This is a genomic window from Longimonas halophila, from assembly GCF_002554705.1.
GTDB lineage: Bacteria > Bacteroidota > Rhodothermia > Rhodothermales > Salinibacteraceae > Longimonas > Longimonas halophila.
Genome location: NZ_PDEP01000001.1, coordinates 288037 through 345707, shown reverse-complemented (window position 1 = coordinate 345707; position 57671 = coordinate 288037). Strand labels below are relative to the sequence as shown.

Annotated in this window: 42 protein-coding genes and 2 CRISPR repeat arrays (2 of these 44 only partly in view); of the genes, 14 read left to right on the top strand and 28 right to left on the bottom strand. The window is 61.2% G+C overall.

Going from position 1 to position 57671, the window contains the following annotated elements; translation table 11 throughout:
• Nucleotides 1-2418, bottom strand: the 5' portion of a protein-coding gene (locus tag CRI93_RS01380) for a UvrD-helicase domain-containing protein (protein ID WP_098060803.1). 705 nt of this gene lie to the left of the window's left edge; 2418 of the gene's 3123 nt are visible here — the first part of the coding sequence; the start codon lies at nt 2416-2418; the stop codon falls past the left edge of the window.
• Nucleotides 2419-3072: 654 nt separating this feature from the next.
• Between CRI93_RS01380 and CRI93_RS01375 the strand changes: the two genes are divergently transcribed.
• Both CRI93_RS01375 and CRI93_RS15010 read left to right on the top strand, forming a co-directional pair.
• Nucleotides 3073-3702, top strand: a complete 630-nt coding sequence (locus CRI93_RS01375; RefSeq protein WP_141491514.1) for a hypothetical protein — start codon at nt 3073-3075, stop codon at nt 3700-3702.
• Nucleotides 3703-4100: 398 nt separating this feature from the next.
• Entirely contained in the window at nt 4101-4514 is a 414-nt protein-coding gene (locus tag CRI93_RS15010; protein WP_141491513.1) for a carboxypeptidase-like regulatory domain-containing protein, read from the top strand.
• Between the two features lie 302 nt (nt 4515-4816).
• On the opposite strand, the gene CRI93_RS01365 is transcribed toward CRI93_RS15010, so the two are convergent.
• Nucleotides 4817-8359: a methylmalonyl-CoA mutase family protein gene (locus CRI93_RS01365; RefSeq protein WP_098060800.1), complete on the bottom strand. Its 3543-nt coding sequence runs from the start codon at nt 8357-8359 to the stop codon at nt 4817-4819.
• Between the two features lie 233 nt (nt 8360-8592).
• Between CRI93_RS01365 and CRI93_RS01360 the strand changes: the two genes are divergently transcribed.
• Nucleotides 8593-9102, top strand: a complete 510-nt coding sequence (locus CRI93_RS01360) for an RNA polymerase sigma factor (RefSeq protein ID WP_098060799.1) — start codon at nt 8593-8595, stop codon at nt 9100-9102.
• A 56-nt stretch (nt 9103-9158) separates the two neighbouring features.
• Complete coding sequence (locus tag CRI93_RS01355; protein ID WP_141491512.1) at nt 9159-9758, top strand: hypothetical protein; 600 nt, start codon at nt 9159-9161, stop codon at nt 9756-9758.
• A gap of 10 nt (nt 9759-9768) precedes the next feature.
• Here the strand turns inward: CRI93_RS01355 and CRI93_RS01350 are convergent, their stop codons facing one another.
• From CRI93_RS01350 to CRI93_RS01340, 3 genes are all read right to left on the bottom strand, one after another.
• The gene (locus CRI93_RS01350) at nt 9769-10212 is read right to left on the bottom strand and encodes a Uma2 family endonuclease (protein ID WP_176521606.1); all 444 of its coding nucleotides are present in this window, start codon (nt 10210-10212) and stop codon (nt 9769-9771) included.
• A 236-nt stretch (nt 10213-10448) separates the two neighbouring features.
• A complete protein-coding gene (locus tag CRI93_RS01345) occupies nt 10449-11117 on the bottom strand; it encodes a TIGR04282 family arsenosugar biosynthesis glycosyltransferase (RefSeq protein WP_098060796.1) in 669 nt (222 codons plus the stop codon).
• 75 nt (nt 11118-11192) lie between these two features.
• On the bottom strand, nt 11193-12359 hold the full coding sequence (locus tag CRI93_RS01340; RefSeq protein WP_098060795.1) for a cysteine desulfurase family protein: 1167 nt from the start codon (nt 12357-12359) through the stop codon (nt 11193-11195).
• Between the two features lie 141 nt (nt 12360-12500).
• Here CRI93_RS01340 and murA point away from each other — a divergent pair, with 141 nt between their 5' ends.
• Nucleotides 12501-13820: a UDP-N-acetylglucosamine 1-carboxyvinyltransferase gene (murA, locus tag CRI93_RS01335; RefSeq protein WP_098060794.1), complete on the top strand. Its 1320-nt coding sequence runs from the start codon at nt 12501-12503 to the stop codon at nt 13818-13820.
• A gap of 667 nt (nt 13821-14487) precedes the next feature.
• A CRISPR array of direct repeats spans nt 14488-15051; the repeat unit is 30 nt; unit sequence ATTTCAATGCCTCAAAGGTGCGATTAAAGG.
• 252 nt (nt 15052-15303) lie between these two features.
• Here murA and cas2 read toward each other — a convergent pair.
• From cas2 to CRI93_RS01260, 15 genes are all read right to left on the bottom strand, one after another.
• Nucleotides 15304-15567 carry a CRISPR-associated endonuclease Cas2 gene (gene cas2 / locus CRI93_RS01330; RefSeq protein WP_098060793.1) on the bottom strand — a complete coding sequence of 88 codons (264 nt, stop codon included), beginning with the start codon at nt 15565-15567 and terminating at the stop codon, nt 15304-15306.
• 46 nt (nt 15568-15613) lie between these two features.
• Nucleotides 15614-16693: a type I-B CRISPR-associated endonuclease Cas1b gene (gene cas1b / locus CRI93_RS01325; RefSeq protein ID WP_098060792.1), complete on the bottom strand. Its 1080-nt coding sequence runs from the start codon at nt 16691-16693 to the stop codon at nt 15614-15616.
• A 224-nt stretch (nt 16694-16917) separates the two neighbouring features.
• The gene (cas4, locus tag CRI93_RS01320; RefSeq protein ID WP_098060791.1) at nt 16918-17469 is read right to left on the bottom strand and encodes a CRISPR-associated protein Cas4; all 552 of its coding nucleotides are present in this window, start codon (nt 17467-17469) and stop codon (nt 16918-16920) included.
• A 337-nt stretch (nt 17470-17806) separates the two neighbouring features.
• Nucleotides 17807-18865 (bottom strand): CRISPR-associated protein Cas7, encoded by a 1059-nt coding sequence (locus CRI93_RS01315; RefSeq protein ID WP_098060790.1) that lies wholly within the window; start codon nt 18863-18865, stop codon nt 17807-17809.
• 54 nt (nt 18866-18919) lie between these two features.
• Nucleotides 18920-20218: a hypothetical protein gene (locus tag CRI93_RS01310; RefSeq protein WP_098060789.1), complete on the bottom strand. Its 1299-nt coding sequence runs from the start codon at nt 20216-20218 to the stop codon at nt 18920-18922.
• Between the two features lie 46 nt (nt 20219-20264).
• Nucleotides 20265-22418 carry a CRISPR-associated helicase/endonuclease Cas3 gene (locus CRI93_RS01305; RefSeq protein WP_098060788.1) on the bottom strand — a complete coding sequence of 718 codons (2154 nt, stop codon included), beginning with the start codon at nt 22416-22418 and terminating at the stop codon, nt 20265-20267.
• Between the two features lie 49 nt (nt 22419-22467).
• A complete protein-coding gene (locus CRI93_RS01300) occupies nt 22468-23046 on the bottom strand; it encodes a hypothetical protein (RefSeq protein WP_217992482.1) in 579 nt (192 codons plus the stop codon).
• A 4-nt stretch (nt 23047-23050) separates the two neighbouring features.
• Complete coding sequence (locus CRI93_RS01295) at nt 23051-23659, bottom strand: transposase (protein ID WP_098060787.1); 609 nt, start codon at nt 23657-23659, stop codon at nt 23051-23053.
• Nucleotides 23660-23684: 25 nt separating this feature from the next.
• Nucleotides 23685-24353, bottom strand: coding sequence for a CRISPR-associated endoribonuclease Cas6 (locus tag CRI93_RS01290; RefSeq protein WP_098060786.1), 669 nt, complete (start codon nt 24351-24353; stop codon nt 23685-23687).
• 486 nt (nt 24354-24839) lie between these two features.
• A complete protein-coding gene (locus tag CRI93_RS01285; protein WP_098060785.1) occupies nt 24840-25172 on the bottom strand; it encodes a hypothetical protein in 333 nt (110 codons plus the stop codon).
• A 114-nt stretch (nt 25173-25286) separates the two neighbouring features.
• Nucleotides 25287-26276, bottom strand: a complete 990-nt coding sequence (locus CRI93_RS01280) for a helix-turn-helix transcriptional regulator (RefSeq protein ID WP_176521605.1) — start codon at nt 26274-26276, stop codon at nt 25287-25289.
• 810 nt (nt 26277-27086) lie between these two features.
• A CRISPR array of direct repeats spans nt 27087-28178; the repeat unit is 30 nt; unit sequence ATTTCAATGCCTCAAAGGTGCGATTAAAGG.
• A gap of 521 nt (nt 28179-28699) precedes the next feature.
• Entirely contained in the window at nt 28700-32260 is a 3561-nt protein-coding gene (locus CRI93_RS01275; protein WP_098060783.1) for a hypothetical protein, read from the bottom strand.
• Between the two features lie 171 nt (nt 32261-32431).
• A complete protein-coding gene (locus CRI93_RS01270) occupies nt 32432-34393 on the bottom strand; it encodes an aconitate hydratase (RefSeq protein WP_098060782.1) in 1962 nt (653 codons plus the stop codon).
• Nucleotides 34394-34558: 165 nt separating this feature from the next.
• The gene (locus tag CRI93_RS01265) at nt 34559-35386 is read right to left on the bottom strand and encodes an enoyl-CoA hydratase/isomerase family protein (protein ID WP_245850250.1); all 828 of its coding nucleotides are present in this window, start codon (nt 35384-35386) and stop codon (nt 34559-34561) included.
• 268 nt (nt 35387-35654) lie between these two features.
• Nucleotides 35655-37115 (bottom strand): aldehyde dehydrogenase family protein, encoded by a 1461-nt coding sequence (locus CRI93_RS01260; protein WP_176521604.1) that lies wholly within the window; start codon nt 37113-37115, stop codon nt 35655-35657.
• Between the two features lie 81 nt (nt 37116-37196).
• On the opposite strand from CRI93_RS01260, the gene pncA reads away from it, so the two are divergent.
• Nucleotides 37197-37820: a bifunctional nicotinamidase/pyrazinamidase gene (gene pncA / locus CRI93_RS01255; protein ID WP_098060780.1), complete on the top strand. Its 624-nt coding sequence runs from the start codon at nt 37197-37199 to the stop codon at nt 37818-37820.
• A 25-nt stretch (nt 37821-37845) separates the two neighbouring features.
• Here pncA and CRI93_RS01250 read toward each other — a convergent pair whose 3' ends face one another.
• Nucleotides 37846-38529, bottom strand: a complete 684-nt coding sequence (locus CRI93_RS01250; protein WP_098060779.1) for an alpha/beta hydrolase — start codon at nt 38527-38529, stop codon at nt 37846-37848.
• 512 nt (nt 38530-39041) lie between these two features.
• Here CRI93_RS01250 and CRI93_RS01245 point away from each other — a divergent pair.
• Together CRI93_RS01245 and CRI93_RS01240 are read left to right on the top strand one after the other, a co-directional pair.
• Nucleotides 39042-39752, top strand: coding sequence for a phosphoadenylyl-sulfate reductase (locus CRI93_RS01245; RefSeq protein ID WP_098060778.1), 711 nt, complete (start codon nt 39042-39044; stop codon nt 39750-39752).
• A gap of 51 nt (nt 39753-39803) precedes the next feature.
• Complete coding sequence (locus CRI93_RS01240; RefSeq protein ID WP_098060777.1) at nt 39804-40778, top strand: NAD-dependent epimerase/dehydratase family protein; 975 nt, start codon at nt 39804-39806, stop codon at nt 40776-40778.
• Nucleotides 40779-41040: 262 nt separating this feature from the next.
• On the opposite strand, the gene CRI93_RS01235 is transcribed toward CRI93_RS01240, so the two are convergent.
• A complete protein-coding gene (locus CRI93_RS01235; protein ID WP_098060776.1) occupies nt 41041-41400 on the bottom strand; it encodes a nuclear transport factor 2 family protein in 360 nt (119 codons plus the stop codon).
• A gap of 150 nt (nt 41401-41550) precedes the next feature.
• The gene (locus tag CRI93_RS01230; protein WP_245850248.1) at nt 41551-42039 is read right to left on the bottom strand and encodes a MarR family winged helix-turn-helix transcriptional regulator; all 489 of its coding nucleotides are present in this window, start codon (nt 42037-42039) and stop codon (nt 41551-41553) included.
• 131 nt (nt 42040-42170) lie between these two features.
• Between CRI93_RS01230 and CRI93_RS01225 the strand changes: the two genes are divergently transcribed.
• Nucleotides 42171-43574 (top strand): pyridoxal phosphate-dependent decarboxylase family protein, encoded by a 1404-nt coding sequence (locus CRI93_RS01225; RefSeq protein ID WP_098060775.1) that lies wholly within the window; start codon nt 42171-42173, stop codon nt 43572-43574.
• A 136-nt stretch (nt 43575-43710) separates the two neighbouring features.
• On the opposite strand, the gene CRI93_RS01220 is transcribed toward CRI93_RS01225, so the two are convergent.
• The 4 genes from CRI93_RS01220 to ftsH all read right to left on the bottom strand — a co-directional run bounded on the left by CRI93_RS01220 (nt 43711) and on the right by ftsH (nt 48453).
• The gene (locus CRI93_RS01220; protein WP_098060774.1) at nt 43711-44283 is read right to left on the bottom strand and encodes an SPOR domain-containing protein; all 573 of its coding nucleotides are present in this window, start codon (nt 44281-44283) and stop codon (nt 43711-43713) included.
• A 291-nt stretch (nt 44284-44574) separates the two neighbouring features.
• Entirely contained in the window at nt 44575-45411 is an 837-nt protein-coding gene (deoC, locus tag CRI93_RS01215) for a deoxyribose-phosphate aldolase (RefSeq protein WP_098060773.1), read from the bottom strand.
• 173 nt (nt 45412-45584) lie between these two features.
• Complete coding sequence (gene msrB, locus CRI93_RS01210) at nt 45585-46013, bottom strand: peptide-methionine (R)-S-oxide reductase MsrB (RefSeq protein WP_245850245.1); 429 nt, start codon at nt 46011-46013, stop codon at nt 45585-45587.
• Between the two features lie 301 nt (nt 46014-46314).
• Entirely contained in the window at nt 46315-48453 is a 2139-nt protein-coding gene (gene ftsH, locus CRI93_RS01205) for an ATP-dependent zinc metalloprotease FtsH (RefSeq protein WP_098060771.1), read from the bottom strand.
• A 290-nt stretch (nt 48454-48743) separates the two neighbouring features.
• Between ftsH and CRI93_RS01200 the strand changes: the two genes are divergently transcribed.
• The 5 genes from CRI93_RS01200 (at nt 48744) to CRI93_RS01180 (ending at nt 55732) form a co-directional block, all read left to right on the top strand.
• Nucleotides 48744-50720: an AMP-binding protein gene (locus CRI93_RS01200; protein ID WP_098060770.1), complete on the top strand. Its 1977-nt coding sequence runs from the start codon at nt 48744-48746 to the stop codon at nt 50718-50720.
• 303 nt (nt 50721-51023) lie between these two features.
• Complete coding sequence (locus CRI93_RS01195; RefSeq protein WP_098060769.1) at nt 51024-52706, top strand: ATP-binding protein; 1683 nt, start codon at nt 51024-51026, stop codon at nt 52704-52706.
• 316 nt (nt 52707-53022) lie between these two features.
• Entirely contained in the window at nt 53023-53448 is a 426-nt protein-coding gene (locus CRI93_RS01190) for a GIY-YIG nuclease family protein (protein WP_217992481.1), read from the top strand.
• Nucleotides 53449-53894: 446 nt separating this feature from the next.
• Nucleotides 53895-55160: an NADP-dependent isocitrate dehydrogenase gene (icd, locus tag CRI93_RS01185; protein ID WP_176521603.1), complete on the top strand. Its 1266-nt coding sequence runs from the start codon at nt 53895-53897 to the stop codon at nt 55158-55160.
• Nucleotides 55161-55285: 125 nt separating this feature from the next.
• Nucleotides 55286-55732, top strand: coding sequence for a hypothetical protein (locus CRI93_RS01180; protein ID WP_098060768.1), 447 nt, complete (start codon nt 55286-55288; stop codon nt 55730-55732).
• Between the two features lie 160 nt (nt 55733-55892).
• Here the strand turns inward: CRI93_RS01180 and CRI93_RS01175 are convergent, their stop codons facing one another.
• Nucleotides 55893-57671 carry the 3' portion of a 3-hydroxyacyl-CoA dehydrogenase NAD-binding domain-containing protein gene (locus CRI93_RS01175; RefSeq protein ID WP_098061047.1) on the bottom strand. 372 nt of this gene lie beyond the right edge of the window, so only the last 1779 of its 2151 coding nucleotides appear in the window; the start codon falls outside the window, past its right edge; it ends in the stop codon at nt 55893-55895.

The following is a 57671-nucleotide window of genomic DNA, read 5'->3' as shown; positions in this document are numbered from 1 at the left end:
CCGGTAGCAGGCCGCCGCATCCTCCCACGCCTCGCCCTGATAGTAGAGCCGGGCGGCCTCGGCCAGCCGGTCGTGCGAGCGATAGTATGCCGCCGCCTCGCGCCACCGTCCCGTCTGCGCCGCATGCTCGGCAGCAAGCGCCTCGGCCTCATCGGTACGCCCCACCTGGCGCAGCAGACGGATGCGGAGCGGCGTGTCGCGCTGCCCAATGCCATAATCCAGCAAGAGCGCGGCCTGCGTATCGGTTAGCGCATCGTCGTTGTGCCAGGGCGCAGGAGCATCGGTGGGGGGCGTAATCGAATCGCCGTTGGCACGAGCGGTAAGCACGGCATCCAGCCACTCGCACAGCACGGCCCACGCCTCGTTGCCTGCCTTACGATAGCACTCCGCCGCCGGAGCCCAGTGCTCGCGGTCGCGGTAGTAGTCGGCACGCGTGCGCCACTCTTCTTGCGAGGGATCGCCCGCCCACGGCGCTCGAAACTGCTCCATGGTGTTCACGGTGCGCGCCACTGCCTCCTGCGTCCAGATCGACCCGGCCGGGTGCGGCTCGGCCACTACCGACACGCTCTTGCGCGCTCGGGTGGCGGCCACGTAGTGCATGCGCAGCGTCTGTCGATTCGTCTGGCGCACCGCTTCGCGCTCTGCCGGGGCCGCCCCCGGACGATCGATGAGGCGGTCGGGTAGCTGGTAGAGCACCACGTGATCCGCTTCGAGGCCTTTGGCATCGGGGACCGTCCACACCAGCGGGTGGCCCCACGCCTCCCGCAAGCGCGACGCCTGCTCCTCGCTGTTGGTCAGGATAAGTACATCGGGATGGGCCTCGGCCAGCGTGGTTTCGACTGCGTCGCTGGGCGCCGTACGCACTGGCGGCGGTCCGGTAGCGCGCGCTTCGTCGGGGTTAAGGGAGACGACATCGGCTTCTTCGGCCTTCAGAAGTTCGGCCAGCGCTTCGGGCAGACGCAGCGTGGGGGCGCTGGCGCGATACGAGCGGGTGAGCGTGTACGGCTTGGGCGGATCCCATCCGCGCTCGTGAAAGATGGCCCGTGGCATCCGCCAGCCAAATCCAGACCCACCCAGCACCTGCGTCGGGTCGCCCGCCAGAAGCATCTGGGTGCGAGCGCCCTCGCGCAGCGTAGCCAGCGCCACACGCAGCTGCTTTTCGGTGAGGTCTTGCACCTCGTCGAGCACCAGCGCGTCATAGCGGCGCGGCTTGGATCCGCTTAGCAGCCGCCGGAGCGCCTGCGTGGCAATATCCTGGTCGTCCAGGCGGTTGTCGCTGCGCAGCGCATCCTGATACTGCTCGGCCAGGCGGTACACCGCGCTCCGCTTATGGCGCGGCACCGCGGACCACGTACCCGGCATCTCATTGCAGTAGATGGTCCGCGGCAGCAGATTGCACACGTCGGTGTCGAGCGCCGGGGTTTTTTGCAGCGGCAGCATGCCCTTCACCACCGCGCGGATGTCGGTTGCAAAAAGCTGCTGCTCGGCGCTGTTCAGTGGATGGCGCCCCAGAAAGTCGCGCAGCCGGTCGGTGGGCACCTGGTAGTGCTGCAGATCCGACACGCCCATGCCCATGGTTTCGGCAGCCAGCTCGCGGTAGGTCTTAAAATCGACTGGGGCCGCCTCCTCGGGACGGAGCGGCAGCGCCGCGTATAGATCGCGGGCATGGGCCACCAGCCGCGGGTTGTGCGTCACAAACGCGATGTCGGCCTCCGGGTCGTTTTCCTGGATGACGAGCAGCCGATACAGGGCAAGCGTCGTCTTTCCGCTCCCCGCCGGTCCATTCAGGAACGTAGGAAGCGGCTCTTGCAGCAGATGCACCTGCTCATCCGACAAGATTAGCTCAGCAGGCACCTCTTCCGCTTCGGCCCACTCGGCAAAGGCGACCGGACTCTCCAGGTACCACGGCAGGTTCTCGGGCGGCGCGCTGAGCGTGCCCTGGTACTCGGCCGAGAGCGCGGCGTAGGCGTCCCAGCGGTCGGTTTCCGGAAAGTCGCGCTCAATGGCGTCGAGGTCGGCGGCAGGGTTGTCGGGGGGCGGCTGGGCCCACTCGCATGCATCAATCTCGTCGGCCACGATCCACTGCATCGCATCGGGCACATCGAAGGCTTTGCGCTGCAGCACGCGGGGCACATCGTCGTGGTCGAACACGACTGTCCAGCAGTGCGCGGTAAGCACGGGCTTCTGCGAGTGGCGGTCGGCGTGGCGCCCGTAGGTAAAAAGCAGGCGGGCAGCCTGGTTGACGCGGGCCTCCCACACCGCTACGCTGGGCCGCGACTGCAGCTTCTTGACGCGCAATCCCCCGTCGAACTGGCCGTGGTGGATCTTCTCCAGCGCATCCAGCACCTGCTGGCGGGGACGCTCGGGCAGATTGCGGAGCGTCTCAACGAGATGCGATGAAAGGGCGACCTGAGGCATTGGAAGCGACCGTTGGAGCAAGACAGCGGACCCTGCGCCCCGATGCGGCTGTGCGGGCGAACGACTGCACGGCGTACATCATAACGAACGCGGGCACAGCGGGCATTCGTTCTGTACGAGCCGAGGGCCCGGATATGATCCCTCCTGCGCATAGCAGTTGCTGTGCAACCGGGTCAACACGCGTGTAGGGACACGGCACGCCGTCTCCCTACGTGGTTTGGGGTTGGTCGTGACAGGTAGACGTTCCATTGCTTCTCTCCAGGAGACTTGCGCAGTTGCAACGCACATAGTGTTATCTCGTCGCGAGGCTCTGTAAGCTTGTGAAATTGGACGCAGTATGCTCAGCAGGCATCCTGACCCCGACTACCATCGGAGGGAAGGATCTCAACGCCCCCTGTTCACGCTTGAAATCGTGCTCCGTCCGCGTGACCTGCGATGCTTCACTGCGTTCCCCATGACGATAGCGGCTACACGGGCCCATCTCGTATGCATGGTATCACGTAACGCTTGACTGCTACCGAAGATTTTTGCTTCTTATTGCAAAAACCTATATCGTTAAATGTCAAGCAGTAGTGCTCATCTACGTTTTGACTGATTCAATCCGACTCTAAAACACAAATAGATTGCAATATCATGATTCGGCATCTAAGCTGTGTGCTGATCCTGCTGATTGGTCTTGCAGGATGCGACACAACAACTCCAGACCGATCGACGTCTGCATTTAACGCGACCATTGAAGGCCCCGAGGGTTCGTTCACTTTGAGTGGAAGCGCTCTGCTTCTCAACCAGCGTACCACCAACGAAGTAGACGATCTCCCCAACGACCTGATTGATCTTTTTGATGGTAAAGCCATCGCCGAAATCCGGGCGTCTGCCTCTCATGAGGGCGTTGCCCATACGCTCGACTTCGGCTATATATCGGACAACGATTTGGCGACCGACACCGAGTATCTGGTGGCGGCGCAGACTCCCAATCAACCGGTTGCATCCCCAGACAGTATCGATGGGGTCTCGGTCATCTACAGACAGTCAACGTCGGAGGGGGTTAACCTGTACCTGATTGACGAGGGCGAGATGTTTACCGAATACGTAGACGAGCGTGAGGTACAGGCACGGATTGTACTGGAGGCGCGCAGTGTCATGCGACTCGATGATCTCCCCCCTGGACTTTCGCCATTGTTTCCAATCCTGCCGTCGCGCATTCCCGCCGATACGCCAATAGATACGTTGGATACGCCTCTCACTCTGGACGGGACATTTACAGCTCTATCAGTATCAAGATAGGGCATATCGAACCTTCGTTGAGGTCCAGCGAACGCCTCGCAGGTGTATCCTGCCTGTCATTGAAGGAGACCCTTCGACTGCGCATCTGTCTGGCATCCGGATGTTCGTCATTCTGAGGAGCGTAGCGAAGGCCCGTAGCGAAGGGGGATCGCCGTGCCCCCCGGTCTGATTCCGCCGATTCCGGAGCAATTTCCGGGGGATGACCCATAAGACCCTCTCGCATGCGCTCGGAATGACGTGCCGGGGAACTGGGAATACCGATGCTGTGGAGGCTCGCTCAGGCTTGGTCGTGCACTGTGGATTGCAACTTCCGGTTCGGATTCTTGCTGTCTTGTGTTTCAGCTTGATGGTCTGTATTTTTTAGTTGAAATGTCTGCTATTCATTACCACATATTACTATGTTCGATTCCATCTCCTCTGCTACACCTGGCATCTGGTCTATCCTTTTTGGAGTTCTGGTGCTCACCACGGGCTGTGATTTGACAGACAACCCACTCTGCCCGGCTGTGATAGAGCCAGCTGTTGTCGTTGAAGTGCGTAACGCTGTAAGTGGAGGTCTTGAGGCCGACGGTGTAACAGGTACTCTCACTGATGGGGCGGTTCGAGACACCATGATAGTGGCCGAGGCAAATGGCGAAGGAGAGACCATCTCACTGCAAGGAGCGTTAGGACGTCCAGGCACGTACGAGGTAACTATTACCAAAGACGGATTCGAGCCGTGGGTGCGGTCTGGTATCGAGGTTGCTGAAGGTGAATGCAACGTACAAACGGCCCGGCTTACCGCAGAACTGCAACCCACGTCTGATGGCTGACCTGCATCACCGCCCGCAATGTACTGTCTTGTAGCCCTTGCAGTGCTGCGCAACCGGGTCGACAGCAACCGGGCCAGCATGCGTGTAGGGACACGGCGCGCCGTGTCCCTACGTGGTTTGGGGTTGGCCTTGAGAGAAGGCGACCTGCTATCGCATTGCTTTAGGGAGATACACAGTTGCGGCACACATAATGTTATCTCGTCGCGAGGCTCCGCCTCGTGACGCCCCCGTTTAGGGGCTCTGCCCCGTCCTAATGCAAGCCCTAACGATATTTTTTGGCAAGTGCGTAGCTCCTGACCCTCCTACATATTCCGGCGATACCGTCCGCCGACCTCGAAGAACGCGTGCGTGATTTCGCCCAGCGAGCAGACTTTCACGGCCTCCATGAGTGCAGCGAAGGTGTTACCGCCCGTGCGGGCGGCTTCTTTCAAGGTCGCCAGCGCCTCGTCGGCGCGGTCGTCATTGCGGTGCTGGAAGCCATGCAGGCTGCGTAGCTGATGCTCTTTCTCATCCGTTGAGGACCGCATGAGCTCCACCTCCTCGTTGTCGATAGCGCCCGCGTCGTCTTCATCCTTCAAGAACGTGTTCACGCCGATGATCGGCTGCTCGCCGGAGTGCTTCTTCTCCTCGTAGAGCATCGACTCCTGCTGGATCTTGCCGCGCTGGTACATCGACTCCATCGCGCCCAGCACGCCGCCCCGGTCGTTGATCCGCTGAAACTCGTGCAACACCGCTTCTTCCACCAGATCCGTGAGCTCTTCGATGAAGTGGCTGCCCTGAATCGGGTTTTCGTTCTTGGCGGTGCCCAGCTCTTTGTTGATGATCATCTGAATGGCAATCGCCCGCCGCACGCTCTCTTCCGTCGGTGTGGTGATCGCTTCGTCGTAGGCGTTGGTGTGCAGCGAATTGCAGTTATCGTAGATCGCCATCAGCGCCTGCAAGGTGGTGCGGATGTCGTTGAACTGGATCTCCTGCGCGTGCAGGCTGCGCCCGGAGGTCTGGATGTGATACTTCAGCTTCTGACTCCGCTCGTTCGCATCATACAACTCACGCATGGCCACACTCCAGATGCGCCGCGCCACGCGCCCGATGACGCTGTACTCTGGATCCATGCCGTTCGAGAAGAAGAACGACAGGTTGTGCGCAAACTCGTCGATGTCCATGCCCCGGCTCAGGTAGTACTCCACGTACGTGAAGCCGTTAGCCAGCGTAAAGGCCAGCTGCGTAATCGGGTTGGCCCCGGCCTCGGCAATGTGGTAGCCCGAAATCGACACCGAGTAGAAATTGCGCACCTTCTCATCAATAAAGTACTGCTGGATGTCGCCCATCAGCCGCAGGGCAAAGTCGGTCGAGAAGATGCAGGTGTTCTGCGCCTGGTCTTCCTTCAGGATGTCGGCCTGCACGGTGCCGCGCACTACGTTCAGCGTATCGGCTTTAATGGAGGCGTAGGTCTCAGCATCCAGCGCACCCCATTCCACCAGATCCGAGCCTGTGCAGCCGAGCAGTCCCAGTCCGCTTCCATCGTGGGTTTCGGGTAGATCGTCTTCGCGTCCGTCGGGGCCGTAGGGCACGTACTCGGGACGCTCATCGTCCAGCTTTTCGTCGATGAGGGCGTCCACTTCGTCCCAGCGCCCTTCCTCGCGCAAGTGCTTCTCGACCTGCTGGTCAATCGCCGTGTTCAAGAACATGGCCATGAGCATCGGCGCGGGACCGTTGATGGTCATGGAGACCGAGGTCTTGCGGTCCGCCAGGTCGAAGCCCGAATAGAGCTTCTTCATGTCGTCGAGCGTGCAGATGGAGACGCCCGCGTTGCCGACTTTCCCGTAGATATCGGGCCGCTTGGCCGGGTCGAAGCCGTAGAGCGTGACGCTGTCAAACGCGGTGGAGAGGCGATTCGCTGGCGAATCCGACGATACCAAATGGAATCGCCGGTTCGTGCGCTCGGGGCTTCCCTCGCCTGCGAACATGCGCGTGGGGTCTTCGCCTTCGCGCTTGAACGGGTACACACCAGCGGTAAACGGAAAGTAGCCGGGCAGATTTTCGAGGAGCGCAAAACGCAACTGCTCGCCCGGCGCATCGGTTTTGGGGAGCGCCACGCGCGGGATTTTGGTGCCCGAGAGGCTCTCACGATAGAGCGGCACCGTGATGTCGCGTCCGCGCACGGTGTACGTAAACTCGTCTTGCTGATACGCTTCTTTCAGGTCATCCCACTGGTCGAGGATGTCCTTACAGCGCGCATCGAGCTTAGCCCACCAGTGCTCCACCATCGCATCCAGCCGACCGGCCAGTTGCTCCTGATCTTCGGGCGCCCAGTCGTCCACCTGTTCGCGGGCCCCTTTGGCCTCGCCCCACTTGCGGGCGTAGGTGACTTGCTGTTCGGCCCAGCTTCGATAGTCCTGGCACGTCTCCGCAATCTCGCCCAGGTAGCGCTGGCGGTTCGGCGGAATGATGGCAACGTCGGCGGGCTCGGGTTCGGGGGTGTCGTCCCAACTATGGAGGGTGGAGCGCCGCTCAAAGTCGAAGTCGTCGTTCAGGCGGTCGAGCAGAGCCAGGTAGAGGCGCGTTACGCCCGGATCCCCAAAGTGCGAGGCCATGGTCGGGTAGACCGGCATCTCATCGGGCGATTCGTCGAAACGCATGTGGTTGCGCTGCACCTGCTTGCGCACGTCGCGCAGGGCGTCTCGGCTGCCGCGCTTCTCGTATTTGTTGAGCGCCACCATATCCGCCAGATCGAGCATCCCGATCTTTTCGAGCTGGGTGGGTGCGCCGAAGTCGTGGGTCATCACGTAGAGCGAGAGATCCGTGAGGTCGACGATCTCTGTATCGCTCTGGCCGATCCCCGCAGTTTCCAGGATGATGAGGTCGTATCCGGCGGCGCGGCAGACGTCCATCGCATCCTGCAGCGCCTGGCTCGTGGAGCGGTTGGCCTGGCGTGTGGCAAAGGAGCGCATGTAGACCCGCTCGGACGCTCCGTCGCCGTAGATGGCGTTCATGCGGATGCGGTCGCCCAGCAGTGCGCCCCCGGTGCGGCGGCGGGTCGGGTCGACGGAAAGCACCGCGATCGACACGTCGTCGAAGTCGTTCAGGAAGCGGCGGATCAGCTCGTCAGTGAGGGTGGATTTCCCCGCACCGCCTGTGCCGGTGATGCCCAGGGCTGGAGCCTTCGATTTTAGATTTTGGATTTTGGAGGCTTGCTGTTCTGTGGTGTGCGGCGCGCCGTCGCCGCTTGCGGGCTGCTCGCCGCCGATCTGGACTTCTTGCACGTCTGTGGATTCAGCACCTGCACGAGCTGTCGCGGGCAGCTTGAGGGTCGCAGGCTCGCCCATCTCGGTTTTCGAGAGGCTGCGCGCAATAACGCGAGCATCTTTCGGCGAGGGCGAATCCGAAATCCCAACTCCCAACTCCAAAATGGAAACGTCGCACGCTTCCACCATCTGATTGATCATGCCCTGTAGGCCGAGGCGCATGCCGTCTTCCGGCGAAAAGATCTTCGCGATGCCGTAGGCTTCCAGCTCCTCGATCTCATCTTCGACGATGACGCCCCCGCCCCCGCCGTAAATCTTGATATGGCCCGCGCCCCGCTCCTCCAGCAGGTCGTGCATGTACTTGAAGTACTCCATGTGTCCGCCCTGATAGCTGGAGACGGCAATGCCCTGCGCATCCTCCTGGATCGCAGTGTCTACAATCTCTTGCACCGAGCGATTGTGGCCCAGGTGGATGACCTCCACGCCGGTGCCCTGCAGAATGCGCCGCATGATGTTGATGGCGGCGTCGTGGCCGTCGAACAGGCTCGTGGCGGTGACGAAGCGAACGGGATGCTCAGGCGAATAGCGCTCGTCGGACATGGATTGATCCGGGGTGGATGAGGGCGGTGTGTGAATACTGGAAGCGCTTCGAAAAACGTCCGACTGCTTGTTTTGTTTGTTGGCTTTTTGGTGGAGCGTTCCAGCTGCCCCCATGTGCAACCTTACTGTCAACATACAATGAATTGACGCAGGGGCAGCCCATCTGTTGTAAGATGGGATTTTCTCATCCGACTAATTAACATGAGATCGTTTCAGAGTCTTTAGCACACGCTATGCCCGCCCCAGAAGCCGAGTTCTTGGACCTGGTTCATGAAAACGCGGCACGCCTTCGGAAAATTGCTCGCGTGTATACCGAAAGCGCCGAGGGCCAACGTGATTTGTATCAGGACATCTTGGTCGCACTCTGGCGCGCGCTGCCGTCGTTCAATGGCGAGGCGCAGCGCAGCACCTGGCTTTATCGTGTGGCTCTGAACACCGCGCTAAGCCACGAGCGCAAGCGCGCTGTGCGTAGCAAGGCCACCCTTAGCGACGACCATCCGCTGTGGATGGACGGACTGCCTACGCCAGGCGCTGGCCTGGAGCAGAAGGAGCGACTCGATCGGCTCTATGCAGCCATCGACCGGCTCGATACGATGGATAAAACACTTGTTATGATGTACTTGGACGATGCCAGCTATGCCGTCATGGCCGACGTGCTTGGCATTAGCGAAAACTACGTAGGCGTAAAACTGCACCGCATCAAGAAGCAACTGGCCACCTGGCTGGAGGACACCCTAACATGAACCTCGATGACGCAAAAGCACTCTGGTCTTCTGATAACGAACCCACTGACCCTGATATGTCTACCCAATCGCTTTCTCAGTCCGAGCTTCTCCAACAGGTGAAAGCACAGTCTGCCGCATTCGACCGCACGATTCGCCAGCGCGACTGGACCGAGTCCGTTGTCGCGGCTGCCGTCTCGGTGTTCTTCGGCTGGCTGGCCTGGCACGACCCCTCAACGCTTGTAACGGCGGGGGCCCTGCTCGTGGTAGCGGGAAGCGCGCTCATTTTCGGTCGCCTGCGCTACGCCCGCACTCGGTTCGCGGCCCCGCCTGTCAACGAGCCTGTTAGGCAGCGATTGCAGCGCGAGCGCGCCAAGGTGGATGCGCAGATTCGCTTGCTGTCGTCAGTGCTCTGGTGGTACATCGCTCCACTACTTGCAGGACTCTTGCTTATGACAGTGGGCGATAATGGATGGTCGGTGTTCACGGTTGTCTACGGTACCGTGGTCATTGCAGGCGCTGCTGCGATCTACGTGATGAACCAGCGCGCCGTTGAACGCGACCTGCGTCCGCGCCGCGAAACGCTCACCCAGTTGCTGAATCAGGTCGATTCGTCTGCCGACACGCAGAACGATGAGACGGGAATTGCGAAGCGTGGCGATGCGATCGGTGGATGACGGTAGGCGTTTACGAGTGCGGATTGCCCGTCGCCCCCTGATTGAACACCGCCTCCACGTCGATCTCGATGTCCAGCACCGGGTCAACGACCGTTCCGCTGGAGACCGTTGTGCCATCCAGCGTGCCAGGAAAGACTGTCACCGTACGGAGTGGTGGCTGTACGAGCCAGCACGACTGCACACCTGCGCCGAGCAGGAACTCGATTTTTTCGAGGATCGCCTGCATGCTTTGCGTCGGGCTCTGGATCTCGACGGCCAGCAGCGGCGGCTCCTGTACGCGCACGTCATCGTGCAGCAGATCGACGTCCGCGACGGCGTAGAGCGAAAGATCTGGCGTCAACTCGCGTCCATCCAGGTCGAGCGTCAGTTCTGAGAAGATCGTGAACCGGTCTCGGTGGTCCGACAGAGCGAGAATGAGGTTGGCTTGCGTATATCCGTGAGCTTTGCTGGGCATAGGCTTCCCTCGTTCCCGCTCATAGTCGGAAACGGTCTGCGGAGAGGATGTGGTTTCCATGGGGATACGTGCATCAGTGGACGTAAACACGGTAGGCATCCGAGGCAGCAAAAGGATACCAGACAAAGATTGTATGATGAAGATGCGCCATTGTGCCGCCTCCCCATGGGCGCTGCTGCGCCAGCTTGACTATCCTGAAGAAATGCGCTAATGCTGGGTGGCAGACCCGCACGACGCTACACCAGCGAGCGCAGCTTCAGCGTCTGCACCGCGGCCTCGGTGTGAGGCGTGGGCGGCCCCTCATCCATGTCGGCCAGCATCAGGCGGAGTGCGGCAGGCGTATCCACATCGTACCAGCGTGGCAGCACCGTCAGGTTCGCGCTGGTGCGCCCGATGCGCGTGAGTGTCTGGTTGAGCACCTGCGGATGGCTGTAGCGCATGCCGTCAAAGACCTGCGGGTAGCGCGCGTTCATGCCAATCAGGTAGAAGCCGCCGTCGTAGCTCGGTCCCAGCGCAATGCTCTTGGGACGCTTCAGCGCGGCGAAGGCTTCACGCAAGAAGGCGGTAGGCAGCGTGGGGTGGTCGCTCCCCACCACGGCCACGCGCTCATAGCCATTGGCAAGCGTGGTGTCGATGGCATGAGCCATGCGCGCGCCCAACGACGCCCCTCGCTGCACCGCCATTGCATCCACGCGCTTGGCAAACGGCGTGCCGCGTCCGTTGGGCAGCTGCTCGGCCCAGTGCAGAATGACGTCGGCCTCCAACGTCTGCGTCTGCTCCAACAGGTCGAGCAAAAACGCCCGGTAGAGCTGCGCGGCCTCCTCATCCGTAAGCACCGGCGTCAGACGCGTCTTGACGCGTCCGGGGGCAGGCCATTTGGCAAAGACGAGCAGAGCGCTACGCATGAAGCAGGGGACGGTTAGCTACTAAAATACAGGGGGATACAGAAAGCTGATGTAAGCTCGACCAGATTGAGCGTGCTACCGACGCATTCGGCTGATGGTGTCGTGGAGGACCTCCACCGCGCGGCTCAGGTGAGCGGGCGTGGTGGATTGTCCAAGTGAGAACCGCACGGCGGCAGCGGCTGTGGCATCGTCGAGACCGATGCCCGAGAGCACATGGCTGGGCGTGAGCGTGCCGCTGGTGCAGGCCGAGCCCGCCGAGGCCAAGATGCCTTTCATATCCAGATTCAAGATGAGCATCTCACCGTCGATCTGCGCATCGTTTTGCGGCGGCACGGCTACGTTCACGATGTGCGGCGCGCGGTGATCCGGCTCGGGAGGCGTGTTACACACAATGGCGTCGCCAAGCGTATCATCGAGCTGCTGCATGAGGTCGGCTTGCAGCGCAGCCAGGCGCGGTGCCTCGTCGGGGGCCCGGCTGTACGCCCGCTCCAGCGCTACAGAAAGTCCGACCATACCCGCCACGTTTTCAGTGCCTCCGCGCTGATCGCGCTCCTGGCTTCCGCCTTCGATGAGGGGAGGCAGTGCCGCTCCGCCCCGCACGTAGAGCGCACCGACGCCCTTGGGACCGTAGAGCTTGTGCGCCGAGATCGTGGCGTAGTCCACACCCAACTCGCGCATATCATTCTGGAGCAGGCCCATGGACTGCACGGTGTCGCTGTGCAGCGCGACGCCATGGTCACGGCAGAGCTCAGCGATTGAAGCAATGTCGGTGCGTGCTCCTGTCTCGTTGTTCACATGCATAAGGGAGACAAGCGCCGTGTCGTCAGTGAGGGCCGCCTCGACCTGATCTGGAGTGACGCATCCGTAGCGGTCGGGCTGCAGCCGGGTGACGCGGTAGCCTGCGCGTTCGAGGTCGGATGCCGGTTCGAGCACGGCCTCGTGCTCCACCGTAGACGTGATGAGGTGCGCTCCGGCCTCCGCATCCGCCAGTCGCTTACGCAGCACCCAGTTGTTGGCTTCGGTGGCGCCGCTGGTGAACACGACCTCGCTCGGCTCCGCGCCAATGCAGCGAGCTACGCGCTCGCGGGCCTCTTCGACCGCTACGCGGGCCTGCCGCCCCCACCGGTGCACCGACGACGGGTTGCCGTGATGCTCCGTAAGGTACGGCATCATGGCCTCCAAGACCGCCTCATCAAGCGGCGTGCTGGCCGCGTGGTCCAGGTAGATCGCGTCGGTGGGCATAGCGAAAACACGTCGAATCCAACAAACAGAACGGGGCTGTGCTCGGCAGCAAGCGCTGCAGGCGAACAAGTGCCCATGCGCGTGTTTTAAGACGACCGTTGCCCTCTCGTTGTTGTGCGAAAATGTAGTCCCCAAACCCTCATGGACAAACTCGTTGTAACAGGCGGACAGCCGCTCACCGGATCGCTCACGGTTGGCGGATCCAAAAACACGGCGCTGCCGCTCATGGCCGCCTCGCTCCTGGCCGATGGTACCACCACCCTCACCAATATTCCGGCGTTGCGCGACGTGTACACGTTCTCGAACGTGCTGCGCGTGTCGGGCGCGTCGGTCTCGTTCGACGAGTCGGCCCACCAGCTTACGGTAGATGCCGGACGCATTGACCATCCCGAAGCGCCTTACGACCTCGTCAAGAAGATGCGTGCGTCGTTCTATATGCTGGGTGCCCTCATTGGGCGCTGCGGCGAGGCCCGCGTGTCGCTTCCGGGCGGCTGCGCCTGGGGGCCGCGTCCGGTGGACCTGCACCTTGAGGGGATGAAGGCGTTCGGGGCGTCGATTGAACTGGATCAGGGCTACGTGGTGGCCGACGCGCCGGGCGGACGCCTGGACGGCGGAACGTTCCGGATGGAGCCCTCCAGCGTGGGTGCGACGATCAATCTGCTGCTGGGTGCGGTGACGGCGCGTGGCGGCTCGCGCATCGAAAATGCCGCGCAGGAGCCCGATGTGGTGGCCTTTGGCGAGGCCCTGCGGCAGATGGGCGCGCAGATCGACGGGCTGGGCACGCGTACCATTGAAATTCAGGGCGTAGAGGCGTTGGAGCCGATTACGGTCCGTAACACGCCCGACCGCATCGAGATGGGAACGTTCATGGTGGCGGCCCTGCTGGCGGGCGAGCCGGGCGTGCCGTTTCAGGTGAAGAACGGCCACCACCCGCATCTGGGCGCCGCCTTCAAAAAGCATCTGGCCGACACCGGAGCGGAGATTGCCTACAACGACGACGTCGTAACCCTCACCCCGCCCGAGCAGATTCGCCCCGTATCCATTGCCACCGCCACGTATCCCGGCTTTCCCACCGACCTGCAGGCGCAGTGGGGCGTGCTCATGGCCACTGCCGACGGCACGGCACGCATTACGGATACCATCTACGACGACCGCTTCAAGCACATCCCCGAACTGCAGCGCATGGGGCTGGATGCACAGGTAAGCGGCGCCACCGCCACCATTCACGGACCTACGGACTTTCAGGCGGCCACGGTGATGAGCACCGACCTGCGGGCCAGCGTGTCGCTGGTGCTGGCCGGTATGATTGCCGAGGGGACGACGGAGGTGCTGCGCGTCTATCACCTGGACCGCGGCTACGAAGCGCTGGAGCAGAAGCTGCAGAACGCAGGCATTGACATCCGCCGCGAGCAGTATGATGAGTTCGCTGAACCGGAAGAGGTCGCCGAGCGCACGGCGTAGTGTGTTTGGGGCAACCATGCAGAGGCGGGCGATGCCCATAGATCGTATGAGCAGGCATCCGCAACAGCGCCCCATCGCGCTGGAACGTTACGTATACCTCAGGTGCGATAAAAGGTACTTCCACCACTCGTCGCATGGCTCCGCCGTGCGACGCAAGTCGGTTAGGGGCTCCGCCCCGACTATCGTTGATTAGGACACGACATGCTGCAACAGCGCCCCACCGCGCTGGGATGGTACGTATACCAACGGTGCACCCGTCCCGAGCGATGCCAAGGCTGACCGAGATGCGTCCCTCCAACCTACTGTAACGACGCAGGGCCTGCGTCGCGGAGAGCGATACGTTGCCATGCCGAGCGGCATCTACCATGCAAAGTAGCGCGACCCCAACCTCATGCTCCCCGTCTGCATGCGAAGAGAGCCCCATGACGGCGTCCCAGTACCCTGGGACGTTACTATGCCTTAACGGTGCGCCTGTCCCGAGCGGAGCCGAGCCCCCTCCAAAGAGCGCGCCCTCCCAACCTGCCGTAACGACGCAGGGCTCTGCGTCGCCCGGAGCAATGCGTTGCTGTGCGGAGCGGCCTGCCATGCGAAGGAGCGCGATCTCACCCTCATGATCCCGTCACGCATGCGAAGGCGGCCCCCCAACGGCGTCCCAGTGCCCTGGGACGTTACTATGCCTCAAAGGTGCGATTAAAGGTTGCCAGATCATTGCTAACCATAGATCTGGAGACAGATTTCAATGCCTCAAAGGTGCGATTAAAGGCGATCTCTCCGGCACGGCCTGGGAAGGGGCGATCCGGATTTCAATGCCTCAAAGGTGCGATTAAAGGGGCACTGAGCCCGTCCGCCAAACGGTCACGGTACCGGATTTCAATGCCTCAAAGGTGCGATTAAAGGCGGCGGATTCGGCTCGCTGGAAGGCTTGGCGTAGTATCATTTCAATGCCTCAAAGGTGCGATTAAAGGTACACGACCAAGCGCAGATCATCGCATCGACCACCTGATTTCAATGCCTCAAAGGTGCGATTAAAGGTCGTTGAAGCTGTCGGCTTCGTCGTCTTCAGGCGGCTATTTCAATGCCTCAAAGGTGCGATTAAAGGTCAACAACGCCCTCGAAACGCGCCTGACGGTCGATGATTTCAATGCCTCAAAGGTGCGATTAAAGGGTTGCGCTTTGATGCGCCGGAGGCCCCAGAGGGATAATTTCAATGCCTCAAAGGTGCGATTAAAGGCCTGTTGGAATATGCAATTCAGCCCGCTTAGATGCAAATGAGCCGCGATTTGGCGATGATTGGGCGCGCCCGATGTCGTCACCCTCCGGTAGCGTGCAACCCCCCGGGGGTCCGACGACATCTTCTAACTCCTTGATCTTACGCTTTGTATCCATAAAAATTAGGATGTGGCACAGTGGTTGCACCAGGCGTTTTGCCGAAAATGGGCGGAGGCCGACGACAGATCGGCCTTCAGCGGCGCTGCAGGCGGGGTCACAGAAAGCGTCCCGTTTCGCCCGGCTCCTCGCCCAGCGTTTCGCGCTCGAAGTACGACTCGGCCCGTACGTGCCAGACGATGACTGAATCTTCGGCGGGGTCCATGAGCGCCTCGGCCTCCTGCTTAAGTTGGGCGTACTGCGCCTTCGTGAGCTCGCCCTCGAACACCGAGTTCTGCACCCAGGTTAGGTAGCGCCGAAACAGCTTCAGCATCTTGGCGACGCGGTCTACGTTCACGTCGTACACGGCGATGATGTACATTTTGGATTTTAGATTTGGGATTTTGGATTAGGATGCTCCCGTCGATTTACCAATCCATTGTGAAGCCTTCGTAGGAGTCGGCGACCGGATCGCAGAGGTGCCGCACCAGCCCGTAGGCATCGAGGCGGATGAGGCGTCCGTAGCTCACATTGCGGCCCAGGCTGCGGTGCTTGATGGTCTGGCGCAGGCGGTCATCCCAGTGCTCCACGAAAATCTTGCGCCCGGACTCGCTCAGGTAGGTGCCGCCGAGGCGGTCTTCGAAGTGCTTTGGCTGAATCTGGCGCGTTTTGATGAGCCGAAAGATCGCCCGGTCTACCAGCACCGGCTTGAACACCTCGGCCAGATCCAGCGCGAGCGAGAAGCGGCGGTCGCCGGGCTCGTGCAGGTAGCTCACGGTGGGGTCGAGTGCCGTGTGGTAGAGCTGGCGCAGGCATGCGGTGTAACAGAGGCTGTTGCCGAAGCTGATGAGCGCGTTGAGTTCGTTGGAGGGCGGCTGCCGCGAGCGCTGCCCATACGGAAATGCCTCGCCCGCCGTGCCCAGCAGCGTGGGCCAGGTGCTGTAATACGTATTGCGCGCCTGCCCCTCGCATCCCATGAGCGTTGGGATGTCGGCAGCGGTGCGGGCCTGCTGTTGCAGATCGTCAATGTCAGACTCGGCATCGGCCACCTCGTCGGAGGCCCCGTTCAGGCGCGCGGCGTAGTATTTGAGCACGCGCCGGATGTTGTGCAGTCCAGCCCGCACGAACGCCCGTGCCAGCGCAAGACGGTCGTCGGGATCGGTGTGATGCGTCACCTGTGCCACCTTCAGCCGTCCCGACAGCAGGTGCTCGCGCGGGTAGAGGCTGGCGGTGTAGTTGCCAAAATAGTCGAAAAAGAAGGCGGGCACATGGTGCTGCGCCAGAAACGTGATCAGCTTGGCGTTGATGTCGATCTCCCCAAAGCAGTAGAGCGACTCAACGCTTTCAACGGGGAACGGCACCTTCTGCCCGGTCATCTCTCCACTGGGTGTGCCGGTGTCGTCGGGCAACCGTCCCGGCGTGCGGGCGTCGGTGGCACGCTCCAGCCGAAGCGAGTTCTGATGACGCGCCAGGCGTCCGTTCGAGAAGAGGTAGTACGGGCGTTTCATGGGGATGCGAAAGCTCAGGATAGGATACGAGCAGGCAGATGCAGCGCGACGCGTTGGCGCTTAGAGCCTGTTTAGGTTTCGGTTTGAAGGCGAGAGCGAGCGCCGCTGGAGCGAAACGAGAACCACGATGGAGGTTCGTAGCCGGGGCTACGGGCCGAGATCGGGGGCTCGTTGCAGCCCAGTGGAGCCGCTCGCAGCCCAAAATAAGAAATCAAAACAGGCGCTTACCCGTAGCACAGTTCCTCGTAGGCACAGCGACGGCAGAACGACCGCGTATCGATGCGGGACGGCGGGGTATCTTGACCTGCCAGGCGACGCAGGGCGGCCACCATGTCGGCCAGACGGGTTTCGTGTGCGGGCTCCAGTTCGACCGATTCGGTGCGGCGTAGCTTCGGGTAGTTGAGTTCACCCCGAAACGGCGCGCCGTCGGCCCGGGTGACGTCGTTCAGGCGCAAGAGCCACAGGTAGAAGCGAAGCTGCCAGATGTGGGCGTCCTCGCACGAGCGGCCTTTCTTGGTTTCGTGGAGCACACCGTGGTCGAGCTGCGCCCAGTCGATCTTGCCCACAAGCGGCGTGCCGCAGGGCGCTTCGGCATGCAGCATCAGCGCCTTCTTGTTGCGCGGGTAGCTCGACTGATCCACCAGCCGCCCCAGCGCCACGGCCTGGCTCTCCTGCTCCATCCACAGCCCCCGCATCGACAGCCACGCCTTGCGCGGGCAGATGCAGTAGTAGCCAATGAGCATCCCACCAATGCGGAGCTGCGACGGAGCGTTCATGACACACACGATGTAGGGCACGGACAACGCCCCATCATGATAATAGCCCCCGCTGGATTGCGCGACGTTTGGTGTCGGGAACTTTGTGTAGTACGCCTTGAAGGTGCGCCTGTCCCGAGCGGAGCCGAGGGCGAGTCAGAGGCGGCCCTCCAACCTGCCGTAACGACGCAGGGCCCTGCGTCGCCCGGAGCAATGCGTTGCCATGCGTAGCGGCATCTGCCGTGCAAAGCAGTGCGATCCCAACCTCATGCTCCCCGTCCGTATGCGAAGGAGGACCGACAACAGCGTCCCAGTGCCCTGGGACGTTACCATACCTCAAAGGTGCGAGTAAGGGTGTTTATCCAAGGTCCGCCGTGAAGGATTGGATGTGTGCAGCAATGTCGCGTTGCGCTGCGTCGAGCGCATCAAACGACGCTGTGACTCCTGCAACGTGGCTTTTGCACGCGGGCATTACGTAGGTACGAACGCCATCCACGGTCTCAATGACGGGCACGGCCTTGTTGTCCTCCTCTTCGGCAAGGTCAGCCCGAATGGATCCAGTGACGCGATTGGCATCGTCGCTCATCGCGAGGGCCAGCGTAGCCTGTGGGCTGTACGTACGGCTCTGGTTACTGGTGACGCGCCAGTTAATCAGTCCAGCAGCCAGGGCTTCCGTCAGCTCGGTTCGCCGCTCTTCAGGACAAATTAAGTCTTCTCCGCTTTCGGAAAGCGTCCAACCTGCTTCTTTGAGCTCCTCGATTTTCTCCTTGCTGAGTTCGGGTTCGTGCTGGTTGGTCGAGACGGTAAACAGCCGCGTAAGGTCAATGGCCACGTCGAACACGTACAGCCCATGTGCACGCGGCCCGACCTGGTCTTCGGGAATCCAGTTGCGACGCGGCAGGGTGCGATCATTCGATGTCAGGAAGTTCTGAATGTCTTCCTCTGACATCTCCTCCCCCTTTGCATTCACGACACGTACGGGATGATGCTCCGGATCATCGCTCCTATCGAACGACGCCGACTCGCGAGCCAACCCGGCAAGCAGTGGGTGCAGAGGCCGCATCGCAGAGATCGAAAGTGGGCTGCGACGCTTTACGGTACCGCCATTCGATTTTGCTCGCATCCAGCCCCCTAAAAGCTGGTCGGCGTACTGTGGATCGCATGGGGACCAGGGTTCTTTGTCCTCAATCGCGTTGTCTTTAGTGATCTTACGGTTGAAGGTGATCGGCGCCCGGCGCTCATCCAGTGCTTCCGATACCGCATCGAGCAGCGAGCGCTTCACCTGCTGGCCACTGGAATACGCAACCTTGCGTCCGAACTCGGGATCGTAATAGGTTTTCTGGCCATCTTGTACAGAGAATACGGTGTGCGTTGCCTCGCGCAGTCCGCGAATGAAAAGGTATTTGCTGGTAGCCATGGGTGTCTGTTTATTTGCGTGTGCGTGTATCGATGAGTGTAAAACCATGCTTAACTACTTGCTGAACACGGTGTACTTGAGCCGAAGCAGTGTTGCAAACAGAGGAAAGTCGGAAGCGGGCATTTTGACAATGGTATCTGCCAGCTTGTTGAAATGCTCGGCATGCGAGTCGTCTTCCTTTAGCACCGCTGTCAAAGCATCGAGAAACTCGCGTCGGTGCCCTGCTTTTAGGACTTCCTCAGCGCGACGCTTTTCAGTGGTGTATGTATCCTCCCCCGATTCTGCGTGCGCCTTGAGCGCCTGGGCTGTGGATTCTGTAAGGTCGATCAGTTCTTCATTGTTGAGCATGGCAACAATCCATGTTTGAAAGATACGATAGCGATTTTGCTTGTTAGGGCTGCGTGTAGGCGTGGGCATCTTGTCTTTCCTGCCACCGGGCATGTAGTCGCGCAGTTTGTCGGGTTGCAGTGCCCGCATGCCAATGGTGCCTTGCTGACACGCCGCGTAGATGCTGTACTGCGTATCGTACATGTCGGCCAGACTCCGCGAACTGACGCCCTCCACGTCGCCAAACAGCTTTTCGTGAAGCTGTGCAAGACGTTGTACATCTGGAAGATGAAGCTGCCGAAATCCCACTGTGGTATTCATCTGACCAAGCGAGTAGAGATACACCGTTGGCGTTTCACCAGGCAACGCCCGCGCTAAGTTAAAAAGCACGCTGGCCCACTTCTGCGTCTTGATTCCCGTTGACTTGGTTGTGCGGGGCTTAAGATCACGCAACGGATCGTTTTCGCGATAGTCGTACCCAAATCGGTGACAGATCCAGTGTCCGTTCCAGGTCTCCACCTGGTTGCCCTTCAGGCCAGGCGTTTGGTCCAGATACGAGCGATAGGCAAACCACCCGTCAAGCAGTGCCAGCAATACGTCGTCGTGATCAACGAGCATCGAAAGCCCGCCTTTCAGCCCGATGCCCGCCATAGCACCCACCCACGAGCAGTATGCTTCATCGGGGTTTGCCGACGCGCCCACCGTGCTCACTTGTCCAGACGTCGTTTCCAGCACACCGCTGGCCATTCCGCCCATAAATAGATGTCCAAGGGGCTCGTCAATAGCTGCAACCTTCTCATAGGTATCGGCAAGGGCCCGTTGACGAACGTCGGGATCATCACGCTTGCCAGAATACGTAGGCTGGGCAAAGGGCGAGTTATTTGGCCAGAACAGGTAGCGTTCGTCGTCAAATGCTACGGGAAAGACTACTTCGTCGAAGAAGTCGTGCGGCGAGAGCGCCGGCCCGTCGCGGCGGTGCTCGTTATACAGGTCAATGATGCGGCGTCCGATGTAGGCGGTGTACATAAAAAGAAGCTGTTAGAGTAAGGTAGTTGACTCGCAAGCAGTTGATTTAGATAAAGTTAGACGTGGCATTGTCTTCAGCACTCGTCGTCAGGCCAACCGGGCGCCCCCCCGGGTTGTACCAGGAATCTAGCGCGCACATCGGGTAACTTCCAAATTTAAGCGTAGGCCAGTCGAATCGCTTGAAACTTACAGGCACGGGAATGTGCATAAGCTGACGCTCAGCCCAGCGTGCATTGGCGTAGGTCTCGACTTCAGACCGGAGGATGCACACGGCTGAATTGATGTTTAGCGCATCCAGCAGCACAGACTTCGGACGGTGTTGAAGTTTCTGGATGCGGTACGAATCGCCGTTCCAGATAAAGTGCGTCGCAAGCTCAGGGACCTCGATTTCAGGGTACACCGCATCGATGAGCGTTTGCACTTCAGCTTCTGGAAGTACATTTCCATCAGGAAGCACGCTAAAGCTCTGCCGTACAACGTCTGCGTCGTAGGGCAGCACAGCATTGTCATCATTGGGCGGAGCCACGATGTAAATGGGCTTGTAGGTGCCAATCGTCTCGGCAGAGCGCCGACGGTTGACGCGTCCGAAGCGTTGTACGAGCGCATCCAGCGGGGCAGCGTCGGTAATCATCGCATCGAACGAGATGTCCAGACTCACTTCCACAACCTGCGTGGCTGACACGACACACGGGCCACCCATTTCTTCGAAGCGCTTAATCTGCGACTCCAGTTCGGCCCGTTCTTTCCGTTTGTACCGGCTGTGAATGAGCATCGACGGCACATCCATCGCTTCCACCTGCTTGTATCGGTCTTGCGCTGTCTGCACCTGGTTGCTCACCATGAGAACGCGTTGCCCATCAGAAAGCAACTGATGCAACGTATCCCACATGGCATCTTGACCCTGTATTTTGTGGATGCGATGCCGGTTGAACGTGTCAAGGGTTTTGTGTGGCAGCCGCACTTCGTCAACCTGTTCAGCGCCGCCCAACACCTCCACTAAAGCATCAGCCAGAGCGGTTGGGATTGTTGCTGTTCCGATATGTACCCGGCATCCCAGTTCAACAAGCATGCGAACAATTTGCAGCACCATCGAGCGGGCTACGCCGTCGTAGGTGTGCACCTCGTCGAGAATTACGTCATTGCCCCGCAGGTCCAGCGCCATCGCCTCGTATCCTGCTGTGCCAAACACAATCGAGGCCAGTTGATACGGCGTCATGACCTTGACGCTGGCTCCAGGGTGACGCTGCAAGTCGGCATCCTCAGTCCACTCGTTGTCCATTTCGATACGTGAGGTAGCGTGCAGACGCCGCACATCGGCAGGCACGTCGAAGTGCTCATGGAGATCGGTGTGGATACGCTCATACATGGCGTTGATTGAGGCCTGAAAGGGGAGCGTGTAGAACACACGTCCCTGGCAGCGTGCAAGCAGAAAGTTGGTCTTTCCTGCACCGGTAGGAGCAACGACAAGCGTATGCGGACGCGGGTCGTCCGTGTCGATCTGTGAGAGCGGATACAGATCGGAAGCGGTGTACGGCGCATGGCCATGCCGGTAGCCCTCCAGGTTGGGCGCCTGATAGAGCTGTTCTGCTTTATCTTGGGTCGCGTGGGTGTAATTAGATGCGAAGTGGTCGGCAGTCATCAAGAGCCCCCGAAATCGCGACCAGCCGTCAGGATTTTGGCGGCAGTGGTGCAATGCTGCATCGAAGGCCGTGCGGCGCTCTGCCTCGGAGATGGGCTGCACCTCCCACCCAAACGAGGCCGCCACCTGCATAGCTGCAGGCCCCCAGGTGGACCACTCCTCGTTGTGGCGTGCAAAGACAGCATCCGAGCCAAACTCGCGGCATAAGTCGATTAGACCGCGACTGCTTCGGTCTTTCTTGATAGATTTGTGGTGAGCGGCCACAAAGTCGATAAGCGCAGGCCACTCATGCTTCGGACGCAACGGCAAGAAGAGAAGCGATGAGATTTCGTGACGGTGTGGCTCTTCCCGAATCCAGTCTTCTTCGGATAGCTCATTCCTAACCATCTGCTGAAAAAACGGATGGCCTTTACCCAGGTCGTGTAACACGGCTGCCCGGCGGGCCTGGTCTACGTCCATGCCCAACTGCTCTGCTGCATGCACGACAGCCGTGACAACATGCTGTGTGTGCTCCTTAATCGTGAGGCCACCCTGGTCTTCGCTTTTTGCAAGTAGCGTCATGATAGCAGCTAATTTCAGGTGTTTGAGATAGGGGATGAACTGGATAATGTCACGCCGCCACGGGCGACTGCTCGACTGGATTGCCCGTCACACTGAGCCGTCCGTACATAGGAGCCCCATCTTCAAAGCGGTTGTAGCCGACAAGAAAGGCATCATCGCTGTCCTCAAACAGCAACTCAAACCCAGTGAGCGCATCAAATTGATCTTCTGATAGCGCTTGAATCGCACCCGACGGGTACACCACATCCTCATTTCGGCACAGACAGAGATGCTCGCTGTGTGCTTTCTGGGCATCCTCCACTGTTGGGAATGCAAGATGGAGACGAGGCGAAAGCATGACGCCCCGCTCAATAATCGATGTATCCCGCTGGTACTCGACGGTATTGTACTTCTTAACCGTCTTCTGCTTGTAGCCACGCGATTGTGTGGTTTCCTGCTGGATGCTGAATCCCTTGTGTGTGAGACAATGGCGCAGAATGGCGCTTACCTCCAGCTTCTGACGCATGCCTTCTACGATGCTCGGCGTGAGGAACTGCTGGCTGTACGTCTGCTCATCGCGAACAGCCGTCCATGGTTTGATGAATCCAAATGGACCGGTGTAGGTGACAATGTGCATCTGGTTATCCATCTGTTTATGTGTCTGTTGAATAAAACGTGTCGTCGTCCCACCGTGTGGGGTTGGTCTGGATGTACCGGCGGATGCGGTGCCAGGCGCCTGCGGTGCGGATGATGTGGTCGTGGTAGTTGCGCTGCCAGACCGGCGCGCCCGGCGTCTCGCGCATCTGGTTGATGCGGCGGGTGACGGCGGCCTTGTACCCGGCGATGCATGACCCGAGGGAGCGGCGTTGCGGGCCGCAGGGTAACGTCGTCCGGCCGGACGACGTTACGTCTGGATCGGGGGGCGTCGGGGCGTCTACGGGGGGCACCGCATACCCCTGAGGGTCGGTCGGTGCGTCGGCATCCGGCGGGGCGATCACCACAATGCCGTGGATGTGGTTGGGCATCACCACGAAGGCGTCCAGGTGGACCTCGTCGCGGATTGCTTCGGAGCGGTGCCACTCTTCGGCGGCCACGCGCCCGAAGGCGTTGCAGCGCATCTGGCCGTCGACAACACGCCCGAACAGATGCATCCGGTCATGGGCGCAGATCGTCACGAAGTACGCGGCGGGCTGCGTGTAATCCCAGTCGGGATGGCGGCGCGACCGGTGATGCGTTTGGTATCGGTCGTAATCGGGCGGCATGGTCCCTGAGGTTATACTGTGTGTTTCATTGCAGCGCCCCAAACCCGCTCCCCGTCAGGTCGCCGATGCCCACGAGCCAGGCGAACCGAAGGGCCTCGGGCGGGCCGTCGATGATGACCGGACACATGCTGGCGCGGTGCTGGGTCTGTTTGATGCGCACGAGCTTCGTCTTTGGATGCGCGTAGCTGCGGTCGAACTGCACGTGCACCGCGCTCGGGTCCACGTCGATACCCGAAGCGGAGAGCTTGGTGCGCAGCGTGCGCGTGAGGGCGGCGTCGGCGTCCGGGTCGTCCCACGTGAGGTGGGCGCGGCTGCCGTCCTCGCGGGTCTGGCGCGCCAGCACGGGACTGTCCACCTTAAACGTGTGGGGTGCGGAAAACGACGGCGCGCGCTGCTCTTTGGCTTCGGCTACGCGCATCCCATAGGCCACCGTCGGATCGGTGAGCATCCCATCCATGCAGGCTTTGGCGGCTTCGGACTGGTAGAAACTGACGCGCCAGTCGGCTCCTTTTGGAAAGAGCAGGCCGTCTTTCGTGCCCGTGCTCCGCTTGAGCCAGCCGAAGCTGTAGAGACTCAGGCCGTCGTGCAGGTTGTTGTCGGGGCCGATCCACTTGTGGAGCGCCCCGGTGAGCTGGTGCAGATGGTCGTAAGGGACAGGTTCGGTGGACGGGGTGAGTGTCAGATTGAGACGCATAGGGATGTTTTTTTTGTGAGCGTATGTTGATTAGGGGGTAGGTCAGTATCAGAACTGGCCTTCCAGTACGTCCAGCCTTTGTCCGTGAGCACGACATTCTTTACATCCCCAGAGTCCACAAATGCGACATGGCTTCTCCGTTTTAAATGGCAAAGAACGTGGCTGATAGCACAGCCGCTTTGATCGGATGCAAGCGCACGTAGCCTTTCTCCTTCTCCGGTCATGATAAGGCTCACGATTCTACGATAGCGATTATTTTCTCTCATAACACCGATGGTTCTGCATGCCAATGCTTTTGGAATATCCTGGTTTCAGCCACCGGCGAAGCTTAAAGGTGTTCCGAAGAACACAAGATCGAGTCTGAAAGAAAAGTCCAACGGGGAACAGTATGACAGTTTTAGACCTACGTTGTAACGTCGGGATCTATTAATCGGACCGCTCAAGGCATTGAAATATGGTTCTGCAGGCCAATAGGAATCCTGACGCTTAATCGGACCTCATAGGTATCGCATGCCCGCAGCAGTTGCAGCGGGCATTTTTGTTTGTGCCCTGATCATGCTGTTTTAGTATACGCCGCGCCTCCTCCACAACCGCACGCTGCAGGACGGGCGAGCCAAGCAGCGTGGCATAGCGTCCGTAGCTGAGCACGAAGCGGACGGTGGGAAGCAGGGCTGCACTCTGGCCCAGCAGTTCGAGGGTGCCGTCGGGGCGGCGCAGGCAGAGCGGCGGCTCAATCCATGGCACAGCGGGGGCCCCTACAGCGGTGCGCAGGCGCAGGTGGATGGCGTGGGCGGAGCGACACGACGACGGATTTGGCATGGTGATGCGGGGCGAAGCGAACAGGCATGAACGCATCGCGAAGGTATAAACCGCTCGTTCGATCCGCGACATTTCGCGTCCGGAACAATGCGTCCACCGCTCTGCCGCGATCTGTCACGCTTGCGACGCATACTGGGCGGCCACGGCCTCTGCATCCTCCTGAATCTGCTGGGCGAGCTTCTCGGGCTCCAACACCGTGACCGCGGGGCCCCACGAGCGAATCCACGAATGCATATCTTTGAGCCCCTCCACATCGTACGAGACGATGAGGTGGCCGTCGCTGCCTTCATGATCGACCTGCTGCGTGGGGTGGTATTTTTTGCGCCGAAAGTAGCCCGCCACCTCCGGCGCAACGCGGATGCGTACGAGATAACTTTCGCCCGTGGTGGCGCCAAAGCGCTTGTCGAAATGCAGGATCGGATCGAAGTCTTCGGGCGGCTCAAAATGGGTGTCGTGCACCTCAATGGACTGGATATCCACCAGGTTGAAGTCGCGGATGTCCTCGCGCATGTGGCAGTAGGCCACGCAGAGCCAGGCGCCGTTCTGGGTGCCGATGACGAGTGGATCAATCACGCGCCCTTTGTTTCGGGTTTGCCGGCTGGCGTTCATGTAGTCGATGCTGATGGTGCGCTGCTCGTGGATGGCCTGACGCACTGTCTCAAAGATGTCGGGGTCGATGGGGACGGATCGCGCTTCTTGGAAGTACCAGCGCGACGATTCCTCGTTGGGGTCCAGCGTAAACACGTTCTGCTCGGGAATGCGGGTCATCAGGTCGTCGTAGACCGCCTTTAAGGGGGCGGTCAGCGGCGTGGGACGCAGCAGTGAGCGCCCGGCTTCAATGGCCACGATCAGCGCCAGGAGCTGGTTTTCAGTGTAGCGATCTCCGCTCTCGGGGTAGCGCTCGGCCTCGGACAGCGCGTACTGGTTCATGTTGCCAACGTGTGTGGTCTCGACCGGAAGTCCCCTACCTTCCAGTTTCTTAGCCGCACGCAAAATGGTGCGCGTGGACACGTTGAGCCGGTCGGCGGCCTCGCGGGTGGTGAGCACATGGCCGGTGCGCAGCAGGTGCTCCAACTGCTCGTGAGCGGGTTTGCTTGTGGGCATGGCGTGTGGATGTAGAGTTAGATAGCGTGTTTTAGAGATGGTGCCACGTTGCCTTGGTGCGATTAACGTCGACCGGCCGGTCGACGTTAACGGTCTCCGGGGGCTGCGCGTCCAAGCGCTGACGGATGGGGGGCCGTGTCGGCGAGATGTCCGCATCTCAATACCCCAACAGTGCGCCTGTCCCGAGCGGAGCCGCGGACGCCCCAGAAGCGCCCCCAACCGACCGTAACGACGCAGGGCCTGCGTCGCCCGGAGCAATCCGTTACCATACGGTCTGGCATCTGCTCATGCAAAGTAGCGCGACCTCAACCTCATGCTCCCGTCTGCATGCGAAGGCGGATCTACGACGGCGTCTCGGGGCCCTGGGGACGGTACTATGCCTCAACGGTGCGCCTGTCCCGAGCAAAGCCGCAGGCGACCCAGAAGCACCCCTCCAACCAGCCGTAACGACGCAGGGCCTGCGTCGCCCAGAGCAATGCGTTGCCATGCAGAGCGGCATCTGCCATGCAAAGCAGCGCGATCTCAACCTCATGCTCCCCGTCTCTGCATGCGAAGAGAGCCCCATGACGGCGTCCCAGTGCCCTGGGACGTTACGTATGCCTCAAAGGTGCGCCTGTCCTGAGCGGAGCCGCGGGCGACCCAGATGCGCCCCCCCAACCTGCCGTAACGACGCAGGGCTCTGCGTCGCCCGGAGCAATGCGTTGCCCTTGCGGAGCGGCATCTGCCATGCAAAAGTAGCGCGATCTCAACCTTATGCTCCTTGTCTGCATGCGAAGAGAGCTCCATGACGGCGTCCCAGTGCCCTGGGACGTTACTATACCTCAAAGGTGCGATTAAAAGCGATATTGGCGAGCGCATTGAAGTACGCACGCACCAATTTCAATACCTCGAAGGTGCGATTAAAAGACATCAACCTCCGTGCGTGGGCGATGAAGCAGGACAATTTCAATACCTCAAAGGTACGATTAAAAGATGAGCGACACGAAGCAGATCACATGCACCGTGCAATTTCAATGCCTCAAAGGTGCGATTAAAGGATGCCGGGGGCGGGGGCTTCCTCGACCTCGATGGCGAATTTCAATGCCTCAAAGGTGCGATTAAAGGCAGATCGCGGACCTGCTCGGCGACGAAGACAGCGGAGGATTTCAATGCCTCAAAGGTGCGATTAAAGGCGCCTGGTGGACCTGCATGGGTGGGTGGTGGAGGCGATTTCAATGCCTCAAAGGTGCGATTAAAGGCGCCTGGTGGACCTGCATGGGTGGGTGGTGGAGGCGATTTCAATGCCTCAAAGGTGCGATTAAAGGCTTTGGCGTGGTCGTTGACCTCCGCATCCTCTTTTGATTTCAATGCCTCAAAGGTGCGATTAAAGGATGTATCCTCTGATCGCATCCACACATACAGCAAACAATTTCAATGCCTCAAAGGTGCGATTAAAGGTCTGTAGTCAACGAGGCGGCCTTGCCCGATGCGTTTCATTTCAATGCCTCAAAGGTGCGATTAAAGGCCAATCCGGGCCCCACGCAAGGCGCAGTGCAGCTCAAATTTCAATGCCTCAAAGGTGCGATTAAAGGAGGTGGCCCCGGCGGCCGACAAGACAAGCCGCTCAAATTTCAATGCCTCAAAGGTGCGATTAAAGGTGGCGAGGAAGGGCTGGCGCTCATTGAGGTGCCGAGATTTCAATGCCTCAAAGGTGCGATTAAAGGCCACGCAACGACGCGATCGGGGACGACTTCTCGTTTCATTTCAATGCCTCAAAGGTGCGATTAAAGGCCGCGCACGGCTGGGATGGGACCCGAAACGATCCGAATTTCAATGCCTCAAAGGTGCGATTAAAGGGGGGAGGATTTTATCCGCGAACGTCGTCTTAGGGGGATTTCAATGCCTCAAAGGTGCGATTAAAGGGCCTGATGGAATATGCAATTCAGCCCACTTAGATGCAAATAAGCGGCGATTTGGCGATGATTGAGCGCGCCCGATGTCGTCACCCTCCGGTAGCGTGTAAACCCCCGGGGGTCCGACGACATTCGCTAACTCCTTGATCCTACGCTGCGTATCCATAAAAATTAGGATGTGGCACAGTGGTTGCGGCAGGCGTTTTCCCGAAAATGGGCGGAGGCCGACGACAGATCGGCCTTCAGCGGCGCTGCAGGCGCACTCGTTTTCGTGGCGTGTGCGTCGGGTCCTCTGCATTTAGCACTTGATTCAAGTGGTCACCTACAAGGCTGTCATTTTGAGCGTATTCCAGCCATCGGGGGAGTCGAAGAATCTCCTCATCGCACCTGCTTTGCTCTCATTGGGAGAGATTCTTCGTCGCTTCGCTCCTCAGAATGACAACATGTGTTGGTGTTGTATCATACCCTGCAACTTGAGTTTTTTTATGAAGGCATACGCGTGTGCACGGCGAATCGTTCGGGGTGCTGCGGTCAGAATGTGGCGGTGAGTTCGACCTCGAAGGTGTGGATGACATCGGCCGCGGCGGGGGCGCGTCCGTTGTAGCGAAGCGAGCCTTGCAGCAGATCCGAGAATACGTAGCGTCCGCGCAGGCCCCACAGGTACGAGGTGCCCGCACCGCGTCCGTCGGTGAGTTCGAAGAGGGCACGGCCCTGGGCATCGCCCTGCAGCGCGATGTGGGCGACTTCGGCCTGAGCGCTCAGCCGGGCCTGGCGTGCGCGACGCCAGGTGGCCTCGACCGGGGCGCGCCACACGGTAGCCCGGCGCGTGCCCCGGCGATCGGTCTTCTGGGCCCACGACGGACGCACCTGCAGCTGCCACGCGGGGGTAAGGTCGATTTCGGATTCGGGCTGCAGGCGCCATGTGCGAATGTCGTAGCTGCGCGACTCGAACGCCTCGCTGGTGGAGCGGTCGCGCTCGGTTTCGGCCTGTAGCTGCACCTGCCACGGGCGCACCGGACGCCAGCGCGTGGTGGCGCTCCACGCCTGCTGAAACGCCTCTTGCAGTCCGGCCGAGCGGTCGTCGAGGCGGCGGCGCTGCGTCCATTCCAGCGTGCCGCCGGCGCGGCTGCGGCGCGGAAACAGATCCAGCGTCTGGCGCAGGTCCAGCTGTCCGTTCACGGTCTGCCCCGGCTGGCGGTACTCGCGCGGATCGAGCAGGTAGACGCCCCACAGGTTGGGCGACTCGGTCTGCTCCTGGATGCGCGCTTCGCTCCGGCTCTGCACCACCGAGAGGGCGCGTGCCACAGGCGACGACGCATCGTCCCACACGCGGCCCGGATCCAGTCGAAGTTGCATCTGCGCCTGCACATTGGCCACCGGCACCAGCGAATCCGACGGGACAAACGACTGGATGTATTCGCCCTCGCCCGGCGTGGTCTCGGGGATGAACTCATCGATCTGCGGGATGCCGTCGTCGTTGGCATCGGTCCACACGAACTGCCCCAACTCGGGGCCTACGCGGATGAACGTTTCCTGCACGGTGGGCGTGCGCTCGGTCTGCCCCTGATACGACACGTCCAGGTCCACCGCGCGCTGGGCGGCAGCGGTAGCCAGTTCGGCGCGTACGAGCAGCGTCTCGCTGTCGCGGGCCTGCCGGTTCAGGCGGAAGAACTCGCGCACGCTGCGGGTGCGGTAGCGGCCTTCTACCTGAAAGCGCGTGGCACCGGAGCCGGCGTAGTCGGCGCTAAGCCCGGCCTGCCACGCCTGCGCGGCGGGTTGCAACTGCCCCTCGGCCTCCTCTTGCTCGGCCCGTAGCCCGCCCTGCGCCGTGAGGGTCCACTGCGCCGGGTCGAACGTGAGGCGGGGCTCGACCTCCCACAGTTGAAACGAGTTGCGCTGCAGAGCCCCGGCACCGGCTCGCTGCATGCGACGCTCGAACCGACCATCCAGCGCGGGCCGCCAGGTCTCGGCCCCGGCGCGGGCCAGGCGGGCGGTCTGGCGGATCCACCGGCCCTGCTCTTCTGAACGTGCACTCTCGATCCATGTGCCGGTGTATTCGCCGCGTAGCCCGGTTTGCGGCGCGTACTGCGCACGCCCCTGCCACCGCGTACTGCGGAACGCCTGCCCCACCGAAAGCCGCCCCCACTCACCCGAAAGCGCCGCCGCATCGGTCGGGGCCCAGGTGGTAGTGATCTCGCTGATGGACTCGCGGCCCTGCGCCTGCAGCGTGTCGGGCAGCTCCGCGCCCGTGCGCTCTACGTTCCAGCGGCGGTTGAACTCGACCGATCGACCGCGCTCGAAGGGCTCAAACTGGGCCTGCCGCACCGCGCGGGTGGCCTGGGCCTGGAGCGTGCCCGCGTCGTATCCGCCTACCGAGAGCGGCTGCGGGTCTGTATTCAGGCGGATGCGATAGGCATGCGCTTGCGTCTGCGTGTCTTGTCCGGAGGCAAAGCGGTTGGCGTCGACCCGCGACTGCGCCCAATTCCCCGCAAGCCGCCACCCTGCCCACGGCTCCGTGGCAGCGCGCAGGTCCACCACGCGCTGTGCCTGCGGGCGCGGTAGCGGACGCTCGGGTGTGTAGCGGCCCTGTCCGGGGCCCACGTACGTGTAGGCGATGCCGTTCTGCTGCGCTCCGCCCCGCTGGTAGCTGCCCTGCCCCGGCCCCACGCGGGTAAACTGGACCCGAAAGACCGGCTCATCTTCATCGGGACGCTCCGTAAGAGCCACGAAGATGGTGTCGGGCGTGCCGTCGGGCCCCGCGACCGTGTCGCGGCGGTACTGCACGAAGGGCGCTTCGGGGTCGAACTCCACGCGGGTGGCCCCGCTGCGCGTGACGGTGCTGGTGCCTGCGTTGGCGAGGGCGGTGGAGTCTTCGGGCGAGAGGCCGAGCGCCGCGGCAAAGTCGCCGCCGTCGGCTTCGCGCAAAACGGTGGCACCCACTTCGAGGCGGGCGCTGCCATCGCTGCGGCGCCAGAGGGCGGCGTCGGCCTCGGTGCCCAGGAGCGAGCGCGTAAACGGCGTGGCGGTGTACTGAAACTCGACAGTGATGCGCCGATCGGAGGTGATGAGCCGATCGGCGGTAAAGGTAATCTCGCTACGTGCATAGTCGATCACGTAGTCGTTGCTCTCGCCACGCTCCAGGCGCTCGCCATCCAGAAAGACGCGCTCCGAGCCTGCCGTAATCACAATGAACGGCTCGCCCTCGCGTCCGCGCAGCCGGTAGGGGCCCTGCACGCCATCCTCGGCGTCGATCTCCTGGCGGCGAAAGAGTCCGCGCGCAACTGCTCCCACGGCCTGCGCCTGCACCTGTGCTGGGCCTGCGCTAAAGGTGCTGCTGCGAAGCTGCCCGCCCTGCAAGAGGCGGTCGTAGGAGGCGAACGGACTTTGCTGAAACGAGGCCTCCACATCACCGAGCTGGGCGGTGCCGGGCGGCGCATCGATCTCGATGAAGACGCGGTCGAACTCGCTGAGGCGCTGCGTGGTGCCGTCGGGCTGGATGGGCGTGTCCTCGTCGGTGAGGGTGGCGCGGACGGACACCTCGTCGGTGAGGTCGCCTTCGAGGTCCAGGCGCAGCCCCGATTCGAGGCGGGCGTCGCGTTGCGTGCCGCCAACAATGCCCCGCGAGATGGATCCGCTGCGCTGCAGGCGCACGCCTTCGAACGGGTCGTAGGCCCCTGGGGCCGGCGCCGACGTGTCGGGGTCTGCGATCTGATCGGCGGGCGGGCGCTGGCCTTCGGTTTCCTCCTGACTACGTGCGGTGGCGCTTAGCGGCCAGCGGCGGTAGGCGATGACGAGGGTGTCATCGGAGGCGAGCGGCGGATCGAATGCGAGGGTGGCGGCGCGCAGGTCGAGGGTGTAGCGGGCGGGGTCGGCGGGCGTGCCGTTTACGTAGACGGTGGCGCTGCTGGGCCGAATGTAGCGCGGAATGGGGTAAGGCGACGGCTGAAACGCGTCGATGGTGTCGCGCTGCGTGGTCAGATCGCCAAAGACGAGGGTCGAATCGGACACAGGCGGCTGGTCCTGCGCTCCAATCGGCTGCATGAGTCCGCTGCATATGAGCACCAGACCAATCCAGAGCAGCAGGCGCATCATGAAGCGGAGCCGGACGTTCGGTTGTGGGAGGCAGCGTGGGCATCGCTGTGTACCGTGGCTTCGGGGCATCGTTGCAGCAGCCGTCTGGTGGCGCCGGAAGCGCCCATAGCAAACCCCGCCTCGGGATCGGTCCCAGGGCGGGGTGGGTGTTGTTGGATGCGTCGGGGAATGTTAGGCCGCCGCAAACTCTTTCTTGACGACTCCGATCTGGCTGCCTTCGAGCACCATATCGATCTCGCGCGATGAGAGGTCGTGCTCGGCGACGTAGGTTTCGCCCTTCGTCACGTTCTCGACCTCCACCTCGTTGCCGTTTTGGATGGCATCGCGCAGGCCGGTCAGCTTCAGCGTGTCGCCCTGGTCGATGCTCTCATAGGCTGCATCGTCTTGGAACAGGAGCGGCAGGATGCCGAAGTTGGCCAGGTTCTGGCGGTGGATGCGCGCAAAGCTCTTCACGATCTTAACGCGCGTACCGAGCCAGCGGGGGGCAATGGCTGCGTGCTCGCGGCTGGAGCCTTGCCCGTAGTTGGTACCCGCCACAATGGCGTGGCCGGTGTCCTTCACCGCTTGACTGCGCTCGAAGAACTCTTCGTCGACCTGCTCAAACACGAACTCCGAGATCTTCGGGATATTCGAGCGGAACGGCAGAATGCGCGAGCCGGCGGGCATAATCTCATCGGTTGAGATGTCGTCGCCCATCTTCAACAGCACCGGCACCTCCATGGCGTCGGGCAGCGGCTCGAATTCAGGGAGCGACACCACGTTGGGCCCTTTCTCCAGCTCCAGGTGCTTGGCCTCCTCTTCGGAGGGTGGCGCCACGAGCTGGTCGGTGTTTACGATGATGTCTTCGGGCTCTTTGGCATTCGGGTAGCTCATGCCGTAGATGTCCTCCAGATCGCGCGGGTCGGTAATCTTGCCCGTGAGCGCGGAGGCGGCGGCGGTTTCGGGGCTCACAAGATACACGGCGTCTTCCTTCGTGCCGGAACGGCCTGGGAAGTTGCGTGGCACCGTGCGCAGTGCAATCTGCCCCGTGGCGGGCGCCTGCCCCATGCCGATGCAGCCGTTGCAGCCAGCCTGGTGGATGCGTCCGCCTGCGCGGGTCAGCATCTGCAGGTGGCCGCTGTTCATCAGGTTCTCCAGAATCTGGCGCGACGTGGGATTCACGTCGAACGAGACGCGGTCATGCACCTGCTTGCCGTCCACGATTTCAGCGGCGGAAGCAAAGTCGCGGAAGCCGGGGTTGGCGGAGGAGCCGACGTACGACTGATAGATTTCTTTCCCTTCGACCTCGCGCACCGGCACCACGTTGCCCGGACTGCTCGGCTTTGCGATCATCGGCTGCAGCGTCGACAGATCGATCTCCTCGTGGACATCGTACGTCGCGTCGGGATCGGCCTTCAGCTCGCTCCAGTCGTCTTCGCGGTTCTGCGAGCGCAGGAAGCGCTTCACCTCGTCATCTGAGGGGAAGACCGTGCTGGTGGCGCCCAGTTCGGTGCCCATGTTGGCGATGACATGGCGATCCATGCAACTGAGGTTGTCGAGCCCCGGCCCATAGTATTCGATGATGCGGTTCACGCCGCCGTCCACATCGTGGCGACGCAGCATCTCCAGAATCACGTCCTTGGCGCTCACCCAGTCGGGCAGCTCGCCGGTCAGCTCCACGCCCCATACTTCAGGCATGTTGATCGTGTACGGCTTTCCGGCCATGGCCATGGCCACGTCGAGTCCACCTGCGCCAATGGCAAGCATGCCGATAGCACCGGCGGCCGGCGTGTGGCTATCGGATCCAATGAGCGTTTTGCCGGGCTTGCCGAAGCGCTCCTGGTGTACCGGGTGGCTCACGCCATTGCCGGGGCGGCTGTAGTGCACGCCAAACTTCTTGCAGGCGCTACGCAAGAACAGGTGGTCGTCGGGGTTTTTGTAATCCGACTGAATCAGGTTGTGGTCAACGTACTGCGCCGAGACTTCGGTTTGCACGCGAGGGATGCCCATCGCCTCAAACTCCAGCATGACCATGGTGCCGGTGGCATCCTGGGTCAGCGTCTGGTCCATTTTGAGTTCAATTTCTTCGCCAGGCTGCATCGTGCCCCCTTCGAGGTGGCTGTCGATGAGCTTTTCTGCAACGTTCTTGCCCATGATGTGTGGTGGTGTTGGTGATCGGGATGGATGACGAGGTATGCCATACAACAGCGTTTTCCGCCGAAAGGTGGAAAGAATCGATGCTGTTGCACAAGTGTTACAAAACAGTAGGGTGTAGAGTTACAAGGGATACACGGGATTTCAATCTCGTGCGGCGCCCCATTAGTTCTCGCCGCCCTCATCCGCATCAAACGCCTTTGTCCACGGCATCTCGGTTTTGTTGAGGAACGCCTGGATGCCGGCCTGGCAGTCGTCGGTGCCGCGGGCAAAGGCGTTGAGTTGCACCGCGTGGTCGAGCGCCTCGCGGTAGCCCATGCCCGGTACATCGGCCAGGAGCTGCTTCGTGAGGGCCACCGCTGACGCACTCGTGTCGCGGCTGATGCCTGCTGCAATGGACTGCACCGCGTCGCCCAACTCCGACGCGGGCACCGCCCGGTGGATGAGCCCGAGTTCGGCGGCCTCCGCTGCATCAATGAGTCGTCCGCGCAGCATAAGGTCGCGCAGGGCGGCCTCGCCCAGTTTGCGGCACACGTACACCGCTACAATGGCCGGTACAAACCCGATGCGCACCTCGGTAAAGCCCAGCTTGGCGGATTCGACAGCTACCGCAAAATCGCATACCGATGCCAGCCCGCAGCCGCCCGCAATAGCATGGCCGTTTATTTTTGCAATAACGGGTTTCGGGTGGGTGTAGATTGCATCGAAGAGCGCAGCCAGGCGCTTTGAGTCCGCCCGGTTCTGCATCGGACCCGCCGTGCGCATTGCTCGAAGCGCTTCCAGATCGGCCCCCGAGGAGAAGGCCGATCCGGCTCCGGTAAGCACGACCACACGGTGCTCGGGGTCGTCGGCATCGGCGCGCAGGGCGTCGTGCAGTGCCTCCACCAGCGGACCGTTCAGGGCGTTGCGCTTCTCGGGCCGATTCAGCGTGATAGTGCGGACGCGGGCCTCCGTCTTTTCTTCGATAAGTGGCATAGAATCAGGGTTGTTCATAGGGGATGCGAGACGGTGTCCAATATACAACAGCGCCTGCGCATCCCCAAATGCACGGCTCTGCTGCTCAATAGTGCTGTGTGACGCGTGATTGTTTGGGTCGAACCGAGATAGGTACGCGTGCCGTGCCGTGCCGACAAGTTCCAGCTAAACGCCAGGGAGATGTTTCGACTGCGCTCACCATGACAGGCTTCGTGGGGGCTGATTGCAGTGGAGCCATCAAAATGAGGGTTGACAGAGCAATAGATCTCAACCGTGCTGTCCTTTATCAGGCCCACGGCAGCAGCCAGTCCACCAGCTTCTTGGTGACGTTTCCGTAGGGCGGATACAGCTGCTGCATCACCCCCGAAGCGCCAGTGCGGCGCATCACGCTCCGCTGATTCGAGAACTCCTTGAACCCGTATTCGCCGCCGCTTGCGCCAATGCCGCTGTGTCCGGCCCCGCCAAACGGCAAGTGCGGACTCATGAAGTGCACGATTACGTCGTTCACGCAGACATCGCCCGACTGCGTGTGGTCGAGCAGGCGGCGGGTGGCCGATTCGTCGCTTGTGAAGTGGTAGAGCGCCAGCGGGTTCTCGCGCGTGTTGATCGCGGCGATGGCGTCGTCGAGATGATCGAACGGCTGCACAGGTAAGATCGGACCGAAGATTTCCTCCTGCATTAGCGTCGCGTGGCTGGGCACCTCGGTAAGTACTGTTGGCTCAATGTAGTGCTCGCGGGTGTCTACGGTGCCTCCAAATTCGAGGCGGGCGCCCGTGTCGATCGCCTCGTCCAGCGCATCACTCAGCCGCTCAAAGTGCCGCTCATTCACGATGCGGGCATAATCAGCGCTCTGCTGGCGCTCGCTCGGGGTTGTGCCGAATGACTCGGCAAGGGCAACACGCATCGCATCCATAAGCGCAGGCATGATCGCCCGCTCAGCCAGCACATAATCGGGCGCGATGCACGTTTGCCCCGCGTTCAAGAACTTGCCCCAGATGATAGTGCGCGCTGCGTGCTCAATGTCGGCACTTGCATCCACCACCGTGGGCGACTTGCCGCCCAGCTCCAGCGTCACCGAGCTCAAATGCTCCGCCGCCGCCTTCATCACGATGCGCCCCACTGCCGGACTGCCTGTGAAGAAGAAGTGATCAAAGGGCTGGTCGAGCAGCGCCTTCCCGGCCTCCTTATCGCCCCGCACGAGCGTGACTTCGCGCGGATCGTAGAGCTGCTCAATCATGTCGGCCATGAGTGCGCTGCTGTGCGGCGTGTACTCCGACGGCTTCAAGATGACGCTGTTGCCTGCCGCCAGTGCGCTGATGAGCGGACCCAGCGTAAGAATGAACGGGTAGTTCCACGGGCTCATGATGCAGACCACGCCCTTCGGCGTCGGCTCGATGTGCGACTTTGTGCCCACCAGCATGCGGTGCGTGGACACGGGCTTCGGGGCCATCCACTCGCGCAGATGCTTCATCGCAAACTGCGCCTCCTCGCCGATCATCTTCACATCGCTCATAGCGCTTTCGATGGGCGGGCGCCGAAAATCCTGGTACATGGCCGCCTGGATCTCGTCGCGGCGGGCCCACACGTGGTCGTGCAGCCGTTGTATTTTACGGATGCGGGTGTCGGCGTCTTGGGCGCGCACGGTGGGGCGGTGCGCCTGCTGCGCCTCAAATGCGTGCTGGACCACGGTCGCGATAGATTGAGAATCGGAATCGGGGGGTGCCGGAGCCATTCGTAACGTTTCCATAGAGCACTGGAAAAAAAGGGGGAGAACACCGTGCATGTAGAGCACACACAGCTATAGCTATCAAACCAGTTTACTGAACGTATGCACGCACTTTTGGTTGTCGACATCCAAAACGACTTCTGCCCCGGTGGCGCGCTTGCGGTGCCCGAAGGCGACGCGATCATTCCGACCGTAAACGCGCTCATGGACGACTTCGATGCGGTCGTTTGCACGCAAGACTGGCATCCGCCCGAGCATCAGTCGTTTGCCTCGCAGCACGACGGGCGCGCCCCGTACGACACCGTCGAGATGCCGTACGGCGAGCAGGTGCTCTGGCCCGATCACTGCGTGCAGGGCACCAAGGGCGCCGACTTCCACCCCGCCCTGAACACCGACCGCGCTGATCTCATCATCCGCAAGGGCTTTCGTCCGGAGATCGACTCCTACTCGGCGTTCTACGAAAACGACGGCGCCACCGCCACGGGCCTGACGGGCTATCTGCATGAGCGCGGCGTGGATACGCTCGTCGTGGTGGGCCTGGCTGCGGACTTCTGCGTGAAGTGGTCCGCCACCGACGGCGTTGACGAGGGATTCGACGTGTACGTGGTCGAAGACGCAACCCGGGGCATCAACCAGGACGGCTCGCTGGCCGCCGCGTGGGAGGCCATGACCGGCGCGGGCGTGCAGATTGTGTCTTCGGGCGCTGCGCACACGCTGGCGCGTTGAGCAGGCCCGCCAGCTTTTCATCCGCCTACGCCGCCACCGCCTGCAGCAGGTCGCGCACGGCCTCGCGCTCGTCGTTGTTGACGATGTGGCCCATGCTCTCGTAGAGGCGCTTGTCCACAGCCCCGTTCAGCTCCGCAAACACGTGGGCAGTGGCATCCACGCGTGACTTCGGGATGTGCGGGTCGCGGTCGCTGCAGCCTAAGAACACCGGCGTGCCCTGCATATCGCCCGTGTAGTCGAACGTCTTGTCGTGCGGCGGCTCGTGATCCGGCTTCTCGCCGGTGCCAATGAGTCCGCCGCTCAGCCCGATGAGCGCGCCGTAGCGCGTGGGATGACGCGCCGTGTACTCGGTTGAGAGGCACGCACCCTGCGAAAAGCCCCCCAGCACCACACGCTCCGCCGGAATGTCATGGGCGCGCAGCGTGTCGAGGATCGATCCGATGCGCCGCAGCCCTGACGATAGGCCCGGCTCGTTGGACTGAAGCGGTGCCAGAAACGACTGCGGATACCACGTGCGCCGGTGGGCCTGTGGGGCAATCAGCGCCATCCCCTCGGGCGCAAGCGGCTCCACAAGCTGCACAATGCTGGCTGCAGTGGCCCCGCGTCCGTGAATGAATACCACCGCCGCGGTGGCGTCGTCGAGCGGCGGACCTACTTGTACGGTATCGGTAGTGCCGTGGGGATCGCGGTCGTGGGTCGGAGTCGTCATGTGGAGTAAGGGGGATGATGCAGGAAAAAGCGCTTGATGTATGTGCGTCTCTAACATACGATAGGGACGTGCCGTCTGCAATGTCAGTTCGGCGGAGGCGCAGGCGCCTGCGATACGTGTTTGGCGCAGAGGAAGACCGTGTAAGCCGCTGCCCCAAGCCGCTCCCCTGGAGAGGGGAGCTGTCGCGCAGCGACTGAGGGGTGGATCTGAAGCAGCACTTTATGTGGGGCCCCGGCCCGTGAGCCGCCTGCTTCTGCTAAGGTGGAAGAGATGTTCGTAGAGCACATGCCGTGCCGGTGCTGTAGGAGACCTTTCGACTCCTACCGACGGCTGTCGGTATACGCTCAAGGTGACAAAAATAGGAGAAGGTGCGCATGTAGACCAATGGAGATGGCTCGGGCGGTTATTGAAACCCGCTAAACAAATGCTGCCTGCACTTCCCCTAAACTTTTACCGATGCGCCCCCGTAGGAGCGCTCGTTCGCCGTTATCCCACCAGCCTGCTGTTCCTACATGCCGACGCTTGACGTTGCCTCGCACGCCAAGACCCTCGAAACGCAGTCTGCCGCCAATGTGCTGCAGTGGACGTGGGACACCTTCGGCGCCGATGCGGCGGCTACGTCCTCGTTTCAGACACACAGCCTGCCGTTGCTCCACCTCATTGCAACAACGGTACCCGAGCTGCCGGTGTTGTTTCTGGACACCGGCTTTCATTTCCCCGAAACGTTGCGCTTTCGCGACCGCGTGGTTGAGGAGCTGGGCCTGAACCTGCAGGTCTTGAAGACGCGCATGGGCCACGAGCGCTTTCAGGAGAAACACGGCCAGCTGCACCGGCGCGATCCTGATCTGTGTTGCCACCTCAACAAGGTAAAGCCCCTGCAGCGGGCCATGGCCGATCGTATGGCGTGGGTGGCCGGCATCCGGCGCGACCAGACAGCCCAGCGCCAGGACACGCCCGTGCTGGCCGGCCCCGAGTCGGTCGATCGCTACGACGTGTACAAGATCTGCCCCATTGCGTCGTGGACGGAGGCCCAGGTGCAGCGCTACCGCGCAGAGCACGATCTCCCGGAGCATCCGCTGGGCGACCAGGGCTACGCAAGCATCGGCTGTGCGCCGTGTACACAGCCCGTCACGTCAGGCGATTCGCGTGCGGGGCGCTGGGCCAACCACACGAAAACCGAGTGCGGCCTCCATTTCGACACCGACCCCGAGGAGTCTGCGTAGATCTCGCGCTCCTTGCTCGCTGCTTCGCCTCCACCCGAATGACGCACTGCCATGCCTGAAACTATTCTTGTTACTGGCGGATGCGGCTATCTGGGCTCGCAACTGGTGCGCGACCTGGGCACCGGACCCCGCGCCTCGGACCGCGTGATTCGCATCTTAGACAACATGAGCAGCGGAAACAGCGCGTACCGGGCGCTCATGGACATGCCCGACACGGGCACCTACGAGGTGGTAGAAGGCGATATTCTGGACCCGGCGGTGGTATCCACTGCGCTTGCGGATGTAAACACCGTGGTGCATCTGGCGGCCATTGCGAACACCCCCATGGGCTATCAGAATCCGACGTGGGTGGAGCAGGTGAACGCCTGGGGCACCGCTCGGCTGGTTGAGGAGTGCGTGGCGGAAGGCGTATCGCATCTCATCTACACAAGCAGTGTGGCGGTGTACGGCCCGCGCGAAACCAACACGTATCCCGACGAAACCGCGCCGTGTCGTCCGGTCGGACCCTACGCCCACTCGAAGCGCAGCGCCGAGCATAGCGTGCAGCAGGCGCACGGGCGCAACGATCTGCACACCACCACGCTGCGGCTGGGCATTGTGTACGGCCCGGCCCCGACCGTCCGATTCGACGCCGTGGCCAACCGGTTTGCCTACCTGGCGGGTGTGCAGCATCCGCTTACGGTACACGGTACCGGCGCGCAGCAGCGGGCCTTTGTGCACGTGAACGATGCCAGCCGCGCCATCGAGCGCGTGCTCCAGCGCACGGAGTCGCCTGCAGAGCCTGCAATCTTTAACGTGGTGGGACAGAACGCATCGGTGAATGCGGTGGCCAAGGCGGTGCGCCGTGCACGGCCCGACATTCCGGTGCGCCACACCGAGCAGGATGTGCAGACCCATGTGGACCTGGTGGCGCAGAGTGACAAAGCGCGATCGGTGCTCAACTGGCACCCTGAGCACACCCTTTCCGATGGACTGACCGCGCTCATTGGCACTCTTGATGCCTTCCAACCCCGGTCGATGTTGTGACCCGATGCGGGTCGATGAGAACCACGTCGTGGGTATGGATCCCGAATTACGTCCGGGATGACGAGCTGTGGGGTTGGGTGCTTACCTTCTTGGCTTCCCCACCCCCAACAAAAAACGCGTCCTGCCGAGTGGTGAGCACTCACCGGCGGGACGCGTGGGGGACGAACACAAGCTGCCCTGGGCGTCCCGTACTGGCAACACCCCGGCAGCTTGCATCACGCGGCGGTGCCGCGCTATTCTGGCTTATCTAACAGCCTGTGTGCTATCCGATCTTATAGAACTTCTCGTGTACAATCTGGCCGTCTTCCCAGTACTGCACGGACGTCTGCTTCTGCTCTACGTCGCCAACGCCTTCGAGCGTGAAGTCCAGATACCACTCTACAAATGCCACGCCGTCTTCTTCGTTGACGGCTACGGCTTTCACTTCAGCAGCGCGGAAGTCTGTGAGGCCGTTCACAAACTGCTCTTCGTACTCGCGGTTGGCTTCTTTGCCTTCGCGGCGTACATCGTCTTCTTCCATGACGATGTTTTCGGCGTAGTACTCTTCAAAAGCGCCCAGGATGTCGCCTTCGAGGATGCGGGCGTTGAGGTCGTCTACTTTTTCGCGAATGGTGTCGCTCATAATTAGGTAGTTGTCTAAAACCAGGAGAGTTCGATCGATTCAAAATTATGTACCTTCTCCCAATTGATGTGTTGCAACACGTATCTAACGAACTCATGACGTTTTGCGTTTGCTATACGGGTTTCTGCTCTTTCTGGGAGGTTGGTTTTCCTATTCCTCGGTGTCGGGGTGCGGCATGTTCGAATAGAGGCCCTCGCAGATGCGACTTAGGTGCGCCAGATCGCGATCGCTCACGCTGGCGGCAAAGCTATCTTGCACCGCCTGAATGTCAGGATCCATGCGCTGCAGCAGGTCGAGCCCCGCCTCGGTAATGAAGTGCAACGTCACACGGCGGTCGGCCTGGCTGCGGCGGCGCTCCACGCAGTCCAGGTCTTCCAGTTTGTCCATTAGCCGCGTTACATCGGGCGAGGGGTCGAGCATCCGATCGATGATGTCACATCGCGCATAGCCCTCGGGGTGCGCCCCGCGCAGAATGCGCAGCACGTTGTAGTGGCTGAACTGCAAGTCGTACGAGCGGCACACCTGTTCAATAGCCCGCCGTACATGCGCCCCGGCAATAAACAGGTTAAGCATCGCCTCGTGAGCAGGGCCATCGAACGGTTTGGTTTGCTGGATGCGGTTTGCGAGTATACGTCCCATTGTGTATTCAGTGATAACGGAGCGACTACGTATCTACATGACGAGTAGAGCAAGGTGGCGTTTCGTAATACGTCTCGCGTTTTCCTCATTATCGCGAACTTGTTGTTTTCTCGCCCGATCTCGCTGCTTCCATGTATGATCCCCGCACACTACTTCCGCTCGTTCACCGCCTCTGTACTCATCTGTCCGAGTGGCAAGATCAGCACGCCGATGCTCCCGTGGACTCAAACACGGCAGCTTCGTTTGTTGGATGCGATGTTGATGCGCTCGAATCGGTGCTTACGAGCTACCTCGACCGCCTGACGACCGGCAACTACCCGTTTTTTCATCCAAGCTATGCCGGGCAGATGCTGAAGCCACCGCACCCGGCAGCCATTCTGGGCTACTGGGCCGCCCAGTTCATCAACCCGAACAACCACGCCTTAGACGGCGGTCCCCCCACCAGCGCGATGGAGAAGGAGGCTGTCGACGCCCTTCGGGGCATGCTGGGGTTTCCGGGGGATGCATTGGGGCACCTCACTTCGGGTGGTACCATCGCAAACCTGGAGGCGCTCTTTGTAGCCCGCGAATCCCATCCCGACCAGGCCATTGGTGTTGCCTCCAGCGCGCATTACACGCATAGCCGCATGAGCCACGTCCTCCGTGCCGATACCGCACCGCTGCCTACCGACGACTGGGGCCGCATCGATCCCGATGCGCTCAACGCCACGCTGGCCAACGGCTCCATTGGCACCATTGTCTGCACACTGGGCACCACCGGACTCGGCGTGGTCGACCCGCTCCACACGATTCTCCCGATCTGCCGCCATCATGGCGTACGCGTGCATGTGGATGCAGCCTATGGCGGCTTCTTTCGACTGGCCACCGCCCCGCCGCTATCGCACAGCACTAAGGCTGCGTTCGATGCTATTTCTGAAGCCGACTCGGTCGTGATCGACCCGCACAAGCATGGCCTGCAGCCATACGGATGCGGCGCGGTGCTCTTTCGCGATCCGGCAGCAGGCCGCTTCTACGCCCACGACTCGCCCTACACCTACTTCACGTCCGACGACCTGCACCTGGGCGAGATCAGCCTGGAGTGCTCACGGGCTGGTGCGGCGGCGGGCGCGCTCTGGTGCACCCTGCAAGCCGTTCCCCTCGCTGAAGGCGAGGGACTGGGACCAATTGTGAATGCGTGCCTGTCGGCAGCCCGGTCGTGGACGGCTCGCCTGCACAAAGAAGAGACGCTCACCGTGTACACCGAGCCCGAAACCGACATCGCAACGTTCTTCCCCGTTCCCTCTGCTCATCATACCGAGGCCGTAAGTGCCCGCAGCCAGCGCGTCTTCGACCAGGCCATGCAGCAAGAGGAGCCGGTGTACCTGAGCCTCTATTCCGTGCCCAGCGCCCAGTTCACCACGCATCACCCTACGTATGCCGCCACCACAGACACCGTTACCATTCTGCGCAGCGTACTGATGAAGCCCACGCACGAGGCCTACGTGGATACGATGCACGAACGCGTGTGCAAAGCGGTAGCCGCCACGCAGTCGTGATCCAGCCCGATCATCTGCCGGGCTCGTTTGAAGTGCGGGCTATCGATATGCAAGACGGCCAGCGGGAGGCACGGGCCTGGCCCTTTTCCCATTGTTAAATTGCACAGCCTTAAATGGCTCTATACCGCCGTATCGGCTACCGCCGCGTGACCGTGACTTGCGCGCGTGCAATGAATGCATCGGCGAAGGTGTTGCGCACGAAAGACAGCGCCTCCAACGCCTGTTCGCGCTCGGCAAAGGCCCCGATGCGCACGCGGTAGTAGGGCTGCCCAAACTCAATGTTGATGGGCATGCCTTCGGGAAAGAGCGTGGCCGCCTCTTCGTCGCGCTCTTCTTCCCACCACGTCTGCACCTCCTGGCGCATCTCTTCTGCCGCGGCGCGTTCGACTGACGAGTATACCTGGATCTGAAAACCGTCCACAATCTGCTTCACGCCCTGATCCGCTCGTGCCTCCATGAGCTGTCTCGGCACGGTGTGAATGATAGCTGCGGTGCTCAGACGCGGCGGCTGTGCCTCGAACTGGCGCGCATCGAACGTCTCGTAGGGCGCTATCGACATCGTCGTACGAGAATCACGCCCTTCTCCTGTGTCCTCACCTCCTGCTGGCTGCGACGTTGACTCTTGCGGGCCCGTGCATCCAACAACAAACAGAAGGACGGCGGGCACAATGATAAGCTTGGTAATGAGCTTCATAACAGACACGGCCATGCGTCAGAATAAAGAATGATTGAGCAGCCTGGACAGAAGGACTTGTTGGGGGTTATGTTCAGGAACGACCTTAAGAACCTGTTTGGGTTTTGGTTTGACGGCGAGAGCGAGGGCCGCTGAGGCGAAAATTGGACCCCAATCGAGGTTCGTAGCCGGGGCTACGGGCCGAGATTAGGGGCAATTTGCAGCCCAGCGAAGCCGCTCGGAGCCCAAAATAAGAAATCAAAACAGGTTCTAAACGCTTCTGGGGCTACACACCGCCCTCGCGTTTCCAGTGATGAGGTTATATCCTTAGTACGCTGCTTCTGGATTGGTTGCGCCCTCCATGATGCCCACAGAGCCGCTGGCTCCAATTCGCGTGGCCCCATGTGCTACCATATCGGCCACATCGGATGCAGAGCCGACCCCTCCAGACGCCTTTATGCCAAGCGCATCACCCACAATATGACGCATCAACGCAACATCTTCAACCGTAGCCCCCCCCGTGCTAAACCCGGTAGAGGTCTTCACGAAGTCAGCGCCTGCACAATCTGCCACGTAGCAAGCAACCGCCTTTTCGGCATCGGTCAGAAGTGCTGTTTCCAGGATCACTTTCATGAGCGGCTGTCCTGGCTCCGACTGTAGTGCCTCCACAACGGCACGGATGTCGCGCTCTACGCGCCCCCATTGATGGGCTTTTGCCGCACCGATGTGCATAACCATGTCAATCTCGCTCGCCCCATGCTGCAGGGCCCACTGGGCCTCGGCCGCCTTCACTTCGGGATGGCTGTGCCCCAGCGGGAAGCTCACTACGGTGCACACATCAACAGTGGTGTCGGCCAGCGCTTTTGTGGCGTCTGGCACGTACGCTGTGGGTACACACACCGAGGCAAACGCGTACTCGCGCGCCTCCGAAAAGCACTGCGCATAGGCATCCGCATCAGCGGTAGGGCTCAGTTGCGTGTGGTCAATGAGCTGCGCAAGAGCCTCGGGGGACAGTTCGGGCGGAGGCGTTGGGCCGCTCAACCCCGGGACAGCCTTGGCTTGCAGGCGCTCAATGGTAGGAGCTACGTACGTACTTCGGACATCGTTCGGGACGTCCCATGCACGAATCGCTTCAATAATCGACTGGGGGGTGGACAGAGCCATAAGCCGGTAGGCGATGAATCAACAGAAACAAACATGCAAACCGCCTCACAATATGCAGATGCAAAGTCGTTCCTGCAAGCGCTTTTTTCTTTTCCAGGGGGTCCTGGCCCGAATCTCACAGCAAACGAACGTTTGCGCGTCCAATCATACACCCGAGGCCCCCTTTCCTCTCTTTAGGTTTCGGAAGCGACATTGCTTTCGGTAGAGCGTCCGCTGGATGCGTTGTCATGCCCGGAAAACGAAAGCGAAGCCGAGTTAATGCAGTAGCGCTTTCCAGTGGGCTCGGGCCCATCGTCAAACACATGGCCCAGGTGCGCATCGCACGAGGCACACGTGACCTCAACGCGACGCATGCCCAGGCTCCGATCTTCACGCAGCTCTACGTTGCCCTGATCCACAACATCCCAAAAGCTGGGCCATCCCGACCCGGATTTGTACTTGGTCTCGGAGTCAAACAGCTCGGCGCCGCAGCACACGCACCGATACACGCCATTGCCGTCATGATCCCAATACTCGCCAGAAAATGCGGGCTCGGTGCCGCCCTCCCGGGCAATCTTATACTGCTCGTTGGTGAGCTTCTCTTTCCACGCGCGTTTAGACATAGAGGAATTCATATTGGTAAGAGATGGCAAAGTGAATAGTTTGTGGATCGTACCGCACGACGAATGTACAACTGCGTTCCCACAACCCAGCTATGTATTACATTTGTCGTAGCCAAACCCTACGCACCTGCTCCTCCTGAGGCCTCTCTCAACGCAAACGGCCCGTCTATAGAGCATTTTCTTCCCTTCGCGCTTATGCTTCTCGCTCTGCTCGCCTTCATATCACAACAAAAGCCCTCCTGCATCGCCTGCAGAAGGGCTCAGTACCGAGGCGCTATGTTACCATGCTATGCAAGATGCTTCAGGATCCTTTCGGATTTGAAGACTCTCCTGTATCGGCTTCATCCGTCTCAGATGCGTCAGAAGTTCCATTCGAAGCAGGAACGGCATCGGGAGTGGCACCATCGCCTTCGGTGTCAGAGGACATCTCATCACCAGCCGCTTCGGCCCCCGAGACGGACACCTCGTCGGCTACGTTGGCAGCACCATTGTTCGTGATAGCGTCGCCATTGAGCAGCGCCAGCACATCTTTGCCGGGCACTTCCTCCCGTTCGATGAGCAGGTCGGCGAGCTTATCGAAGGCATCGCGATGCTCCCCAAGCGTGTCAACGGCACGTCGGAATGCGTTTTCGGTGATCTGACGCACTTCGTCGTCAACCTCGCGGGCCGTTTCATCGCTGTAGTCGCGTCCCCGCGACAGTTCTTCGCCCAGGAATACATTGTCTTGTTCGTCGCCCAGAGCAATGTGCTTAAAGCGCTCGCCCATGCCCCAGTCGAGCACCATCTTCCGGGCCATCTTGCGCACCTGCTTCAGATCGTTTTCGGCGCCGCTTGTGGCCGTATCAAAGATCATCTCCTCGGCAGCGCGTCCGCCCATGACGACCGCCATGCGGTCGAGCAGGTATTCGCGGCGGTACAGGTACTTCTCTTTCTCAGGCATCTGCTGCGTGACGCCCATCGCTTGTCCACGTGGCACGATGGTGACCTTGTGCACCGGGTCGGCGTGCGGTAGCGCAGCAGCCACAATGGCATGCCCCGCCTCGTGATAAGCCAGCAGGCGGCGCTCTTCCTCGTCAAGCACTACACCTTCACGGCGCAGTCCCATGATGACCTTGTCGCGGGCCTCTTCAATATCGGCGTTGGTGATCGCGTCGCGCCCATATCGTCCAGCCAAGAGGGCCGACTCATTGAGCAGGTTCTCCAGGTCGGCTCCGCTGAATCCGGGCGTGCTCGATGCAATCGTGTCCAGATCCACGTCGTCGTCGAACGGCTTGTTCTTGGCGTGGATCTTCAGGATTTCGCGCCGCGCCTCGCGGGTGGGCAGGGGCACCGTAATCTGCCGGTCGAAGCGACCCGGACGCGTCAGCGCCGAGTCGAGGATATCAGGCCGATTAGTCGCGGCCATCACGACGACGCTTTCGCTTTTCTCAAAGCCGTCGAGTTCGGCCAGAAGCTGGTTCAGTGTCTGCTCACGCTCGTCGTGGCCGCCGCCTACACCGGCTCCACGCTGCCGACCAATCGAGTCCAGCTCGTCGACAAAGATAATGGCCGGCGCATTTTTCTTGGCCTCCTCAAACATATCCCGCACACGCGAGGCGCCCACCCCCACGAACATCTCCATGAAGTCCGAGCCCGACACGCTAAAGAACGGGACATCGGCTTCTCCTGCTACGGCTCGGGCCAGTAGTGTCTTTCCGGTGCCGGGCGGGCCCACCATCAACACGCCTTTGGGCACTTTGCCCCCCAGGTTCTCGAAGTGCTCCGGGTTTTTCAGGAACTTGATGATCTCTTCCAGCTCCTCCTTGGCCCCATCAGCACCGGCTACGTCGTCGAAGGTCGTATCTTCCTCCCCCTTGTCAAAGAGCTTCGCCTTGCTTTTGCGCACAGAGAACAACCCTTGCCCCTGCGACTGCATGCGCCGCAGGAAAATGTACCCAATGATAAGCAGAATAACGATAGGCAGCAGTCCGATGATGACCAACCCCCACGGGAAGTCGCTTTCCGGCTGGGCAACGACCTCGACGCCCGCCTCTTCCATCTCTTCCATGAGCCGATCGTCGCCAAACGACGGCATGTAGGTCACGAACTCCTGGTACTGCGTCGAGTCGCCCTGTGCGGTAGCGCGCATCGCGCTTTCTTTCAGCGCCCCACTCATTTCATCGCCCACGACTTCTACGCGTTCGACGTTGTTCGCGCGAAGCTGCGTGCGAAACTCGCTGTAGCTGATTTCGGGCCCTGCAGCTCGCCCGCCCCCAAAGTAGCTCCAGGCCAGGAGGAGCCCCAGCCCAATAGCCACAATAAACACGACCGAGCCAAGCGGCGAGCCGCCTTCGTCGTCACTTTTTCGTTTTTTGTTCGGCGATTTCCCCTGATCGGAACGGTCGGCGTCCGATTGGTCTCGCGACGTATTGCGCGGGGGTGAAGCGTCCTGTTCAGCCACGTTAAAAGGAGTAAATCAAATGAAGGTAGACGGCGACGAAAGCAGACGAATCGTCGTCTCGGATCTCCCATACACGCGTGCCTGCCGAAAGTGTCTCTTCAACCCCAACAAGTTGGATTCATGCCCAATTCTTGACATGCCACGCCGTGCCGTTACACACATGTTGCAGTTATGCGCGGGCTTGTTATGGTCGTTGCTTCCTCGTATCATACAGGATGTACTTGGTTTACGCGCCTGGCCGCAGAGCCCCGCGCAGCTTCCTAATCTGTTCATGTATCCCGTTTGTGCTTATGGCAACTGAAAGCGCTTCCGCCGATTCATTTCCGTTTCAGCAAGAGGTCGTGTGGACCCCCGACCCCGAGGTGGTGGCCAACTCCAACCTGCAGCAGTTTATGGATGCGCACGGCATTGCCTCACTCGATGCGCTCCACACACAGGCCGCCAACGATGTCGGCTGGTTCTGGGAGGCGGTGCTCGACGATCTGGGCATCGAGTTCTACACGCCATACGACGAGATCGTGGATCTGGAACGCGCACCGCAGTTTCCCGAGTGGTGCGTCGGCGGCTCCATGAACATCGTGCACAACCTGCTTGACCGCTGGCAAGATACGCCCCGCGCTACGCAAGACGCCCTGCGCTGGGAGGGCGAAGACGGATCCACCCGCACATATACCTACGCGGAGCTCTACGCGGCCACGAACCGCTGCGCGAACATGCTACGTGAACGCGGCCTGGGCAAAGGCGATGCCATTGGCCTCTACATGCCCATGACGCCCGAAACCGTCATCGCCTTCCTCGCCATTGCCAAGATCGGGGGCATCATCTGTCCGCTCTTTAGCGGATACGGACCGGGGGCCATTATCACCCGATTGCAGGGCGCCCGCGCCAAAGCGCTCTTCACCGCCGACGGCTTTCACCGCCGCGACAAGCTCATTCGCATGAAGGAAACCGCGGATGAAGCCCTGCAGGAATGCCCCTCGGTCGAGCACGTCATCGTCACGCAGCACGCCGGGCGCAGCGACACGCCCATGCACAGCGAGCGCGATGTGTTCTGGAGCGACGTGGTTCCCTCGCAGTCCGATGAGGCTCGCACCGAGCGCACCGCCGCCGAAGACCCGGTCATGCTCATCTACACGAGCGGCACCACCGGCGCGCCCAAAGGGGCCGTACACACGCACTGCGGCTTTCCCCTAAAGGGCGCACAGGACATGTACCACTGCATGGACCTGAAGCCCGGTGAAACTATGTACTGGATGAGCGACATGGGCTGGATGATGGGTCCGTGGCTCGTCTTTGGCACGCTTACCATCGGCGCCACCATGGTGCTCTACGACGGCGCGCCTGACTATCCCGGCCCCGACCGCCTCTGGCAGCTTGTTGAGGACCACAGCGTGACGCATCTCGGCATCTCGCCCACGCTCATTCGTGCACTCAAAACGCACGGCCCCGAGCCCGTCAACAAGCACGACCTGTCGGGGCTGCGTGCAGTGGGATCTACAGGGAGTCCGTGGGATCCAGAGTCGTGGATGTGGTGCTTTGAAACGGTCCTGAACAGCGAAAAACCGATTCTCAACTACAGCGGCGGCACCGAAATCTCAGGCGGCATCTTGTGCGGCAACTTCTTGCAGCCCCTTAAGCCGTGCGCCTTCAGCGGTCCCGCACCCGGTATGGATGCCGATGTCGTAGACGCCACCGGCGATCCGGTACAGGGCGAGGTTGGCGAACTGGTGATCCGCAAGCCCTGGATTGGCATGACGCGCAGCTTCTGGGACGGCGAGGAGCGCTATCTGAACGCCTACTGGCGCCGCTTCGAGGACATCTGGGTGCATGGCGACTTTGCGGCTATCGACGACGACGGTCTCTGGTACATCCTGGGCCGCTCCGACGACACGATCAACGTAGCGGGCAAGCGCCTGGGCCCCGCCGAAGTGGAGGCGCTCGTGAACGCGCATCCCGACATTGCCGAAAGCGCGGCCGTGGGCATCCCCCACGAGGTGAAAGGGCAGGCGGTGATCGTCTTTGCCGTTCCCCAGCAGTCCGACACCGCCGACGAGTCGCTGCGGGCCGCGCTGATGGAACGCATTATCGATGCGCTGGGCAAGCCCTTGAAGCCCGAGGCGATTCAGTTCTGCACGGCACTGCCCAAGACGCGAAATGCCAAGGTCATGCGGCGTGTGATTCGCGCCGCGTATCTCGATAAGCCATTGGGCGATACCAGTAGCCTGGAGGATCCTGCCACCGTACGCGCAATCGAAAACGCGTGGTAGCAGCGCGCAGGCGTCGCACAGGTCATGACTCTGCCATACAGCGGTGGGTATTCGTAACATTTGGTATATAAACCGCTACGTGGCCTCTCTTGCAAGCATCCGTTGCTCAGGTGGTGCGTAGGGCTGCTCGTGAATAACACAAGCGAGCAGGGGGTATCCAGATGACAGGCATGCACATAGCACGCACACAGATGGCGTGTTCGTCTGCAGCGGACTGCTCGACACCCCGATGCTCTGACTCTGTTCACTGGACGCTCTCATTTTACATTACGCCTGCGCGCCGCCCGGCCGTGCGATCTGCCTATGACCAATGTCCCTTCCGACCGCAATCCCAACGACGGGCAGCCGCGCCCCTCGTATGACCGCATCGACGTGCCACGCTCCGATGCCGAAGTCAAAGATCTGCTGCAGCGCACTATTGAGGCAGCCAACAACTCGGTTGTCGTTACCGATATGCGGCAGCCCGATAATCCCATTATCTACGTGAATCAGGGATTTAAGGCGCTCACCGGATACGACGAAGATGAGATTCTGGGCCGCAACTGTCGCTTTCTGCAGCGGCACCCCGACGGCACCATGGACAACGATCAGGCCGCCGTACGCGCGATTCGCGAGGCGGTGAAGCATGGGCGGTATGCCCGTGTTGTGCTGCGCAACTATCGGAAGTCGGGGGAGATGTTCTGGAATGAACTCTACCTCACGCCCATCGAAGATGACGACGGCGCCGTCCGCTATTTCGTGGGCGTGCAGAACGACATCACCGAGCGCGTGGAGCTTAACCAGTCGCTGGAGCGGCGCGTAGAGAAGCGCACCAACGCGCTGAAGGAGCAGCGCGACGAACTGGAACACGCGAAAGAGCGCGCCGAGGCTGCCAACCGCGCCAAGTCCGTCTTTCTCGCGAACATGAGCCACGAGATCCGCACCCCGCTCACCGCCATTCTGGGCCTCGCCGACGTGATTCGCGCCAAGAGCACCGACGATACGTTCGAGGAGCACATCTCCCGCATCAAGGCCGCGGGCAGTCGGCTCATGGACACGCTGTCGTCGCTCCTTACGCTGGCGCGCATCGAGGCTGGCTCGATGGACATGGAGCTGGAACCGGCTACCGTGGTCGACGTGGCGCTGGAGGTGACCGAGCTCTTCCGCAGCAATGCCGAGGAGAACGACCTCTCGCTCGACTTTCACGTTACCCCCGATGCCCGCGACGCGGTGGCGCAGCTCGATGCCGGTGCGCTCAACAGCGCGTTGCAGAACCTCATCTCCAACGCCGTTAAGTTTACGGATTCCGGGCGCGTTGAAGTGCGCGTGTATACCACCACCTACGAAGGCACGCCCTACGTGGCCGTCGATGTAGAAGACACGGGCGTAGGCATCAGCGAGAAGTTCAAACCGTTTCTGTTTGAGAGCTTCAGCCAGGAATCGGACGGTCTGACGCGCGAGTTTGATGGCTCAGGGCTGGGTCTGGCGATTACAAAGCAGCTCGTGGAAGCCATGAACGGCGTCATCACCGTCGATTCCATCATCGATGTGGGCAGCACCTTCACCATCGCCTTCCCTCGCGCCGACGAGCACGAGAGGCCCACCCAAGAAGCTCCCGGTACACGTCCTGTGGACGACCGTGACGCCCGCGTGCACCTGGTCGAGGACAACGACAACACAGTGTTTCTCCTCCAGAACCTGTTAGGCGATCAGATCGATCTCTCGGTGTCCCTGAATGCTGCAGATGCGGTGCAGCACGCCCAGAACGAGGACTTCGACCTCTTCCTGATTGATATTAATCTGGGAGCAGGAGGCAGCGGCGTAGAGGTGCTGCACCGGCTGCGCGAGATGGAGCGCCATGCCACCACGCCCGCCGTGGCCGTCACCGCTGTAGCCATGCCGGGCGACCGCGACAAGCTCCTGAAACAGGGCTTCGACGACTACCTCGCCAAGCCCTTTGAGGCCGACGACCTCATCGAGATGGTAAACCGGCACCTGGAGGCATGAGCAGGTCGTGCCCCCGACTCCTATCGGGGTGCTCACCATGCATAACAACTGTTCGTATGATGTCATCCTGAGCGCAGCCGAAGGATCTCCTGCACCTTCGGAAGCGCCTCTCATCTCGCCGGGTGGCTGCTAATCCTGAAGGAGATGGTTCGGTGCGCTTCGCTTACACTCTAAAAGCACTTCTTCCCTCCGGTCAGGGCGCTCACCATGACACCCATCCGTAGCTTGTCATCTTGAGCGAGGCGCAGCCGAGTCGAAAGATCTCCCCCACGCTCAGCACCTCTCACCCGGAAGGCGCCCGCCATATGAGCCGGAGATGGTTCGACTCCCGGCTTCGCCGCTCGCTCACCATGACACCACGGTGTGGGGCTGTAACCCCGACACGTTACGATGGCAGGCACATCGGGTCATGCCGTCCCGCGCCTTCCGTCAGCAACGTCTGCCCCGCGCGATGGCCCGCACGTACCACGTCTACATCATGAGCAACCGGCACCGGACGGTCCTCTACATCGGCGTAACCGGCAATCTGGCCCACCGTGTGCACGCCCACCAAGACGGCACCGGCAGCGCATTCACAAGGCGCTACAACGTGACCGACCTGATCTACGCTGAGCCGTATGCGGACGTCGATGAAGCGCTGCGTCGCGAGAAACAGCTCAAGCGATGGACCCGCGCGAAGAAGCTGGGCCTCATTCGCCGCCAGAACCCCACGCTGCAGACGATCCAGGGCCCGTATGGGTAGCAAGGATGCAAGACCTTCACGTGCATGTCATCCTGAGCGCAACGGCTCCCCCAAGGAGACGCGGAGTCGAAGGATCTCCTGCATGTCCGGCAGAACCTCTCACCCGCCAGGCGCCTGCTAACTGAGCAAGAGATGGTTCGACGCGCTTCGCTTGCTCACCATGACATCCCTTATAGCGTGTCATCCTGAGCGCGCGTAGCTGCATCCCTTTCTGCATGTCTGGCAGCATCCTGCCCTGTGACAACGCCCCGCCCGTCGCATCCTCCCAACGAACGGTTCTACGGGCGAGATTTTCGGAATCCTAACCATAGCAGTCGGTCAGATTCCGTATCCTTCGTATCTAACTGTACTGTTGCATCGCCCCGAACGACGACGCGATGCGTGGTGGGGGCCTGTGTATGGCCCGCACCGATTCGCCCATTCCGACTGATTGTACCCGAAAGCCTATGTCTACGACGCCCTCGTTCGACCAGATTACGCCGCCCACCGACGGTGCGCGCATCCGCAAGGACGACGATGCGCTGCATGTGCCGGATCGCCCCATTATTCCGTTTATTGAAGGCGACGGCATCGGGCCTGACATCTGGGCCGCTGCGCAGAACGTGTTCGATAGCGCCGTGCACCACGCCTACGATGGCGACCGCGAAATCGTGTGGATGGAGGTCTTTGCAGGCGGCAAAGCACAAGATGAGTACAACGAGTGGCTGCCCCAAGACACCCTGACGGCGATTGAGGAGTACCTCGTGGCCATCAAAGGGCCGCTGACGACGCCCGTAGGCGGTGGCATTCGCTCGCTGAACGTAGCGCTGCGTCAGCAGCTCGACCTGTTTGCGTGTGTGCGTCCGGTGCGCCACTTCGAAGGCGTGCCCTCGCCCGTGAGCGAGCCGGAACTGGTGGACATGACGATCTTCCGTGAGAACTCGGAAGACATCTACGCCGGCATCGAGTACCGCGAAGGCTCGCCCGAAAACGAGAAGATCAAGCGGTTCCTGATCGATGAGATGGGCGCGGACACGATCCGCTTCCCCGACTCCACCGCCATTGGCGTAAAGCCGATCTCGGAAGAAGGCACGAAGCGCCTCGTCCGCTCGGCCATCGACTACGCCATTGAGCGCGGGCACGACAGCGTGACGCTCGTGCACAAGGGCAACATCATGAAGTTCACTGAGGGCGCCTTCCGCGACTGGGGCTACGAGGTGGCGAAAGAGGACTACGACGCTGAAGACCTCGACGGCGGTCCGTGGCAGGTCATTACGACGGACGACGGCCGCGAGATCATTGTGAAGGATGTCATTGCCGACGCGATGCTCCAGCAGATTCTGACGCGTCCGAATGAGTACGACCTCATCGCTACGATGAACTTGAATGGCGACTACATCTCGGACGCACTGGCGGCGCAGGTCGGCGGCATCGGCATTGCGCCCGGCGCGAACATCAACTACAACACCGGCCTGGCGCTCTTCGAGGCGACCCACGGCACCGCGCCCAAGTACGCGGGCATGGACAAGGTGAACCCGAGCTCGGTCATCCTCTCGGGCGAGATGATGTTCCGCTACATGGGCTGGGACAAAGCCGCAGATCTCATCATTGAGGGCCTCGAAACAACCATCAAGCAGAAGCGCGTGACGTACGACTTTGAGCGCAACATGGAGAACGCGACCCTCCTGAAGTGCAGCGAGTTTGGCGAGGCCATTGTGGAAAACATGGGCTAAGTGCCTCTACATGCGAACACAACCCCCAACGGTACGCGTTACCGTGATCGTGTCGGGATGGACCGCCTCCGGTTGGTCCATCCCGTTTTTGTTTGGTGTCTTTTCTCAGCGGCTTTTGGATGCGTATGGCTTCCCGCACAACCACATTTATCGACGACGACGCACAGATCTTCACCGTCCGCGCCCCGGCGCACATCCCCGAAGCGCCGGTCGAGTCCGACCACCACGACTTCATGGCCGACCACTGGGTCGACCTGGCTGCCGCGTCGTATATGGGCTTTCAGAAGCTCGGTATTGGGCTGGTGGTGGTGCAGGAGCGCCCCTCGGTCGACGATGCCGTAAAGATGGAGGCGCACACGCTCGGCTACGCGCAGGCCGACGGCATCTGGATGAAGCAGCGCTCCGGGCAACTCCCTATGGAATGGGTGGATACGCAGCTTCAGTCGTACGACCCCAACGAATCCGTTCTGGCGCTTTTTGTGGAGAGTGAGGACACCATCCGCGCCTATGCCATCAGCGCCCAGCCGAATCCGCCCGATGCCCTGCGCGAGGCCCGCGCGCCGCTGAATTAGAGCCTGTTTTGATTTCTTATTTTGGGCTACGAGCGGCTCCGCTGGGCTGCAACGAGCCCCCGATTTCGGCCCGTAGCCCCGGCTACGAACCTCGATCGTGGTCCTCGTTTCGCTCCAGCGGCGCTCGCTCTCGCCGTCAAACCAAAACCCAAACAGGCTCTTAGGCGCTATCGCCGTGGTACGTGGTGCCGTTTTGGGCGTGGCGCACCAGCGACTCGGCGGGGGTGAAGCGGTCACCGTGCTCCTGCATGTGGCGATGCAACAGCTGCTGGATGCGCCCGGCCCCTTCCGCATCCACATAACGGAACGGCCCGCCCCGGAACGGCGGAAAGCCCAGCCCAAAGACCGCGCCGATGTCGCCATCCACCGGGTCGCGCAGGATGTCTTCGTCCAGGCAGCGGAGCGCCTCGTTCACCATGGTGAGCGCCAGACGCTGCTGCACGGCTTTCGGGTCGATGTCTGCGCGGTCGGATCCGCCAAAGAAGCGGTAGATGCCCGGGTTGAAGTCGCCCCGCTTCGGGTCGGAGCCGCTGCCTTCGTACGTGTAGAAGCCGCGCTTCGTCTTCTGGCCGTGCAGCCCCGCCTCGGCCACCGGCGACGCCGCCTCGCTGATGCGGTAGCGGTCGCCCTCGAGGTAGCGGCCCATCACCTCCGTAATTTTCGCGGCTACGTCGATGCCCACCAGGTCGAAGAGCTCGTACGGACCCATCGGGAAGCCGAAGTCTTTCATCGCAGTTTCGACCTGCAGCGCATCGGCGCCTTCGTCGAGCAGGAGCAGCGCCTCGTTCATGTAGAGCGCCAGAATGCGCGTGGTGTAGAAGCCCGGCCCGTCGTTCACCACAATCACCGACTTGCCCTGCCGCAGCCCCACCTCGTAGGCGGTGGCCACGGCTTCTTTGCTGGTGGATTCGGTGGCGATGATCTCCAGCAGTGGCATTTTCTCGACGGGCGAGAAGTAGTGCATCCCCAACACGCGCTCTGGACGTTCGGCATTGGCGGCAATATCGGCAATCGGAATCGACGACGTATTGCTTGCGATTACACACTCGTCGGAGACGACCGCCTCCACATCCGCCAGTACGCTCTGCTTTAGGTTGATGCTTTCGGGCACCGCCTCAATGATGAGATCAGCCGTCGCCAGCGCATCATACGACCCGACCGGCTGGATGCGCTCCATGAGCGTGTCTCGCTCGAACGACGAGATGATGCCTTTCTTTGTGCGCTTCGATGCGGTCTTGTAGATGTGCTTGCGCGCCGCGCTGGCGTGCTTCAGGTCAATGTCTTTCACAAACACGTCGAGTCCGTCGCGCGCGCTCACGTCGGCGATGCCCGCGCCCATGAGTCCAGCCCCGAGCACGGCCATACGCTGCACCGGACGCGCATCGTCGGCGTGGTCGTTGGTGTCGGCCTGGCGCTTCGCAAAGAAGAGACTGACGAGCGCTTTGGATTCGGGGGTAAAGACCAACTCGCCAAAGGCAGTGGCCTCGGCATCCAGCCCGGCTTCCAGTCCGTGTTCGAGGCCCGTTTTCACGCATTCAATGATGCGCGGGGGCGCCGGGTAGTTGCCGCGGGTCTCTTTCTTCGTGTCTTGACCCGCTTTCCAGTAGACGCCGCGCCGCGTGAGCGGATTGCTTTCGAGCAGGCGGTCGGTCCAGTCCGACGGACGATCAGGCGTGAGCGTGCCGTCGGCCAGCTGGCGGGCTGCCTTCTGAGCCGCCTGGTGCAGTCCGGGCGCGTGGGTGAGGGCATCCACCAGCCCGATGCGTTTGGCTTTCTTCGGATACGTGGTCTTGCCCGTCAGCAGCAGCGGCAGGCTCTGCTGCAGGCCCACCAGACGCGGCAGGTACTGCGTGCCGCCGCCGCCCGGAAGCAGCCCGAGCTTGACTTCGGGAAACGCCATCTGCGTCTTCGAACTCGTGGTGGCGATGCGGTAGGTGCA

Coding starts and splice junctions, on each gene's coding strand:
- CRI93_RS15010 (WP_141491513.1), top strand. CDS start 4,101: ATGTTCGATTCCATCTCCTCTGCTACACCTGGCATCTGGTCTATCCTT.
- CRI93_RS01365 (WP_098060800.1), bottom strand. CDS start 8,359: ATGTCCGACGAGCGCTATTCGCCTGAGCATCCCGTTCGCTTCGTCACC.
- CRI93_RS01360 (WP_098060799.1), top strand. CDS start 8,593: ATGCCCGCCCCAGAAGCCGAGTTCTTGGACCTGGTTCATGAAAACGCG.
- CRI93_RS01355 (WP_141491512.1), top strand. CDS start 9,159: ATGTCTACCCAATCGCTTTCTCAGTCCGAGCTTCTCCAACAGGTGAAA.
- CRI93_RS01350 (WP_176521606.1), bottom strand. CDS start 10,212: ATGCCCAGCAAAGCTCACGGATATACGCAAGCCAACCTCATTCTCGCT.
- CRI93_RS01345 (WP_098060796.1), bottom strand. CDS start 11,117: ATGCGTAGCGCTCTGCTCGTCTTTGCCAAATGGCCTGCCCCCGGACGC.
- CRI93_RS01340 (WP_098060795.1), bottom strand. CDS start 12,359: ATGCCCACCGACGCGATCTACCTGGACCACGCGGCCAGCACGCCGCTT.
- murA (WP_098060794.1), top strand. CDS start 12,501: ATGGACAAACTCGTTGTAACAGGCGGACAGCCGCTCACCGGATCGCTC.
- cas2 (WP_098060793.1), bottom strand. CDS start 15,567: ATGTACATCATCGCCGTGTACGACGTGAACGTAGACCGCGTCGCCAAG.
- cas1b (WP_098060792.1), bottom strand. CDS start 16,693: ATGAAACGCCCGTACTACCTCTTCTCGAACGGACGCCTGGCGCGTCAT.
- cas4 (WP_098060791.1), bottom strand. CDS start 17,469: ATGAACGCTCCGTCGCAGCTCCGCATTGGTGGGATGCTCATTGGCTAC.
- CRI93_RS01315 (WP_098060790.1), bottom strand. CDS start 18,865: ATGGCTACCAGCAAATACCTTTTCATTCGCGGACTGCGCGAGGCAACG.
- CRI93_RS01310 (WP_098060789.1), bottom strand. CDS start 20,218: ATGTACACCGCCTACATCGGACGCCGCATCATTGACCTGTATAACGAG.
- CRI93_RS01305 (WP_098060788.1), bottom strand. CDS start 22,418: ATGACGCTACTTGCAAAAAGCGAAGACCAGGGTGGCCTCACGATTAAG.
- CRI93_RS01300 (WP_217992482.1), bottom strand. CDS start 23,046: ATGGATAACCAGATGCACATTGTCACCTACACCGGTCCATTTGGATTC.
- CRI93_RS01295 (WP_098060787.1), bottom strand. CDS start 23,659: ATGCCGCCCGATTACGACCGATACCAAACGCATCACCGGTCGCGCCGC.
- CRI93_RS01290 (WP_098060786.1), bottom strand. CDS start 24,353: ATGCGTCTCAATCTGACACTCACCCCGTCCACCGAACCTGTCCCTTAC.
- CRI93_RS01285 (WP_098060785.1), bottom strand. CDS start 25,172: ATGCCAAATCCGTCGTCGTGTCGCTCCGCCCACGCCATCCACCTGCGC.
- CRI93_RS01280 (WP_176521605.1), bottom strand. CDS start 26,276: ATGCCCACAAGCAAACCCGCTCACGAGCAGTTGGAGCACCTGCTGCGC.
- CRI93_RS01275 (WP_098060783.1), bottom strand. CDS start 32,260: ATGATGCGCCTGCTGCTCTGGATTGGTCTGGTGCTCATATGCAGCGGA.
- CRI93_RS01270 (WP_098060782.1), bottom strand. CDS start 34,393: ATGGGCAAGAACGTTGCAGAAAAGCTCATCGACAGCCACCTCGAAGGG.
- CRI93_RS01265 (WP_245850250.1), bottom strand. CDS start 35,386: ATGAACAACCCTGATTCTATGCCACTTATCGAAGAAAAGACGGAGGCC.
- CRI93_RS01260 (WP_176521604.1), bottom strand. CDS start 37,115: ATGGAAACGTTACGAATGGCTCCGGCACCCCCCGATTCCGATTCTCAA.
- pncA (WP_098060780.1), top strand. CDS start 37,197: ATGCACGCACTTTTGGTTGTCGACATCCAAAACGACTTCTGCCCCGGT.
- CRI93_RS01250 (WP_098060779.1), bottom strand. CDS start 38,529: ATGACGACTCCGACCCACGACCGCGATCCCCACGGCACTACCGATACC.
- CRI93_RS01245 (WP_098060778.1), top strand. CDS start 39,042: ATGCCGACGCTTGACGTTGCCTCGCACGCCAAGACCCTCGAAACGCAG.
- CRI93_RS01240 (WP_098060777.1), top strand. CDS start 39,804: ATGCCTGAAACTATTCTTGTTACTGGCGGATGCGGCTATCTGGGCTCG.
- CRI93_RS01235 (WP_098060776.1), bottom strand. CDS start 41,400: ATGAGCGACACCATTCGCGAAAAAGTAGACGACCTCAACGCCCGCATC.
- CRI93_RS01230 (WP_245850248.1), bottom strand. CDS start 42,039: ATGGGACGTATACTCGCAAACCGCATCCAGCAAACCAAACCGTTCGAT.
- CRI93_RS01225 (WP_098060775.1), top strand. CDS start 42,171: ATGTATGATCCCCGCACACTACTTCCGCTCGTTCACCGCCTCTGTACT.
- CRI93_RS01220 (WP_098060774.1), bottom strand. CDS start 44,283: ATGGCCGTGTCTGTTATGAAGCTCATTACCAAGCTTATCATTGTGCCC.
- deoC (WP_098060773.1), bottom strand. CDS start 45,411: ATGGCTCTGTCCACCCCCCAGTCGATTATTGAAGCGATTCGTGCATGG.
- msrB (WP_245850245.1), bottom strand. CDS start 46,013: ATGTCTAAACGCGCGTGGAAAGAGAAGCTCACCAACGAGCAGTATAAG.
- CRI93_RS01200 (WP_098060770.1), top strand. CDS start 48,744: ATGGCAACTGAAAGCGCTTCCGCCGATTCATTTCCGTTTCAGCAAGAG.
- CRI93_RS01195 (WP_098060769.1), top strand. CDS start 51,024: ATGACCAATGTCCCTTCCGACCGCAATCCCAACGACGGGCAGCCGCGC.
- CRI93_RS01190 (WP_217992481.1), top strand. CDS start 53,023: ATGGTTCGACTCCCGGCTTCGCCGCTCGCTCACCATGACACCACGGTG.
- icd (WP_176521603.1), top strand. CDS start 53,895: ATGTCTACGACGCCCTCGTTCGACCAGATTACGCCGCCCACCGACGGT.
- CRI93_RS01180 (WP_098060768.1), top strand. CDS start 55,286: ATGGCTTCCCGCACAACCACATTTATCGACGACGACGCACAGATCTTC.